The 51,816-nt window shown below is 38.7% G+C and carries 27 protein-coding genes and 1 pseudogene; 17 read left to right on the forward strand and 11 right to left on the reverse strand.

What is annotated here, in order from left to right; genetic code table 11:
• Positions 1–797: 797 nt before the first annotated feature.
• The gene (nadB, locus tag WKT12_RS12780) at positions 798–2,384 is read right to left on the reverse strand and encodes an L-aspartate oxidase (protein ID WP_021971617.1); all 1,587 of its coding nucleotides are present in this window, start codon (positions 2,382–2,384) and stop codon (positions 798–800) included.
• Positions 2,385–2,534: 150 nt separating this feature from the next.
• On the opposite strand from nadB, the gene WKT12_RS12785 reads away from it, so the two are divergent.
• The 10 genes from WKT12_RS12785 (at position 2,535) to WKT12_RS12830 (ending at position 18,218) form a co-directional block, all read left to right on the forward strand.
• On the forward strand, positions 2,535–2,963 hold the full coding sequence (locus tag WKT12_RS12785) for a PH domain-containing protein (protein WP_021971618.1): 429 nt from the start codon (positions 2,535–2,537) through the stop codon (positions 2,961–2,963).
• A gap of 77 nt (positions 2,964–3,040) precedes the next feature.
• Positions 3,041–3,391, forward strand: coding sequence for a hypothetical protein (locus WKT12_RS12790; protein ID WP_340319918.1), 351 nt, complete (start codon positions 3,041–3,043; stop codon positions 3,389–3,391).
• A gap of 35 nt (positions 3,392–3,426) precedes the next feature.
• Positions 3,427–4,767 carry a dihydrolipoyl dehydrogenase gene (gene lpdA, locus WKT12_RS12795; RefSeq protein WP_340319919.1) on the forward strand — a complete coding sequence of 447 codons (1,341 nt, stop codon included), beginning with the start codon at positions 3,427–3,429 and terminating at the stop codon, positions 4,765–4,767.
• Positions 4,768–4,770: 3 nt separating this feature from the next.
• The gene (gene dacB / locus WKT12_RS12800; protein WP_340319920.1) at positions 4,771–6,168 is read left to right on the forward strand and encodes a D-alanyl-D-alanine carboxypeptidase/D-alanyl-D-alanine endopeptidase; all 1,398 of its coding nucleotides are present in this window, start codon (positions 4,771–4,773) and stop codon (positions 6,166–6,168) included.
• 129 nt (positions 6,169–6,297) lie between these two features.
• Positions 6,298–7,092: a gluconate 5-dehydrogenase gene (locus WKT12_RS12805; RefSeq protein ID WP_021971622.1), complete on the forward strand. Its 795-nt coding sequence runs from the start codon at positions 6,298–6,300 to the stop codon at positions 7,090–7,092.
• A gap of 532 nt (positions 7,093–7,624) precedes the next feature.
• Positions 7,625–9,643, forward strand: coding sequence for a glycoside hydrolase family 65 protein (locus WKT12_RS12810; protein ID WP_340319921.1), 2,019 nt, complete (start codon positions 7,625–7,627; stop codon positions 9,641–9,643).
• Between the two features lie 64 nt (positions 9,644–9,707).
• Positions 9,708–12,683: a SusC/RagA family TonB-linked outer membrane protein gene (locus WKT12_RS12815; RefSeq protein WP_340319922.1), complete on the forward strand. Its 2,976-nt coding sequence runs from the start codon at positions 9,708–9,710 to the stop codon at positions 12,681–12,683.
• A gap of 56 nt (positions 12,684–12,739) precedes the next feature.
• Positions 12,740–14,212: a RagB/SusD family nutrient uptake outer membrane protein gene (locus WKT12_RS12820; RefSeq protein ID WP_340319923.1), complete on the forward strand. Its 1,473-nt coding sequence runs from the start codon at positions 12,740–12,742 to the stop codon at positions 14,210–14,212.
• 76 nt (positions 14,213–14,288) lie between these two features.
• A complete protein-coding gene (locus WKT12_RS12825; protein WP_340319924.1) occupies positions 14,289–16,622 on the forward strand; it encodes an alpha-L-rhamnosidase-related protein in 2,334 nt (777 codons plus the stop codon).
• Between the two features lie 87 nt (positions 16,623–16,709).
• Positions 16,710–18,218 carry a substrate-binding domain-containing protein gene (locus tag WKT12_RS12830; protein ID WP_340319939.1) on the forward strand — a complete coding sequence of 503 codons (1,509 nt, stop codon included), beginning with the start codon at positions 16,710–16,712 and terminating at the stop codon, positions 18,216–18,218.
• Between the two features lie 135 nt (positions 18,219–18,353).
• Here WKT12_RS12830 and WKT12_RS12835 read toward each other — a convergent pair whose 3' ends face one another.
• The 9 genes and pseudogenes from WKT12_RS12835 to WKT12_RS16535 form a co-directional block, all read right to left on the reverse strand.
• Entirely contained in the window at positions 18,354–19,478 is a 1,125-nt protein-coding gene (locus WKT12_RS12835; protein WP_340319925.1) for a PepSY-associated TM helix domain-containing protein, read from the reverse strand.
• An 8-nt stretch (positions 19,479–19,486) separates the two neighbouring features.
• Entirely contained in the window at positions 19,487–20,884 is a 1,398-nt protein-coding gene (locus WKT12_RS12840; protein ID WP_340319926.1) for a DUF4374 domain-containing protein, read from the reverse strand.
• A 24-nt stretch (positions 20,885–20,908) separates the two neighbouring features.
• Positions 20,909–23,299, reverse strand: coding sequence for a TonB-dependent receptor (locus WKT12_RS12845; protein WP_340319927.1), 2,391 nt, complete (start codon positions 23,297–23,299; stop codon positions 20,909–20,911).
• 176 nt (positions 23,300–23,475) lie between these two features.
• Positions 23,476–24,087, reverse strand: coding sequence for a polysaccharide deacetylase family protein (locus tag WKT12_RS12850; RefSeq protein ID WP_340319928.1), 612 nt, complete (start codon positions 24,085–24,087; stop codon positions 23,476–23,478).
• A 103-nt stretch (positions 24,088–24,190) separates the two neighbouring features.
• On the reverse strand, positions 24,191–27,526 hold the full coding sequence (locus WKT12_RS12855; protein WP_021971627.1) for a glycosyltransferase family 117 protein: 3,336 nt from the start codon (positions 27,524–27,526) through the stop codon (positions 24,191–24,193).
• A gap of 225 nt (positions 27,527–27,751) precedes the next feature.
• On the reverse strand, positions 27,752–28,519 hold the full coding sequence (locus WKT12_RS12860) for a metal ABC transporter ATP-binding protein (RefSeq protein ID WP_340319929.1): 768 nt from the start codon (positions 28,517–28,519) through the stop codon (positions 27,752–27,754).
• 8 nt (positions 28,520–28,527) lie between these two features.
• The gene (locus WKT12_RS12865) at positions 28,528–29,385 is read right to left on the reverse strand and encodes a metal ABC transporter solute-binding protein, Zn/Mn family (RefSeq protein ID WP_340319931.1); all 858 of its coding nucleotides are present in this window, start codon (positions 29,383–29,385) and stop codon (positions 28,528–28,530) included.
• A 42-nt stretch (positions 29,386–29,427) separates the two neighbouring features.
• Entirely contained in the window at positions 29,428–33,027 is a 3,600-nt protein-coding gene (locus tag WKT12_RS12870; RefSeq protein WP_340319932.1) for a hybrid sensor histidine kinase/response regulator transcription factor, read from the reverse strand.
• A gap of 54 nt (positions 33,028–33,081) precedes the next feature.
• Positions 33,082–33,381: pseudogene (locus tag WKT12_RS16535) on the reverse strand (two-component regulator propeller domain-containing protein); the annotation flags it as partial.
• 333 nt (positions 33,382–33,714) lie between these two features.
• On the opposite strand from WKT12_RS16535, the gene WKT12_RS12875 reads away from it, so the two are divergent.
• From WKT12_RS12875 to WKT12_RS12905, 7 genes are all read left to right on the forward strand, one after another.
• Positions 33,715–36,930, forward strand: coding sequence for a SusC/RagA family TonB-linked outer membrane protein (locus WKT12_RS12875; RefSeq protein WP_340319933.1), 3,216 nt, complete (start codon positions 33,715–33,717; stop codon positions 36,928–36,930).
• Between the two features lie 28 nt (positions 36,931–36,958).
• A complete protein-coding gene (locus WKT12_RS12880) occupies positions 36,959–38,821 on the forward strand; it encodes a RagB/SusD family nutrient uptake outer membrane protein (RefSeq protein WP_294594336.1) in 1,863 nt (620 codons plus the stop codon).
• Between the two features lie 299 nt (positions 38,822–39,120).
• Positions 39,121–40,698 carry a sulfatase family protein gene (locus WKT12_RS12885; RefSeq protein WP_340319934.1) on the forward strand — a complete coding sequence of 526 codons (1,578 nt, stop codon included), beginning with the start codon at positions 39,121–39,123 and terminating at the stop codon, positions 40,696–40,698.
• A gap of 78 nt (positions 40,699–40,776) precedes the next feature.
• Positions 40,777–43,047, forward strand: coding sequence for a glycoside hydrolase family 20 protein (locus WKT12_RS12890; RefSeq protein ID WP_340319940.1), 2,271 nt, complete (start codon positions 40,777–40,779; stop codon positions 43,045–43,047).
• 24 nt (positions 43,048–43,071) lie between these two features.
• Positions 43,072–45,789, forward strand: coding sequence for an alpha-L-fucosidase (locus WKT12_RS12895; RefSeq protein WP_340319935.1), 2,718 nt, complete (start codon positions 43,072–43,074; stop codon positions 45,787–45,789).
• 15 nt (positions 45,790–45,804) lie between these two features.
• Positions 45,805–49,410 carry a glycoside hydrolase family 2 TIM barrel-domain containing protein gene (locus WKT12_RS12900; RefSeq protein ID WP_340319936.1) on the forward strand — a complete coding sequence of 1,202 codons (3,606 nt, stop codon included), beginning with the start codon at positions 45,805–45,807 and terminating at the stop codon, positions 49,408–49,410.
• Between the two features lie 147 nt (positions 49,411–49,557).
• A complete protein-coding gene (locus tag WKT12_RS12905; protein WP_340319937.1) occupies positions 49,558–51,183 on the forward strand; it encodes a sialidase family protein in 1,626 nt (541 codons plus the stop codon).
• Between the two features lie 84 nt (positions 51,184–51,267).
• On the opposite strand, the gene mnmD is transcribed toward WKT12_RS12905, so the two are convergent.
• A partial coding sequence (mnmD, locus tag WKT12_RS12910) for a tRNA (5-methylaminomethyl-2-thiouridine)(34)-methyltransferase MnmD (RefSeq protein ID WP_340319938.1) occupies positions 51,268–51,816 on the reverse strand: 549 nt, incomplete at its 5' end.

Raw genomic sequence — 51,816 nt, forward strand, 5'->3', positions numbered from 1 at the left:
TTTCTCTGCCCCGGCGGAGGCACGGAAGAAAGAGTTCCTTCTGCTACGAGGATTTAAAGCGTGATGATTTCATTTATATATGTTTTATTTAGATTATCAAATATAAGTGGATCTACCCCTAGGAACTGTAGTTTTATTAAGTTCTTTTATTTTGAACCCTAATATGAGGTTAACATTATATACGATAAGAATTGAAGTAAGAAAATAGTTGTAAGAATATACAAAAATAGGCTTTTTGTATAAGAAATATGCAGTATTAGTATGGAATTCAAATAGAATCATTACAAATCTTTATAGCACTTACTTTTAATTATATATTTTTATATTGATGCAAATTTTTTGCAAAAATTATCTGGCTATATCAAAAATCTTTGTAACTTTAAACTCAGAGAACATAGTAATAGCTGTTTTTAATATTATAATTGGGTACCATAATATTAATGCTTTTATTACTATGTTCTTATTCTCAAGATATTAACTCAAAGTTGTATTTGAGTCTGCTCTAAAAATATATACTGAAATAGTATCCAATCTTAAAATATTAAATCAGAAAGTTGATTACTTAAGAAAATAAGTGAAATATAAGATTTCAAACGTAACTTAGCAGCCGAATGTTTAGTAAATATATCCTTATTAAAGGCTTCTTGATATTTATCGTATGAAGGAAGGATATATGATAGAAAGAGGACATTATCAATTGTATTTTTGGGGAAAAGTGGATTATATAAGTATATAAAAAATGAGCTCAGTTTTATCTGAGCTCATTTTTTATATTACCACATTAGTGAATGAGGTATTTATTGTTCGCCTTCCTTTTTTGCAGGATGCGGATAATCGATTGTATAGTGTAAGCCACGACTTTCTTTACGTTCCATAGCCTGTCGAGTAATCAGATAACCTACATTAATCATATTACGCAGTTCACAAATTTCTCTGGATGCTTTTACACGTTTGAATAGACGTTCTGTTTCTTCATATAAGATATCCAAACGATTCCAAGCACGTACCAAACGTAAATTGCTTCGTACAATGCCTACATATGCTTCCATTATCTGGTTTACTTCTTTCATGCTTTGAGTTATCAGAATTCGTTCTTCATTACTGATAGTACCTTCTGCATTCCATTCAGGAACATCTTCATTGAAATCATAGCGGTCGAGTACACTCAATGCATGCTTTGCGGCAGAATCTGCGTATACAATGGCTTCAATAAGTGAATTAGATGCCAATCGGTTTCCACCATGCAGACCGGTGCAAGAGCATTCTCCAATGGCATACAAACGTTTGATACTAGATTGTCCATCTAAGTCAACTTTTATACCGCCACACAAGTAATGAGCTGCAGGTGCAACTGGAATATAATCTTTTGTAATATCAATGCCCAGGCTAAGACATTTTTTATAGATATTCGGGAAGTGTTTTTTCGTTTCTTCTGGATCTTTATGCGTTACATCCAAGTAAACATGATCTTCTCCTCTTTGTTTCATCTCATTATCTATAGCACGTGCTACGATATCACGAGGAGCAAGAGATAGACGTGGATCATATTTCTGCATGAATTCTTCACCTCCCAGATTTCTTAATACAGCTCCATACCCTCTCATTGCTTCTGTTATCAGGAAGCTGGGGCGATCTCCCGGATGATACAAGGCCGTTGGATGGAACTGGATGAATTCCATATCCTTTACAACACCTTTCGCACGATAAACCATGGCAATACCATCGCCTGTAGCAACCAATGGATTAGTTGTGTGGGTATAAACGGCTTCACATCCTCCTGTGGCCATAACTGTCACTTTCGACAGGAACGTATCAACTTCTCCTGTTTGTTCATTTAATACGTAAGCTCCGAAACATTTGATACCTGGAGTATGTCGGGTTACTATGATACCCAGATGATGTTGAGTAATAATTTCTACAGCATAAAAATTAGTAAAGACCGTAATATTGGGGTGTTGCTTTACTGCTTCTATCAAACTGGTTTGAATTTCAGCTCCGGTATTATCTTTGTGATGAAGAATACGAAATTCAGAGTGTCCTCCTTCTTTGTGCAAGTCAAATTCTCCGTTTTCATTCTTATCGAAGTTTACACCCCATTTTATTAATTCTTCAATTTGAGCAGGAGCATTACGTACTACCTTTTCTACTGCTGCCGGATCACTGATCCAGTCGCCGGCCACCATAGTGTCGTGGATATGCTTTTCGAAATTATCCACTTTTAGATTTGTTACAGAAGCAATTCCTCCCTGTGCATAGTAGGTATTGGCTTCTTCCAGTCCGGCTTTGCAGATCAGTGCAACCGAACCTTTATGCGCTACTTTTAGCGCAAAGCTCATTCCGGCAATTCCTGAACCGATAACGAGAAAATCGAATTTTCTTACCATAACAACATGTATAATATTGCTGCAAAACTACAAAAAAACTGATATGACAGCGTTTTATCTTTGTTTTTTTTCTAAAGAACCTTTTCAAGAAGTGTATTTTCGATGATAATTTGCTATCTTCACAAAGAATTAATAAATCTTGCAGAGATAATGGACAGAACATTTCATTCTAAGGTAGACAGTTGGTATTGGTTACTGATGGCTGTTACCGCTTTTTTGTTATTCGATTTTTTCTGGTTTCACTACACCATAGCTACGTTGTTGATGGCTGTTGTCATGATATTTGAAATAGAGATGTTGATTCATACTCAATATATTGTTACAGGCAATGGTAAATTACAGATTGAGACAGGACGTTTTATTGCCAATAAAACCATATTACTTGAATCCATTACAGGTATGCGTGAAGTAAAGTCATTTTCAATAGCTCCAGCTTTATCGGTACATCGGATAGAAATAAGTTACCAAAATGGTCATCAATCCGATAAGGTATATGTTTCTCCTCAGAATGCCGGTGAATTTGTCCGCTGGATTGAGAAGAAAATGAAAAAGGAAGATGAAAATGTAGAGAATAACTAAAAATGATGATTATGGAAAGTTTTAAACCTCGGAAGTCAGTTAAAAGATTTGTATGTGAAACACTTATAAGTGCACTTGTGAGTAGTCTTATTCTGACTATTATATTTTTATTCTATAATCAGGGAACATGGTGGATATATACTATGGTACTTATCCTTTTTTTCATTTTCGATATACTTTTCTCCATGTACGGAGGAATAAAGGAATATCAGATAGATGAAAAAGGAACAGTTCGGGTAATCTGCTATTTGGGCTTTTCGAAATCTACCTTAAAGGGAATAACCAAAGTATACCTCGATCCTCAACGTAAGGTTTTGCGTATTGTTTCAGAAAAAGAAGACAGATGGTATCCGATGAAAGATCCGGAACTGTTTGTTGATGCATTATACGAGCATTATCCTCAGATGAAGTATGAAGTCTGGAAGTAACTTTAATATAAACCTATTAATCTAATAAAATAAGTATGAAATACCAAGTTGCAATTATCGGCGGAGGACCGGCTGGATATACAGCTGCAGAAGCCGCAGGGAAAGCTGGTCTGAGTGTTGTTTTGTTTGAAAAAAACAATTTAGGAGGTGTTTGTTTGAATGAAGGATGCATTCCGACCAAAACTTTACTGTATTCGGCAAAGATATATGACAATGGACGTCATGCTGCAAAATATGGAATAAGTGTTTCTGAAACTTCTTTCGATTTGCCGAAAATTATCTCACGCAAGGCGAAAGTAGTCCGTAAACTTGTATTAGGCATTAAGGCGAAACTAACGGCACAGCAAGTAACTATTGTCAGCGGGGAGGCTTATATTGTCGATAAGAATACTGTTCGCTGTGCAGATGAAACATACGAGTGTGAGTATCTGATAATTTGTACAGGGAGCCAGACTGTTATTCCTTCCATAGAAGGCATAGAACAAGTAAGCTACTGGACGCATCGGGATGCACTCGAGAATAAAGAATTACCCCGTTCACTTACTATTGTAGGGGGAGGAGTCATCGGTATGGAGTTCGCTTCTTTCTTTTCAAGTCTTGGATTGCAGGTAACGGTGGTTGAAATGATGAGTGAGATATTAAATGGCATCGATCGTGAGCTGGCAGCTTCTCTGCGGGCAGAATATGCAAAACGTGGCATAAAATTCTTACTTGATGCCAAGGTAACAAGCCTGTCGCAAGATGAAGAAGGTATACATGTATGCTATCAAAATGCTGATGGAGCAAATAGTATATGTGCCGATAAGTTATTGATGAGTGTCGGTCGTAGGCCGGTTACTGAAGGTTTTGGACTTGAAAACTTGCATCTGGAACGGACCGAACGTAAAAATATTCGAGTTGACTCCCATTTGCGTACATCCGTTTCCGGAGTATATGTATGCGGTGACTTGAATGGAGTATCTTTATTGGCGCATACAGCTGTAAGAGAAGCAGAGATAGCAGTAAAAGATATTTTAGGAGCGTCTGAAGAGATGAGCTATCGAGCTATTCCAGGAGTCGTCTACACCAATCCAGAAGTAGCTTCAGTTGGCAAGACAGAGGAAAGTTTGCAGGCAGAAGATATAAATTATCGTGTAGTGAAGTTGCCTATGGCATATTCAGGTCGTTTTGTAGCCGAGAATGAAGGTACAAATGGAATATTCAAAGTATTGGTAGATGAATCCGATACCGTACTTGGCGTTCATATTTTAGGAAATCCGGCTTCCGAACTGATTGTCTTGGGAGGTATGATGGTAGAAGAACATCGTAAGTTAGATTATTTCAAAAATTTTGTTTTTCCACATCCTACTGTGGGTGAAATATTCAGAGAATTGTAATTTATGAAACGAATCGGACTGATATTAATCTCTTTTATCGTATGCTGTACGTTAGGTGCACAGACACTTGCCGGACGGCTGGATGCATTGGTTTCTTCCGAAAAGCTGTTAGCGACGTCGGAGGTTGGCATTAGTGTTTTCAATTTGACTCAGGGAAAACAAGTTTATGCTTATCAAGATAAGAAGCTCTATCGTCCCGCTTCCATTGAAAAACTGATAACATCAGTTACCGCTTTGGCTGAATTAAGCGAATATTATGTATTCAACACAAGAATAGCCTATACGGGAACAGTTACACAGGATAGCATACTACAAGGAGATTTATATCTGGTCGGTGGATTCGATCCGGAGTTTATGGATGAAGATATGAACAAGCTGGCAGAAGCTGTTTATAACTCTGGAATACGCTCTGTACAAGGTCATTTAGTTGCGGATGTATCATTGACCGATTCTATTTATTGGGGTACAGGATGGTCGTGGGATGATACTCCCGAATCTTTTCAGCCTTATCTGTCTCCACTTATGTTAAACAGAGGATGTGTCAATATCACGGTTATTCCTGCTGCAAAAGGTAAGCGCCCCAAGGTGGAAGTGTTACCCGAATCAGATTATTACACAGTTTGTAATCTCTCGAAAAGCTATCTTCCACAAGAAGGTCAGTTGAAAGTTACTCGCGACTGGCTGAATAACGGTAATACCATTTATGTAAGTGGAAATGCGAACTACCGGTGCACAAAGACACTGAATATGTATTCTTCGAAGGATTTCTTTCTGCATACATTATCCTACAAGCTGAACAAAAAAGGAATAGCTGTAAAATCGCTTACCTACGGAACATGTCCAGACGAAGTTACGGAGCTCTACACGTTGTCACGTCCGCTGACACCTGTATTACAACGTGCTTTAAAGAAAAGCGACAATTTGTCTGCCGAAGCAATGTTTTATCATTTAGGAATTCATCGTTCAGGTAAAAAAGGTATAGGCTTCAAAGACGCACAAAATGCAGTTTATGATTTTATGAAGCATGAAGTCGGATGTAATCCTGATGAATATAGTATCGTAGATGGAAGTGGAGTGTCGCTTTATAATTATATTTCTCCCGAACTGATGATAGAATATCTTAAATATGCTTATTCGCGGGCTGAAATATTCTGTCCTTTATATGAAGCTCTTCCTGTAGCAGGCGTTGATGGAACTTTGAGAAATCGTATGAAGCAAGGAAAAGCGTATCGCAATGTTCATGCCAAGACAGGAACAGTAACGGGAGTGAGTTCGCTTGCCGGATATGTAAAGGCAGGCAATGGAGATATGCTTGCTTTTGTTATCATCAATCAGAATGTCTTAAAGGGTAAGGAAGCCCGTGCTTTTCAAGATAAGATTTGCGAAATATTAGCACACTAATAAAAAGAAATTAGTATATTTGTGAACTTAGAAAATTAAAATAATTAATCCCGTGTTCGTAAACGGAAAAACAAATTGCTTTTTTAATGCTGATATTAGTTATTAACAATATAAACACTAAAGAAAACTATGGTTAATTTTTCACTCGAAGGAAAAGTAGCTCTTGTAACAGGAGCTTCTTACGGTATCGGTTTTGCTATTGCAACTGGTTTTGCACAGGCTGGTGCAAAAATTGTATTCAATGATATTAAGCAGGAACTGGTAGACAAAGGTCTTGCAGCATATAAAGAACTTGGAATTGACGCTCGTGGCTATGTATGCGACGTAACCAATGAAGAAGCGGTAAACGCATTGGTTGCACAGATTGAAAAAGAAGTGGGTGTAATCGATATTCTGGTAAACAATGCAGGTATCATCAAGCGTATCCCGATGTGTGAGATGTCTGCTGCTGAATTCCGTCAGGTTATCGACGTTGACTTGAACGCTCCGTTCATCGTATCAAAAGCTGTTATTCCAAGTATGATCAAGAAAGGTCACGGAAAGATTATCAACATCTGTTCAATGATGAGTGAACTTGGCCGTGAAACAGTATCAGCTTATGCAGCAGCCAAAGGTGGCTTGAAGATGCTTACCCGCAACATTGCATCCGAATATGGAGAATTCAACATCCAGTGTAATGGTATCGGCCCGGGTTACATCGCTACTCCTCAGACAGCTCCTTTACGCGAACGTCAGGCAGACGGCTCTCGTCATCCGTTCGATGCTTTCATCGTAGCCAAGACTCCTGCTGCACGCTGGGGAAATCCGGAAGACTTGATGGGTCCGGCTGTATTCCTTGCTTCGGATGCTTCAAATTTTGTAAATGGTCATGTGCTTTACGTAGACGGTGGTATTCTGGCTTACATCGGAAAGCAGCCTAAATAATTTTTGCTCCCTTCGGGAGAATTGAAAAATACCTGCAGATGTTTCAACTGAAATGTCTGCAGGTATTTTTTTTGTATTTGTTATTTGATAAAAGTATGAACATAGAGTAGGCGTAACTATAATTATTATAAGATATACATGCTGTTCATGAAGAGAGAAGATAATATGTTTTGATTGATATATTGGGTAACAATAGTTTTTTGTTGTAAAATTGGATATTACTTTTGTTTTGTAATAACTATCTGATAAATAATATTTTACTGTTGTATTATATAAATATAATATTGGTTTTATATCGTTAGAAATGACTCTATTAGAATCTTATTATATACTTTAATGATAAAAGTAAATTGTTTTATCTCTGTTTCTGATACATTTGCGAACGATCGATATACGGGAAAGAAGCCACCCGAATATTGCAAGATAATTAAGTTACATTAAAATGTTATCAAGGCTGATCAAACCTTTTTATGATGAGAAATAAGTAAGTAAATCAGTAAAAACTTTTGTGTTATATTAACCTAGAAATAGTATGAAAAAACAATTTTGTATTACTCTTCTTTTTTATTTATCTTTTTTTGTCTTAAGTGTTGGTGCAACTGATACATGGACAATTTCTACTTCTTCAAAAGAAAATTATAATGGCATTACTTTAGGAAACGGCAGGATTGGTTTGGTGAGTAGTTCTCAATTATTTACAGTGACCGATATTGTAATGAATGGCGTCTATGATAAAGAAAATAGAGAAGGAGTTAGTCGTATTGTACGTGGACCATTATTTACAAATTTGCTTTTAAGTATTGATGGTACGCAAATTACCGATAAAAATATTAGTTCTTGGACTCAAACCTTAGATATGAAAAGAGCTAATTTGCGGACGCAAGTTCAGACAGATAAAGCTGAGATTTCATATACACTTAGAGCTCTTAGAAACTTTCCATACATGGGAATGATTGTTGTAGAGATGTTACCTAAAGCAGATTGTATGTTAGAGGTGACTAATGCTACAGTATTTCCAGGTGAACTTCAGGAAACTTCTGCTATTTACAAAATGTTAAAAGATGGAAAGATAGAGCTTCCTGTATATACTTCGCAAGCGAAAAGTTTGACAGGTATGCAGGATCTTGCAACGTGTGCGGCTTTTTTGTTTGACGAAGAAAGGCCACTTATAAATGCTTCTTATACAGCTTCTAATCAACAAGCTATGAGCTTTAATGTTCAGCTACAGAAAGGAAAATCATATCGTTTTGCATTAATTGGCTCTGTATGTTCTTCACGTGATTTTGTAAATCCGAAGAATGAAGCTGAACGTATGGCTGTTTTTGCTTTGCAATCGGATATAGATTATTTTATTGAGGGGCATGAAAAAGAATGGAATAGATTGTGGCAGAGCGATATAGTTATTGAGGGAGATGATGAAGCGCAACGTGATGTTCGTTTGGCATTATATAATTTGTATTCTTTCGCAGGAGAAAATACACGTTTGAGTATTCCTCCAATGGGATTGTCTACTGTAACAGGTTATAATGGTCATGTTTTTTGGGATACAGAGTTATGGATGTATCCTCCTTTGTTGATGTTTAATACCCAAATGGCTCGTTCGTGTGTCGACTATCGATATGACAGATTGGATAAAGCAATTCAGAGAGCTGCTTTATATGGATACAATGGTTGTATGTTTCCATGGGAATCGGATGATTCCGGAGAAGAAGCCACTCCTACATGGTGTTTAACTGGTACATTTGAGCATCATATTACAGCAGATGTTGGCATTGCATTTTGGAATTATTATCGTGTAACAAAAGATATAAACTGGTTACGTAAAGAAGGTTTTAAGGTATTAAGAAATATTGCAGACTTTTGGACGTCTCGTTCTATAAAGAATTCAGATGGCAGTTATTCTATAAATAATGTAGTAGGTGCTAATGAATTTGCTCCCAATGTCGACGATAATGCTTTTACGAATGGTTCGGCTAAAGTTGCTTTAGAGTGTGCTGTAAAAGCAGCTAAAATATTAGGAGAAAAATATGATCCTCAATGGGAAGAAGTTGCTAAAAACTTGACTTTCCATTATATGGACGATGGAGTGATGAAAGAAAATAAAACTTATAATGGAGAAATTATAAAGCAAGCTGATGTTAACTTATTAAGTTATCCTTTAGGTATTATTTCAGATAATAAGAATATGCGTTTAAATTTAGATTATTACGCTCCGAAGATTTATGAGGATGGACCAGCTATGGGCAATGCAATTTTGGCAATTCTTTCTGCAAAACTGGGAGATAAGGAAAATGCATATAAATATTTTAAAGAAAGCTATCTGCCCAACAAACGTCCTCCATTTGGAGTACTTTCAGAATCGGCATTTTCTAATAATCCTTATTTCTGTACAGGTGCAGGTGGATTATTGCAGGTTGTCTTGTTTGGATTTGGTGGCCTTGAAATAACGGATAATGGCATTATCCAAAAAAATCCAATATTACCATCTGAATGGAAGTCACTTACTTTAAAAGGAATAGGTCCCGATAAAAAAAGTTTTGTTATAAAATAAAATTATTCTTTGATAACCCTTTGTTTAAATAGACTTAGATGTTACTACTTTAAATAAATATATTATGAAAAAGATATTAATCAGTGTTTCATTGTTTTTGTGCGCAGCAGTTCCTATATCTGCAGCTTTCGGAAATAAAAAGGCAACTTCTATTGATGTTGAGAAGGTTTCTCAAGAACAACGTAAAGTTTCAGTTGTTGTGAACGATAAAAATGGTCCTGTAATAGGTGCTAATGTTTTAGTCAAAGGAACAACTATTGGAAATATAACAGATTTGGATGGAAAGGCTGTTATTGAAGGGGTACCTCAGAATGCAGTTTTAGTAATTTCATTTATTGGATATTTGACTCAAGAGATACCTTTGAATAATAATCAGAAAAATATTGAAGTTACATTAGTTGAAGATACTCAAACTCTTTCTGAGGTGATGGTTGTTGGATATGGCTCTGTTAAAAAGTCAGATGCGACAGGAGCTATTGACGTGATTAAAAGCACAGATTTTAATAAAGGAGTGGTATCTTCTCCAGAGTCTTTATTTAAAGGACATATTGCTGGTGTACAGGTAACTCCGACAAGTGGTCAGCCTGGAGCTAATTCTAATGTACGTATCCGTGGTGTCAATTCTATTTCAGCTTCGAGTGAACCTCTTTATGTAATTGATGGTGTACCTATTGACAATTCCAGATCAACTACTAATGTAGGAGGGGATTCAGGTTTAAGTAGCTTGTCAATCAATCCTTTATCCATGATTTCAGCTTCTGATATAGAATCGATGACTGTTTTGAAGGATGCTTCGGCTACAGCTATTTACGGATCACGTGGTGCAAACGGAGTCATTATAATAACTACTAAAGGTGGTAAAGATGGTGTTCGTTCTTTAAGTTATTCTGGTTCTGTTGGATTCTCACAGGTATCTAATAAAATTAATGTGTTGTCTGCTGATGAATATCGTCAGTACGTTCCTAATGCAACTGGTACAGCTTCAACAGATTGGCAGGATGAAATTTTCAGAACAGCATTTGTTGAAGAACATAATATTACATTCAGTAATGGTAATAAAAATACATCTTATCGTGCTTCGTTAAATTTTTCAGATCAAAATGGTATTGTTATAGGAACAGGCATGGATCGTTACTCTTTACGTTTTAATTTGACGCATAAGATGTTTGATGATCGGTTGATTTTTAATTTGAATGCGAATAACACTTATTATACATTAGATAACGTTTTGGAGCAACAAACAGGAGGTTCTAATGGTGGTATTATTAATAATGCATTGAAAGCTAATCCAACAGAACCTGTATATAATGAAGATGGATCTTTTAATGAATATGCAGAATCTGTACGTAATCCTGTAGCTATGGCAAAGCAGATGTATGATAAATCGAGAGGAGATCGCTTTATCGGTAGTGCAGATGCCACCTATTTTTTTATTCCTAAGACATTGTCTGGTAAGATTAATGTAGGGTACGATGTTGATAATATCAATCGTAAGGCTTATCAACCAATTGATTCGAAGGCTGCTGAGAATGTTGAAGGACGTGCTATTACCGAAAGTAATCGCTATTCTAACTATTTGTTTGAAGGTTATCTTACATTCGATAAAACATTTAATGATATCCATGCATTGAATGTTGTTGCTGGTTATTCATGGCAGGAATTTGATAATTATACTTCAACAGTTCGGGCTGAAGGTTTTGTAAATGATAATTTAGGAGCTGACAATGTTGGTGGCGCACGAACTCAGCAAGCACAGAATAATGAAGAGTTAAATCGGTTGATTTCATTTTATGCTCGTGCAAATTATAATTTGATGGATAAGTACATGTTTACAGCTACGGTACGTCGGGATGGTTCTTCACGCTTTGGTGTTAATAACCGATGGGCTACTTTCCCTTCTGGAGCATTTGCATGGAAAATCAAACAGGAAGAGTTCTTGAAAAATGTATCTGCTATTAGCGATTTGAAACTTCGTCTTGGTTATGGTGTTACTGGTAATCAGGATATTGGTAATTTCCGCTATAGTCAGACCTATTCGATAGATAGTAAGCAAGGAACTTCTTTTGGTGGAGTTGCTTATCCTGCATATAATATTACTGGTATCGCCAATCCAGATCTGAAATGGGAGCAGACAGCCCAATTTAATGTTGGTTTAGATTATGGCTTCTTGAATAATCGTATCAGAGGTTCTTTTGATGTGTATCATAAGAAAACATCAAACTTGCTATTAACGATTGATGCTATTCAACCAGCTGTAAGTTCTTCATATTTGGATAATGTAGGAGCTATGGTTAATAAGGGATTTGAATTTACGATAGATGCGGCTGTCATTAGTACAAAAGATTTTTATTGGGATACCAATTTCAATATAGCTTACAATAAAAATGAAGTAACTGAACTGTATAACAATAAAGATATTGTTTATGGAGTTGTTAGTGGGGCCGGAGCATATGGAAATACCCAAATATTACGAGTTGGTGAGTCAATAGGATCTTTCTATGGACAAAAGTTCCTTGGAATTGAAAATGGAAAAGAAGTTTTCGAATCAGATGAGCGTACTGTATTGGGAAATGCTCTTCCTGATGTAATTATTGGATTTAATAATACCTTTAAATATAAAAATTGGGATCTATCTCTCTGTCTTCGTTCTAATTTAGGTGTGGATGTTTACAATAATACTCGCGCTGAATTGGAACAAGGTAGTCGTTTGCCTGGACAAAATACAAATATTGAAGGAGCTGAATTTTATAAAGCTGGAGGAGGTGGTATTGTTTATGCTTCCTCTCGTTGGGTGGAAAATGCTTCATTCTTAAAATTGGATAATGTTACTCTTGGATATAATTTTACACTTCCTAAAGTTATTAAAAACGGTCGTATATATATAACGGCACAGAATCTGTTTACTATTACTTCATATAAAGGTTATGACCCGGAAGTCAATAATGTAAGTTCTGATAAAGATGTAAAGGCAATAGGTATCGATTACTGTAGTTATCCGCAGGCTCGTACATTTACTTTAGGTTTAAATATTAACTTTTAATAATTCATTTGGTTATGCAAAAAATTATAATATTCGCAGTTGCTATATTGACTTCAATGGCTTCATGTACAGATTTGGATGTTGTTCCTAATAGTAAACTGACAGATGAAACTGTATACCGTGAAAAGTCAGAGTTTTTGAATGGACTCTCAGGAGTTAATTCTACATTAGGTATTTGGTCGGAAGTTGTCTTTAAGGCAGGAACTTCTGCCGATGATATGATATTGCCAGCAAGAGGTGCTGACTGGAAAGGGGATATACAAGCTGTTCATTCTCATACTTGGACACCTGATAATAGTGAAATGGGAGCTATCTATACAGGAGTATCAAAAATTATTGCTGTCTCAAATTCTTATATAGATGCGATAGACAATAGTAATTTTTCGACTGATGCCGATGTTGTTGTTATGCGTGCCGATGCTCGTTTTGTGAGAGCTTTTGCCTATTTCCTGATGTTGGATTATTTTGGTAATGTTCCATTGGTAACAACTTCCACTTATGATTCTCAGAACCCTCCTAAGCAGAATACAAGAAAAGAATTGTATGAATTTGTTGAATCTGAATTGAAAGAGGTTGCTAATATCTTACCAGAAAAGACTGAGTATGGACGTTACGACCGATACGCTGCCAAGACCCTTTTGGCTAAGTTGTATTTGAATGCAGAAGTATATTTGGGAAAAGGTAATGCAAAATGGCAAGAAGTAGCTACTTTGACTCAGGAGATAATGTCAAAGTCGGATTATATTTTGGAAGATAATTTTAAGGATGTATTTAAATGGGATAATTATAATAGTAAAGAGCTTATTTTTTCTGTGATCTGTGATAGTCAAAATACATATCCTGAAAATATCAGTTATTTGTTTTCTATTTCTGACCTCCGCGAGAAATATGGGTCATTCGCGGCTGGATGGGGTGGATCGGCTGCATTACCTTCACTCATACATTCGTATGATCCTAATGATGTACGTTTGGAAGCTTTTCTGTTTGGTCCGCAAGTAGATGCTGATGGGAATCCTCTGATGGCAACAGATGATCAAGGGGTAGAACGTCAACTTAATTATTCTGTAGATTTTACAAGCAGTGATCCGGTGAATAATGCGGATCATTGGGATGGAGCACGAGGCGTAAAATATCTGATGGATGGCATAGGAGGTACAATGGTTGAGCGTGGCTTAAACAATGATATGCCGATTTTGCGTTATGCAGACGTTTTGATGATGCGGGCTGAAGCTCTTTTCCGGATAAATCCAAATGATACAGAAGCACTTGATTTAGTAAATAAAGTAAGAACTCGTAACGGGCATAATCCTGTACCGGCTTTTGATAAGTTGACAGAGGAAAATTTGCTTGCAGAACGTGGAAGAGAATTTGCTTGGGAAGGCTGGCGCAGAAATGACCAGATTCGTTTTGGAACTTGGGGAAATGCATGGGATTATAAGGAAGCTAGTGAAGACTATCGTACTTTATTCCCTATCCCTCAGGTACAAATAGACTCTAATCCAAATTTAAAACAGAATCCAGGTTATTAAATTATTGTTGTACCGTAACTTTCGTATATCTTTATCGGAAGTTACGGTATTTTATTTTTATATAATAGGTAATTATATGTATAGACTTATAGGATTGTTGATTTCTGTACTTGCGTTAGGTGGATGTACTAAGAATTTAAATCATGCTGTAGCTCCTTGGCAAAGTTGTTTTCAGGGAGTGTCCAATAAAGAAAAGACAAGTAATAAGATTTATGTAACGGCAGGTAGAAAGGCACAAATTATCGGCTTACAAGATGGAACTTTTCCTGCAATAGGTGAGCATCTTAAAGGGGAGATGGGGGGCATCTGGACTGGATCGTTTAAATTAGCTGATGGTTTTGATATGAAATTGGCTAATATAACCTCTAATGATGATACAATATTGCATGCACGGGAAATGATTGTTTTTCCGCACAAAAACTGTTTTGATTTTGGCGATGTATTAGATGGGGTACATGTTTCATCTACACAATTCAGTTCTGATAAAGAACCGGGAGTAGTCGTTTCCTATGTCTTAACAAATAAATCCCAGCATGATATCTCATTATCTGTTGGTTTTGGGTTAAATGTAGATATTGTTCCTGTATGGTTTTCTGAGGAAAACGGCATTTATAACGGTAATGATTATATTATTTGGGATAAAGGTAATGAGTTATTTACTGCTGGCGATTCATTGCATAATTGGTTTATGGCTTGGAGATGTGACCATAAGGTATCTTCATATGAAGTTGGGGAAAAATGTCAATTAACAGGAGCTATACCTGCTAAGTTTTATTCAATATTAGATTTACATCCTGGTCAGCAAGAAGAAATAAGATATGTCATAACATCTTCCATAAAAAATTCTGGTAATGCAGTTGAAAGGTGTAATGTATTACTGGATAGTTACGAAAAAGAATTATTAGAGAAGAAAAACTCTATTGAAACATTACTTTCAACAGCAGAAATAGATATTCCTGACAAGAAAATTCAAGATGCTTTTTATTGGACTAAGATTAATAACAGATGGCTGGAAACTGATATCGATACCATTGGCTATTTTTTAAGTGCCGGAGCTGTGGAATATCCATGGTTGTTTGGATGTGATAATTCTTATGCCCTTCAGGGACAGGTACGAGTTGGCGACTGGAAACTTGTTGAATCGACTTTGCGTCTATTGAATAAAGTTTCTGAGCGTATAAACGGGAATGGGCAAATTATTCATGAAATGTCTAATAATGGTTTTGTTGGAAATAAAGGAAATACACAAGAAACTGCTCATTATATAATGGCTGTGTGGGAAGCCTATCGATGGACAGGTGATATACAATTGCTTCATGATCTTTATCCGAATGTAAAAAAAGGCATATCGTGGCTAACGGAAACAATGGATACAAATCATAATTTATATCCTGAAGGTTATGGCATTATGGAGGTAAAAGGGCTTAATGCAGAATTGATTGATGTTGCTGTTTATACACAGCAAGCCCTTGTTGCAGCATCTAAGATGGCTTCTTTATTCGGAGAAGACAGCCTCGCTACTACTTTTTCTCTTAAGGCTGATAAACTAAAAGAAAAAATAAATCATGATTTTTGGGATGAACAACAATGCAGCTATTGTGATTTTTATGGAACTGCGGGAATGGCTTTAAAAGCTGTTTCTGGAGCAATAGATCAGGCAAAGCTAAGTCCGTCTGGTGAGAATGAAGATATTATTCCTTTTTATGAGCAATTACGTCAAAATATACTCTCGTACGATACTACGTATAGCAAAGGATGGTTTACTAATAAGAATTGGGTTATAAATACGCCGATGGAATGTGGTATAGCTCCTTATACCAGAGGTGTACAAGCCTTAAAGCAGATTCGTCAATATAATTGTGGTGAATATGGACCATATCTGTCTGCCGTTGAGAAAAAGCAAATGATGACTATATCGACGGGAGTACAAGCTGTTGCTGAAGCTAAATATAGAAGAATAGACAGTTCCGTAGAATATCTGGGTATGATAGCAAATACTTTAGGATTGAATATGCCTGGTGCCATTAATGAGATGATGCCTGATTACGGATGTGCATTTCAGGCATGGACTATTTATGGCATGGCAACAGGTCTGATTTCTGGATGTTTTGGAATAGAACCATATGCAGCTGATAAGACAATTATTGTAGCTCCTCAGCTTCCTGAAAAATGGAATAATATGGCTTTACGTAAATTGCGGGTAGGAGATAATTATATAAATCTTTCTGTAAAGCGTGATGCTAATTCGCTAACGTTATCTTACGATTCTCAAAACGAAGGGTGGAAAACAGGAATATATCTACCGGGCATGTCTGAAAGAAACGTAAATGTTAACGGGAAAAATCTAAAGTTGATATCTGATACGCTTTGGACACATGAAAAAAGTACTATATTGAAAATTTCTAATTGATTTTTTTTACATTTGCATCAATCCATACTAAAAACATGGATTGATGTAAATGAACGTAATTGTTTTTTGTATTGTTTTTATGAATTGATGCGAAATTTGTTTTCCTTATATAAATTATGTATATTCTTTTTTATTCTGCTAACTTCTTGTACGCAGCAGAATAAGACGATTCGTATCGGTTTTTCACAATGTACTGGTGGTGAATGGCGTGAACAGCTTAATCAAGAAATACTATCGGAAGCTAAATTCTATGATAATCTTAAGGTAGATATAAAGAATGCTTCAGGAAACATTCAACAGCAATTGGAGGATATTAAATCTTTTGTTGCAGACAATGTAGATTTGTTGATCATTTCTCCATTGGAGGACAGTACCTTAATTGATGCTTTTAATAGTTTGGATTTTCAAAATATTCCGGTATTATTAGTCGACCGTAAGATTTCTTCTAATAAATATGTTTCATTTGTTGGAGCAAGTAATTGGGAAGTTGGTGTACGGGCTGCAAAGTATGTATTACAATTACGTGGTGATAAACAAACTCGTATTCTTCATATTCGGGGATTTGAAAATTCAACAGCAACAATAGAACGTGAGTTAGGATTTATAAATACATTACGTAAATATGAAAACATGGAAGTTCAGACATTAACTTCTGGACAGGATTTAGGTGGTAAAAATATAAATTCTACGATACGGATACTTAATGACAATATATCTTTGTTGACAAGTGTTGACGTAATCTATGCTTATAATGATGCTATTGCTATAGCTGCCTACGATTTACTTAAAAAAGCAAATACGGGTCATATGCCTGTTATTATAGGTGTAGATGGTATGCTTGGATATAAGAAAGGTGTAAATGCCGTAATGGAAGGAACTTTGGCGGCTACTGTGGTTTATCCAACAGGAGGAGCTAAGGTAATTGATGTAGGGATGAAGATTATTAATCACATATCTGTTCCTAAAGAAAATTTATTGTCTACCATCTTGATCGATAAAAATAATGTTCAGGCCTATTATCTGCAAGGACAAGATATTGTGGAACTTCGTCAAAAGATAAATTTATTACAGCAAGAAAAAATAACTCAAAAGAATCGATATAGGCAGATTGTACAATGGGGAATTGTTGCTATAAGTATTCTTTTGGGTGGATGGGGAATATTTATTGTTTTATATATAAAAAAACGGAAGAATAAACCTGTTTTGGAGCCACAAGATCTTGGAAATGAGGATGACATAAAAAAAGAAAATGAAGATTATACTCAATTTGAGGAGAAAGTCTTATGCTATATAAAAGAGCATTACATGGATTATGATTGCGATTTGAGTATTTTGATTAATGAATTGGCTATTTCTAAAATTAATTTCTATAAACTATTTAAACAGTCGTTCAATGATACTCCTAATAATTATCTGAAAAGATATCGACTGGATAAAGCTAAAGAATTTATACTTCAGGGGAAATATACGTATGCTGAAATCGGATACAAGGTTGGTTTCTCTTCGCCTGCTTATTTTACTAAATGTTTTAAGGAGGAGTTTAATATGACCCCTTCTCAATACTTTGAGAAAAAAATGAAAAAAACATCAAAATAAGATGGATTAATTAAGAAGACATTATTTTGCTTCCTTCGGGAGAATTGAAAAATACCTGCAGATGTTTCAACTGAAATGTCTGCAGGTATTTTTATTTTTTGTACAAAAAATAAAATGTTTTGTACAAATTTTCTATCAAACATTACGACGATGTTTTCTGTTTATTCGCTTAATCCAGAGATAATATCCTGTAAGAGGTAAGATTCCACCAATAAAGGCCGACAGGAAATATATGATACGGGTAAGCATTCCTCCCCATTGTCCGGTATGAAGTGAATAGATAAGTCCCTTCATCTTGTTCGACATGGGCTGTTCGTCAATATTGTATACCTTTATTTCTGTAATGTTTCCTGTGTGTATATCAAAAGAAGCGGTATCTCCTTTTTGTTTTCCTGACTGAATAACTTGTGCGCTGTTTTTGCTCAATTGGATTGTTCCGTAGGTTTCGTAACGGTTCTGCAGCTCGGCAAGTGCAGCATCCCATGCCAGATAATTCAATCTTTCAGGTTCGTTTTTCTTTTCTTTTTTGTTATTGTCTTCGTGGGCTGGTGCAGATTGTTTGGGCTGTTCGGTAGAAGCGCCGAACAGGGCATAGAATCCGGTACGGTACCATCGGAATGACCATGTCAGTCCGGTAAGAGCCATGACCAGCAAAAATATTGTAACGTAGAATCCTAAAGAAACGTGGCTGTCGTACCAAAAACGGAAGGGACCTTTGGTGCATGATACCTTCAGTCGGTTTTGCAGACTTTTGCGTGTTCGGGGCCACCAGAGTACGATACCGGAAATTAAGATAACTACCATTAGCAGGGTAGTGATGCCGACAATTGTCTTTCCGGTAGAAGAAGCTCCTTTCTGCGCCGGAGCATCAAGCAGCCAGCGATGCAGTTTACGGACAGTCTGAAAAAAGGAATTTCCCTCTACCCATCCGTTTATTTCTCCCGAATAGGGATTGACACTCAACTGGCGCTGACCAGCATTGGTGAAGCTCACCATCCATGCTTCTTTGGGATTTCCTGCCACTTGCAGACTACTGATCTTCAGTGTATCTCCTGTTTGCTGGCTGATACGGGCAATGATTTCCGATGGTTTTAGGGGCTTACTGCCTTCTTTATATTCTACCGTATATAGATGAGGGTTGCCTGCTCGGGTTAATTCTTTTTCGAAAACAAGGGTTGCCCCTGTCAGACAGATTATAGAAATAATCAGTCCAAAGGGGACAGACAGCCATAGATGTATTTTTTTGAATATTTTTTTCATTGTTGTACTTAAAAAGATTTGGGTGATAACATACCTACGGCAGCTACTTCATCTGCTACGATGCTTATACCTTTAGTAGCTGTTGCAGTAACAGGGTCTATTTTATACAAAGCCGGATAGCTGCCATCGTTGGTTACTACAGGAATATAAGCCACTCCGTTGGTACAGAAAGGAGTACCCAGTGAAGTAATGTTGCTTTTTTGTGGCATGCCGGTCGATACGGTAGTAAGCTTTCCATCTTCAGCTTTGAATATAGCCAGTTCGGTAACGACGGCATTTGTTCCGCTCATCATACCTGCCGTTCCGTCGGTATACATTTGCAAAAGAAAATAATCCTGAGTGATGTGCCAGCAGCGGAACATCGGTTTTTTGTTGCCTAATTCTTCCAAGTTATAATAATAGTTCGAGTCGAAAGCCGTTTCGCCGGCCTTGATGCGCATAACTCCTGAAGGAAGCGTACCTGTAACTTTTTTCAAGTCGCTGGAAGAAGTTGCCGTACGTCCGTATCCTGGAGAGAAAACATACAAGTCGCCGTTATCGGCAGCCCAGATGGTCTGATAATACTGAGAACGGTTTCTTCCGCAGGCAAATCCGATTTTATCTGTTTCTACGATGGTTGGAGTTTCGTTGAAACTGCTTCCGTTATAAATAGCGATGAATGCCTTGTCGGGATACTGAGTAGCAGGTATCTGTCCGGCTGTATAGGAACCGGAGCCGGTACCTCCGTCCGATTTGGCAACCAGGTCGGCATCTGTAATCTTGTCGGGGAATGTATTGACACCGTAATGACTCATTCCCATTGGGATGACTGAAGTATAGAGTTTGTTGTTTGCTTCTACAAAGCCTGCAAAGCTGACAAACTCACCGTTTCCAAGGAAGTTTTCGGCAATCTGTGTACCAGTAGTCGTTTTGCCGCTGGTCGCATTCAGATAGTTGAACTGGAGATACTTGGCATAATGTTCACCGTCTGTTTCCTTACTTCCGTCGTTGGTAGAAGCAGTAATCACGTTGTTTCCCCAGATACCATACGTCGTGATGCGGTTGAATGTATACGAATTATGTTCAGCAGGCTTTCCGGTAGCTTGGTTTAAGATATAAGAAGCTCCGGTACCAGCCTCTCCATTGTTATACTTCAAACTGAATAAATAATCGGTTCCATAGAAAACCCAGTAAGAACCTCCAATGGTTTCGGTTCCGTTTCCTACCGAAGTAACAGTTCCTTCGTCGAGCGATTCGGAAGTGATGAGGTAGGTTGCATCACTGGTTGTTGCTGCGATGACATATTTGTCTGTTCCGGTTGCTGCTCCTCCTGAATTTTCGGTTATGTATTCTTCGCTGCATGAGCAGAACAGGCTGCCGGAGCACAGAGCTACTGTCAGGGCATGTGTAAGATACTTTTTTTGCATGTTCTTTTTATGTTTTAGTTTTTATTATTTTCCAAAGTTTACTCTTATTTTTCCATAAAAGGCCCGTCCCGCCTTTTGCAGGCTGAAGTTATCGTACAGTTTGGCATCGGTCAGATTACGGCATTCGAAAGAAAGGTTGTAACGTCCTCCTTTCAGGCTGTATCCGATACTGAGGTTGTGCGAAATTTGTTCGGGCACACGGATTTTGGTAGTCGGATCTCCCAGGTTTTCCCAGTACAGCGGAAACTCATGCTGGTAGTATCCGTCATATCCCAGTGTCAGTACATTTCCTTTTGCGAACAAGTCGTGCCAGGTAAGCGAGGCATCGAAATTGGCATACAGGTACGGCTGGTTTGGAATACGCTGACCGTAAGTCAGGCTTTCCTGCTGCGTACCTCCGGCGCGATATTTTTCCTCGTCGCGGGCATTCATGGAATTGAATGTTCCCCCTATGTTGAACCATCGGGAGTAATTATACCGCAGTGAGATATTATACCCTTTAGTTTTTACTCTGCCATGGTTTTCGTAATATCCGAAACTCATGTTGCTTACCTGCGACAGCCCTCGCTTGATATAGTCTTTCGTATTACGATAGATCAGACTGCCTTCTACGTAAATGGCATGCTTGCCTATGTGGTAAGCATAACTCAGGTTCAAATTGAAATTATCACTTCTTTCCGGTTTTAAGTCAGCCTTTCCTGCTTCCAGGTCCTCATCACCAAACAACTCATCGGTAGTAGGCAGCCTGTAAGCCTTTTCGTAAGAAAGTTTGGCTTGCAGGTCTTTTACGATAAAATAAGTACCTGCGGCACCGTATCCCAGCGAACTAAGATGTTTCTTCAGCAGGATGTAGTTTCCTATTCCATCTGAATTTTGCGATACAGGCCCTTCGTTATACTGGTTATAGTATTTGGCAAAAGCCGAAACATTCCATTTGTCGGAAGGCATGTAGCGGTACGACAGTCCGGTGATGTTTTTTCGTGTCTTCTTAGGGATGCTGAAATCGGAAAGTTTGGAGCTGCCCGATATATACGAACGAGTGGTACGGTGGAAGGTACTGATTACGTGATTCAGTGTAAAAGTGTGTACTTCTCCAATACGATAATTGGCTGTAATCGTCCCGTTCCAGTTCGTATTTTTCGATTCGTTGTTTTGGTGTGACTGCTCTCCCGGTATTCCGGTATATTTTTTATCTCCCAGCCAGTTGTATTTGTAAGCTGCTGTATCAATATTATGTGTAATGTTGTGGTTATAATTGGCTGTTGCCGATACATCCAGTCCTTCTATCAGCAGATTGCGCTTACGGTATTCTACCGACGGGACGAAAGAATATCCTTTACGGTGTTTCTGGCCGAATACTACATACTGGTAGACCCCAGTCTGGATTTCCTTGTAGAAATGAGAATAATTGAAGCTGAACACCAGACGGTCTGCCCAGTTTTTGTCCATAATTCCTATTTTTCCGATAACAGCTTCGTTGTGGAACATATCGTTGAAACGTTTTACGTGGTAAATTTTCTTTTTGTCTGTACTTTCGGTTACGCCATCTTCGCCAAATTCGGTGATATAGTTGTCAATATAATAATCGTTATCCGAATAGTTCTGGAAAGCATTTATCTCGTACATCAGTCCGTTTTTGAACGTCTGGCCAAAATTTACGTACGATTTATGTGTATTGAATGAACCATATGAATAAGATGCATCAAGAAACCAGTTACGTCGTTTCTTATTGGTTACGATGTTGATAACTCCTCCCAAAGCATCCGTTCCGAATCCTACAGGTACAACACCTTTGTACACTTCAATACGTTCAGCAAAATTAACCGGAATATTATTCAGGTCGAAGGCAGTGCCTGCTCCTTCCTGCGGTACACCGTCGATAAATACTTTCACATGTTTTCCACTGAATCCGTCGAGCATCAGCTGCATGTCCGATCCTACACCGCCCGATTCACGGAGTTTTATTCCCGGAAGCTGAGTCAATGCTTCGCTCAGGCTTTTGGTAGAATTGTGTAGTTCCTTCGTATCGACAGCTACCGCATTGAAAGCCGATTTTTTTACACGGCTCACTCCGGTAGATGTGACTACTACTTCATCCAGTTCTGTTACCGAGGGTTTTAGTACAACTGTTTGTTTAGTGCGTCCGTCGTGCATTATTTCGATTGCTTTTTCGTATGTTTCAAATCCGATAGCCGAAACGATAAGTGTATATTTTCCTGCAGGAGCCTGCAGGTGATAGATACCTTGTTCGTTGGTCGTGCACCCGTATTGTGTTCCCTTCAGGTATACAGTAGCGTAGTCTATTACGGTTTTGTCGGTAGCAACAACTTTACCTGAGAGTAATGTACGGGATTGTGCAAAAATAGAAACAGAACAAATCAGTAGTATGAAAGTGAGTGTACTGGTTTTTATCATTGATTCTTTTTCCTTAAATATTATACCTATTATACCTTTTAAAAGCCATTCTATTCGATGGTGCAAAGTTATTCAGGTAAGGAAGAAGAATCAATCACCAAAATTTGGTATTTGTCGGACTGAATTTTCCGGATATAGCTAAAACAGCAATACCTAAATGTTGGTATTATGCTGTTTTAGTCGAATACTTTGAAGGTATATCCTTGTGCCAGCAGCCACTCTATAGAGCGGGGAAGGGCATATTTCATACGTGGTTCCGACTTGATAGAATCGTGGAAAGTGATGATGGATCCGTTGCGGACATAACGCTTTACGTTTTCGAATACCTGTTTTCCATTTAAACGCTTGCTGTAATCGCGGGTCACCAGATCCCACATCACAATGCGGTATTTCCTTTTTAGCACCATGTATTGCAGCCACCGCATATGTCCGTGTGGAGGGCGGAATAAATCTGTATGCAGATATTCGTTGGCTTTATCAGTATTGGCAAGATAGTTTTTGCTTAAGAATTCAAATCCTCTGATATGGTTGAATGTATGATTCCCGATGCGGTGTCCTCGTTCTACTACCATGCGGAACTCTTCAGGATGCTTGCGTACGTTGTCGCCTACCATAAAAAAGGTAGCCTTAATACCATATTTGTCGAGCAAGTCGAGAACCCATGGTGTTATTTCGGGAATAGGTCCGTCGTCGAATGTCAGATAAACAGATTTTTCATTCTTGTTCATACGCCATAATGCACTTGGGTATAGCAGGCGTAATATCTGGGGGGGTTGTTCTATTAGCATGATTCTGATGTGCCACGAAAAAGAAAATCACAGAGGGAACAGTTTATAAGGTTACAAGTTCTGTCCCTCTGTGGTTTTATGAAATAGTGTTATATTATAATCTTTATTTACTTTCCGGATGTGTACTACCTACACGGCGTTCCAGTAATTGATAAAGTTGCTCGAACTTCTGTGCATAATGAGCAGCCGATTCCAGTTCCTTGCCAGTCTTGGCATCTTTCAGATTTGCCAGAGATTTGCATACGTCATCCAGAATATAGAAGTGACGCATACATTCTTCGTACGAGCCGGCAAAACGTTCTTCGTCAAGGCTCAGATACCAGCTTGCATACTCTACAGAATTGTTTGCCAATTGTTCAAGTATATTTTCTGCTTTTTTGGTCTGTCCCAATTGAGCATAATCGTCTGCCATTTCCTTCGAGCTGCTATAAATATAGTCGTGACGAACGGTCGTACTAGGAATAACCTTTTCGCAGTAGTCCAACACTTTTAGTGCTTTATCTGCCTTGCCTTCTTTTATCAGTTGGCTGGCAAGCTGGACAAACAAGCGGCGATGTGTATCACACATTCGGAGTACCGTTTCATCCAGATAAATATCAGGATTGTCGATACCGCCAAACTTAAATTTGGTCATCAGGTTGGTGTACATCTTTTCGCTATCGATACGGCGTCCTAACTTGACATTATCGAAAGGAGTGATACGATAAGCAAGACCTTCCTGCAAGAAATTGTTTGTCAGATTCAGCTGATTTTCGGTTCCTACTGTGATAGCCATATACATCGGACGTTCCCAGTTGGTATTAGCAAGCATTTCCAGCATCATCAATTCGCTCTTATATAACAGACGTTTACCTTTCAGCGAAATAGTCATATAATCAGGAATTGAATCAGGAGTCAGCATACCGGAGCGTTTGATAGCTTCTTTATCCAGTTTGATAACAATACTGTCTGTCGGAATCATCTGTAAACCTTCTTTCGGCGAGCGTACCCAGTATTTCAGGATATTCTTCAGTTCGTACGGGTTATCACCAAATTCTTTCTTGGCTTCTTCCGGATTTTGCTTATAGAAATTGTTTATAGTTTCCATAGCTTCCGGACGTACATATACAGCTTCGTTGTGTCCTTGTACATAATCTATACGTTCCCAGTTGATAGGAACCGACGGAGAATCGTAAGCTGGACGGCGCATCTGGTCGATGTACCAGTCTGTTTGCAGGTAACTGAGGTTACATACACGTACATCGGTGCGGAATCCTTCTGTTTCCTGATTGTACCAGAGCGGGAATGTATCGTTATCACCGTTGGTGAATATAATCGGGTTACCTTTGTCCTGTACGGTGCTCAGGTAGTTCTGTCCGAAATCACGGCAGGTATAACGTCCGCTACGGTCGTGATCATCCCACGTCTGACTTACCATCTGTACAGGTACCAGCAGGCAGACGATGCTTGCCAAGATTGCTGCCGGTTTTTCGCTCATACGTTTGCTCAGCCATTCGGAGATGGCGGCTACACCCAAACCAATCCAGATAGCAAAGGCATAGAACGAACCTGCGTATGCATAGTCACGTTCACGCGGTTGCTGAGGTGTCTGATTCAGATACAGAACGATGGCAAGTCCTGTCATAAAGAACAGGAAGAAAACAATCCAGAACTGCTGTATGCCTTTCTCTCCTTTGTATGCCTGCCAGAACAGACCGATCAGTCCCAGTATTAGCGGCAGACAATAGAAGACGTTATGACCTTTATTGTTCTTCAAGTCGGATGGTAACAGACTTTGGTCACCTACAAGATACTTGTCGATGAATGAAATACCTGTAATCCAGTTACCATGTTCTATTTCTCCTTGTCCCTGAATGTCATTCTGACGTCCTGCGAAATTCCACATAAAGTAACGCCAGTACATATAGTTCAACTGATAAATAAAGAAGAACTTGATGTTATCCCATTGTGTCGGAATCTTGACCATCAGCATTTCTCCACACTGGTCGTAAGGAACTTGACGTCCTTCTACTCCTCCCAGCCAATCTTCGTAAGCCTTGGCGTGATCGGAACTCCACATACGTGGGAAAAGCATGTTCTGTGCATACTTATATTCCGTTTTATTACGTACAACTTCGTAACTGTCTTTTTCATCCGGGCGTTCTTTTTCTTTGCGCTGGTATACCGGTGCACCTTCAGTCATATCGTAAGTACATCCGCCATCTACTTCCTTCAGTGCAATTTTTGAGGCATACGTTTGACCGTAGAATAACGGGCGTGTACCATATTGCTCACGTCCCAGATACTCACCCAGTGTAAAGATATCCTCAGGTGAATTCTGGTCCATCGGGGTATTTGCTGATGAACGGATAACAATTACGGCATACGAAGAGTATCCTACTACAATCATCATCAGGCAGAGCAGAGAGGTATTCAGTGTACGTGCGCTTACACGAAGTTTTTCGGGCAGGTCGGCAAACAAATAAATGGCCAATATAACCAATACAATGATGCCAATCAGTACGCTGCTCCAGCCATGTCCGTAAAATGGAATACCTACCAGACCCACAGTTGTGAGGAATGAGATATTCATGAGTTTGCGGCTGCGGACTGTATAGCTTTCGTATACTCCCCATATGATGCTGGCAGCCAGTATGATAATGTAGATAATCAGTCCGGTATTGAATGAGAATCCCAGTCCGTTTACAAACAAGAGTTCAAACCATCCACCTACTTTTACGATACCCGGTACGATACCATATAATACAGCAGCTACGAGTACCATGGAGCCGATAAGTGCTATCAGACTACCTTTCAGGCTGGCATTGGGGTTTTTCTTGTAATAATATACCAGTACAATTGCCGGAATACATAGCAAGTTCAGCAGGTGCACACCGATAGAAAGTCCTGTCAGGTAAGCAATCAGGATTAACCATCGGTCGCTATGGGCTTCGTTTGCCCGGTTTTCCCATTTCAGTATCAGCCAGAATACCAAGGCCGTAAACAAGCTGGAGTATGCATATACTTCACCTTCTACCGCGCTGAACCAGAATGTGTCACTCCAGGTATAGGCAAGTGCGCCTACCAGTCCTGATCCCATGATGGCAATCAGGCGGCCTGTTGTCATGTCTTCTTCTCGCGGACATATCAGCTTTTTAGCCAGACAAGTAATGCTCCAAAACAAAAACAAGATACATGCTGCACTCATCAATGCACTCATGGTATTTACCATGCGGGCTACTTGCGAAGGATCACTTGTAAACTGGCTGAAAAGATTAGCCGTAAGCATGAAGAAAGGTGCGCCAGGCGGGTGACCTACTTCCAGTTTATATCCTGTTGTAATAAATTCGGGACAGTCCCAAAAGCTGGCGGTTGGTTCTATCGTAGAGCAATATGTAAAAGCTGCAATCACGAACGCCAGCCACCCGACCAGATTGTTAATCTTGTTGTACTGTTTCATGTGAGTTATTTTGTTTCTCATTAAAGTTCATTGTCCGCAAAGATAGTGATAATCTTTTTTCTCATTGCAGATTACACGGATTTTCATGGTTTTTAGCATATTGATTTCACTCTTTATCTTTTTTATCCGTCATTTTTATTCATGAAGGCTTGACCTTTTTGCAAGAAAAGGATAAGGAGGAAATTTTATAAAAGAGGGAAAAGTAAAAACGAGTTTGTTGTTTATTTAGTCGTGGTGATGACATTTCAATACCCGATGAGGCAGGTTGCCATGTCCCAGTAATTCAATAGGACAACCGAAGTGCTCTTCCAGCCATTCTGTAGGAATTTCCGTATCGGGATGATAATCCAATGTGCCATTCACGCAGGCTATCGATTTGACATTCTGTAATACTGTGCCAATATCGTGACTGACTAAAATAATAGCTCGTTCCTTGTTTATTTCCTCTAAAAGAGAATAAAGTTTTGCTTCAAAGCGCTTATCTATATACGTATTGGGTTCATCCAAAATCACGACTTGAGGATCTGAAACCAGTGCACGGCCTAATAGTGCCCGTTGTAATTGTCCGCCGCTTAATTGTCCGATAGCTCTGTTTTCCAGACCTTCAAGTCCCATGCGGGTTATGATAGCTCGTACTTGTTCATGTTGTTTGGCAGTGAACGAACGTAATAAGGATTTTTGTTTGTTCAGTCCGGATAATACGACATCGTATACAGAGATAGGAAATTTCTTATCGATAGAGTTATATTGTGGCAAGTAACCCATACTGATTTCTGGTACTTGCTTTCCTGCATTGTAGAAACACATTTCCCCCGAAATAGGATGAAGTAATCCAAGAATGATTTTTATCAAGGTTGTTTTTCCTCCACCGTTAGGGCCGATAACTCCCAGAAAGTCCTTTTCGTATACCGTCAGATTGACATCATCCAGCACTTGCTTACGTTCGTATGCTGCATAAATATGATTTAATTGTATAATTGGCTGTTTGTCCATAATACTCTTTATTCGCTTAAAGCCTTTGCTACTGTTGTCATTTCTTTCTGCCATTTATAACTCAACGGGTTGATGGATACAATTTTGGCTCCGGTTTCCCTGGCTATAATTTCGGCATTGCGTGTGTCGAATTCCTTCTGAACAAAAATAACTTGTACATGTTTTTCTTTACAGCGGCGGATTAAAGCCTGTAAATGAGCGGGTGAAGGTTCCTTTCCTCCTTCTTCGATACAGATTTGTTCCAGTCCATAGTCGCGTGCAAAGTAGGATAGTGCCGGATGATAAATAAGAAAGGCACACGATGTATTTTGCAGGAGGGTATGGATTTCGTTGTCAGTACGTGCTATCTCTTGCTTTAACTTTGCCAGATTTTCTTTGTAATATGCTGTGTGGTCCGCATCCAGTGTACACAATGCATGGAAAATATTGTCAGCTATGATATAAGCATTTTGGGTAGAACTCCATATATGAGGCTCTACACCGCCGGGATGCGAATGGTTGCCATGATGAATGTCATCTTCTCGTATCAGGTTTACGCCTTCCGATAGATTGAAGAATTTAACATTCGGTGCATTACTTTGGAGCTTCTCAGCCCATACTTGTTCAAAACCAATGTAACCGATGCGCAGGAATGCCACGCTTTGACTCAAAGTAACAAGTTGTTGTGGAGTCGGATCGTATGTTTCTGGATTACTTCCTTCCGGTACCATGCTGGTTACTTGAAATTTGTCTCCGGCAATTGCTTCTGTGAAATAACGGAGTGGTTCAATACTTACCGTCAGGGTAGCTTGTTGCGTTTGTTGCTGTCGACTGCTGCATCCCATTAATACAAGCAGATTTAGAAAGAGTATGATATATTTTTTCATAAAATTACCACTAATTGTGTTTGGCAAAGATACGAAAAAATCTTATTTGCCCGATGGGGTGTTAAGGTTGTCGGGTGACTCTTTGTATTGAGTTGGAGTAATACCTGTGTATTTTTTAAAAGCTGTACTGAAATATCGGCTTGTTGAGAAACCGGTACGTTCGGCTATCTCAGTCATATTCAACTCTGTTTGCCGAAGCAATTCCATTGCTTTTTCTATACGAAGCTTGTTTACATATTCGCTGGCTCCCATACCAGTCAGAGCTTTTAAACGGTTATATAATGACGCGCGGCTGATGCCTAATTCCTGACTGATAAATTCTACATTTAACTCATCGTTTTCCATATTCTCAACGATGACTTTATTTAGTTTGAAGAGGAATGCATCGTCAACCGAAGTTATAGGCTTTTCTGTCTCGGCAGTTATAGAATTGTGTGTGTATTTTAACCTTATTTGTTCACGTAAATAAAGCCGGTTTCGTACGTTTTCCAGAAGAGAATTGATCTCAAATGGTTTTTCCATATAGGCATCAGCTCCGGTTTTGTATCCATCCAAATGGCTTTGTTCGTCAGTACGTGCTGTAAGCAGGATAACCTGAATATGGTTAATATTCAGATTTTCCTTGATTCTACGACATAGTTCGTATCCATTCATTTCTGGCATCATAATATCGCTGATAACAATATCAGGAATTTCTTTAAGAGCTATTTGAAGAGCCTCTTTCCCGTTTGAGGCAATGTATAAGTTCTTAAAATTGTCTTTCAGAGCTTCCGTTACCATTTGCCGGATACTTTCATTGTCATCGACAAATAGGCATGAATAGTCTTTGGTATTTATTGAGTTGGCTATCGGCGTATATTTCTCTTCTTCTGGAGCTGCTTCTGTGAGAATATTCAGATATTCACGTGGAGGGCAAATTTCGGATGATTGGGCATGGACAGGTAATTCATACCAGAAACATGCTCCCTTGTCGGGATTGTTGTATACACCTATTTTTCCTTTATGCATTTCTACCAGAATTTTAGAATAGGAAAGTCCAATTCCACTTCCGTTCCTTTCGTTCACACCTTGATAAAAGCGTGTAAAGAGTTTCTCGGTATCTACTCCTTGCAAACCGGGTCCTTGATCAATGACGGAGATTCGTACCGATTGTTTGTCTTCGGTCAATTCTGTACGTAGCGTGATGCTGCTATCTGTAGAGCTATGTTTAAATGCGTTTACTATCAAATTCGTAAGAATGATAATATGGCGTTCCTGGTCGAATTCTACTTCTCCTATTTCGGGCGACAGGTCATAGAGTATAGTGATATGCTTATCTTCTTCCTCGTATTTGAAATCAGTTGCAATTTCCTTTATCCATTCATTCAGTGGATAAGATTGTATATTAAGTTTACTTTGCTCTATTTCCATTTTTCTCAGGTTCAATACCATATTCAGTAGTTCCTTCATTCGTTTGGACTGTTTCAGAATACTTCTGAGGGTAGGATATATAGGATTATCCTGAGGTATTGTTTTTACCAGTTGGTTCAGTGGTGTATAAATCAGTGTTAGAGGTGTACGCAATTCATGATTGATATTTATCAGAAAGCGTACCTTTTCTTCATAGATTTTCTGCTTATGCTCTTGTAAATCAGCTTTCATCCGTTCTTCTTTGCGATTTAACAAATAGAGAATGAACGCAATAAGCAATGCTGCGGCCAAGAGTATCCATAATAAATTGAACCACCATGTCTGATACCATACGGGCGGAATATGGAGAGTGATGACTTGCTGTGGAGTAGTCCATGAGCCATCTTTAGTGCTACAGGAAACCGAAATATGATAAGTTCCGGGAGTAAGTGAGCGAAGTGTCAGTTCAGGAAGTTTGCTGTCTGTGGTTGATTCTTCCTTACCGTCAATATACCATCGGTATACCTTTTTCCTGAAAATATTACTTTCGTAAGCCATCACCTTTATAATGACCGTTTTGTTGTCGAAAGACAAATCGAGAGAATTCTCATCTTGGTCGATATCGGACAGATAACTTTTATTGTTACTGATAATGTCTGTTAGTTTGAGTTCTGGAGAAGTAGGGATGGTGATGCTACTTTTATTACCATCAATATACAACATGCCGTTAATACCTCCCAAGTAGATATCACCTTGTGGAGAAGCCCATACTGCCTTTTTTAAAAATTCATTATCTTCGGCACCGTCAGATTCGTCTAAGGAAATAAGTTTATTTTCATTGTCAAGCCATACAAAAAGTTCTTCATTGGTTCCTATCCATACTCGCTGGTGCTGATCGCAAATAAGAGCGGTGATTTTTTTTAGTTGAGGAGCATCTATCTGTGTTTCCAATTGTGTAGAAGAATCATATCGGAGAATTTTATCACTAAATCCAATCCAGAAAATACCTTTTGCATTTTTTGTGACACATTCTATATAGTTTTCTTGGGTCGAGGTATAAATAGTTTCTATTTTGTTGTTGCGATGGTCTATGGTATAGATGTGCTTTAAATCATATAAATAAGTTTTTAAACTATCATATCCGATAGGTAGAGTTTGTCCTTCAATTGAAATTTGGCTGTCACTCAATTGTTGTAGTCTTCCGCTTTTCAAATAATATCTATATATTTCAGACGAAAGCAATAACACTGATTCTGTTTCATCTTGATATAGATTGATTCCTTTTCTACCATATAATGCTATCTGATTGATAACGGCACTACCTTCGTTGATAGGACGTATTTTCCCTGTTTGCTTATTAAAGAAAAATACCCCTTTTGAAAATAGAGAAATAAGCAATTCTTGTTGGGAATATCTGCAGAGAGATACAACTTTTTCTCCATAAGTAGCTGGATAGTGTATAAACTGCTTAGTATGTGGATTAAAACGATTTACGCCACCTCCGTCTGTTCCTATCCATATGTCCTCAGACCCTGTTTCTTGGAAAAAACTAAGTATAGCTTTTTCACTAAGTCCATTGGTATATCCTAATGGAACATCTGAGTATGAATGTACAATGGAGTGACGAATGTTAATAAGTCCTCCTTTAACACTTCCTGCCCATGTATTTTCTTGTCCGTCGCGTTGGAACAGACTTTGTATGGAATTTATGGGTAATGAGTTTTTATCGCCTGATAAATGTTTTAAAATTTTTACATTCCCTGTTTGAGGATTAATAATATTGATCCCTCCGCCATCGGTTCCAGCCCATATCTTTCCCTCATGTTCACTTAGGCATAAAATGACATTATGGCTTAGTTTTTGATTTTCGGTATTATAAATTGCCTGAATGTTACCTTGCCGGTCGAAACAAGTTATACCTCGGTTGTAGGCTGTAATCCATATATATCCTTTGCGATCTATTAGAACTTGGGTAATTTCTTTTTCATTGGGTAAAGGAGATTCTTTTCTCTTTCCACTTTGCATATCAAGCAGGATTATACCTTTCCACTGGCTGATACAGAGTAGAGTATGATTGTCCCATGGTATTATTTCACGTATAGGGAAAGAGTCAGTCAACTTGAGATGCGTTAATGTTTTTATCTGCTTTTTACGATAATCGTATTGGTAAAGATTAGCGTAATCAGCCAGTAAAACTTGTTCAGGCAATTTACAAAATGCCGTAGCTTTGATGATGTTTCCATTTTCGTCCAATACTGGAGTGAAATGATCTGTGTTTCGCTGGTAGTTTACAGTTCCGTTATTTGTTAGGATCCAAAGATTATGTAAACTATCTTCTTCTATTTGATAAATTTCATTGCCTGGTAAAGAAAAAGGGTTTCCTTCTTCATGAAAATAACTCTTTAGTTCGTAACCATTAAATTTGCCAAGCCCTTGTTTGCTACTGATCCATACAAAACCATTTTCTTCTGCATAGATATGTTGTATATAGGGTGGAAACCCATCCGATATGGACAATTGCTTATATAAGTACTCATCTGCTTGTATATTTGTTGGTATTAGCAGGAGAAGTATAAAATAAAGAAATTGTATAGTATGGACTTTCATAGCGTTTGTAAAACTTTGAGGACAAAAATACTAAATTTGGTTGAAATAGATAATAGCTTGTATAATTTTCTAAAAATGGGATTTCCTCGGTTGGGGTCTTGGTGCATTGGACTGTCTTCTTTAATGATTGATGACTCCTCTTCCATTTTTGTCTAAATGTTGTTCGATTTTGATTAATTAGCTTATTCTCTTATACAGAAATATGCTTTTATTGATTTTTAGAAATAAATTATTGATTTTAGAACATTGAAGAAAACTGAATCTCTCATCTTTGCTATACAAAATTTGAGTTTATTAAACCGCGGTATTAAAACGTTTATTAACTTTAAAACTATGAAACAAATACAATTTAAGGTGCATTCGGTTTGTATCTTCTTAATGCTCTTGTTAATAGTTCCATTTGGAGCTTTTGCTCAACAAGGAATGATTACAGGACAAGTTGTTGATGAAAAAGGTGAAAGCATAATTGGTGCTACTGTCCAAGTAAAGGGTACTTCGGATGGTACAATTACTGATTTCGATGGTAACTTTTCTTTAAAAGGTAAGGTTGGTAATACACTCGTAGTTTCTTATGTGGGTTATTCAACTCAAGATGTGAAAATTTCTAAAATGACAGGAAACCGTATTGTATTGAAAGAAGATACGGAAGTTCTTGATGAAGTTGTAGTAGTAGGTTATGGTACTGCGCGTAAAGGTGATTTAACTGGTGCATTAACTACCATGAAACCGGATGCTAATGATGCTGCAAAAGCTACTTCACTTGATAATCTCTTGTCAGGAAAAGTTGCTGGATTGGTAGTTAGTGCTTCTTCTGCTATGGCAGGTTCTGCATCTTCTATCACAATTCGTGGTGCCAGCTCTTTACGTGGTGATAATCAGCCGTTGTATGTCATCGATAACGTACCGCAAGCTTCTGCCGGTGAATTTGCTTCTTCTGGTATCAGTGGTGACTTCCAGATTAATCAGGACCCCTTGGCTTCTTTGAACCCTGCAGATATCGAAGATATTACCATCTTGAAGGATGCTTCTTCTACTGCTATTTATGGTTCTCGTGGTGCAAACGGTGTTATCTTGATTACGACTAAGAAAGGTAAACAAGGTAAAGCAAAAGTGAATGTTTCTGCTAACTTTACAATAGCTGAGCCATCAAGACTGATGGAGATGACTAATCTTTACGAACATGCGGCTTACATCAATTCACGTATTTCGAATGGTCAATATCCTTTCTATATTGTGGGTGACGAAGTGAGATATGTATACAATGATGCTTTGGCGAATTATGATCCCAATAACCCGGAAACTTATCATATAATTAACTATCGTAACTGGCAGAAGGAGATTTATACATCTGCATTCTCTCAGAATTATTCATTGTCAGTAAGTGGTGGTAGTGATAAGACGACTTATTATATCTCTGCAAACTTTAAGGATATTAACGGTACTGTAAAACAGACCGGTTTGAAACAAGGTGACTTGCGTGCTAATATCGGTATGGACTTGTCGAAAACAGTACACTTGAACATGACATTGAGTGGTTCTCTTCGTCAGAATAACATGATGGCCGGTGGTAGTACATTGGGTGGTTCTACAACCGCTATATCTCGTACCGCTCTTGATTATGCTCCGTTTGAAATGCCGGCAGATGACCCTTCTTTCAGTTCAGAAAATAAAACAACTATATTCAGTTGGTTGAATGACTATGTGGATGTTGCTAATGATAAGACATTCAATGCTTCTATGGATTTGTCATGGAATATTATAAAGGGCTTGCGTTATAACTTGCGTGTGGGTGGTAACCTGAACATGAACGACCGTAAGCGCTGGTATGGCTTGCAGTTGTATCAAGGTATGAACAACAATGGTTATCTGGCACTGACAGATTTGAACAAAAGCAATGTTACTATTGAAAATGTATTGAACTATAATACCAAGCTGGGCTCGATTGCAACATTGGATGCTACAGTGGGTGTTACTTACGATGATTATAACTTCCTGAGTGAAAATACAAATGGTACTCAGTTTACAATGTTCGATTTGAGAGAAAACGGACTTCATATGGCTGGTAATGTACAGCACTTAGCTCCGACTCAAAAAGACTATCAGTTACTTTCTTATCTGGGACGTCTAAACTTGACTTTCCTCGACAAGTATTTGATTACAGCTTCCTTACGTGCCGATGGTTCTAGTAAGTTTGGTAAAGGAAACCGTTGGGGGTATTTCCCTTCAGCTTCTGTTGCATGGCGTATGGAACAAGAAGAATTCCTGAAAGATGTTGATTGGTTGAATCAGTTGAAGGTTCGTTTAAGTTATGGTGTAACAGGTAACCAGAGTATCGATCCTTATTCTACATTCTCCATGTATGGCTCAAATGGTAATTATCACTATGGCAGTGGAAGTGGCGATCAGGAATCGGTTTTACAGATTACAAACTTGCCAAATGACGGCTTGACTTGGGAAAAGACCTCTTCATGGAATGCTGGTATCGACTTTAGTTTGTTACGTTCACGTTTGAGTGGTACATTCGATTTCTATGTAAAACGTACAAACGACTTGCTGATTTCACGTTCATTGCCGGGTTCTGCCGGATTTAGCTCTACTTATTATAACCAGGGTTCATTGGATAACAAAGGTGTAGAATTCTCTTTGACTGCTCAGGTTATTGATACTAAGGACTGGAAATGGAGTATTACAGGTAATATCGGAAAGAACAAGAGTAAGATTGTAGACCTTGGTTTGCTGCCTTCAGACTTTGGATGTTTGGGTGAACGTATTGGTTACTATGGTAACTCATTGGGTGACCACTTTGGAATAGGTCATGTATTCTTGCAAGGTGAAGCTCCGGGATTGTTCCTGGGTTATGTTACACAAGGAATTGTACAGCCGGAAGATATTACAGATCAAGGTGTGAAGTTTATCAAGGAAGATGGTTCAATTGGTTACTATAAGGATGTAAATGGAAGTACTCCGGTAGCAGGTGATATCAAATTTGTAGATAGAGATGGCAATGGTTCTGTAAATACTTCAGACCGAGATATTATCGGTGACCCGAATCCAGGATTTACATATGGTTTCCAGACTTCTTTATCTTGGAAAGGTTTGACGTTGAGCGCTGCCTTTAATGGCGTGCAAGACCGTGATGTCATCAACGTAAACAACCGTTATATCAATACTCCGGGACAGAAAGCCGGTACAGTATCAAAGAAGGCTTTTGAAGGTATGTGGACACCTGAAAATCACTCAAATTTGTATCCTTCTTCTAACTTCATTGTTCAGAACATGGTAATGGATCGTTACGTAGAAGATGCAAGCTACTTGAGATGTTCAGATATTACATTGAATTATGTTCTTCCTTCAGCATGGATGAAGAAGATCGGTTTCAAGAATACATCGATTTTTGCTTCTGTAAAGAATGCATTTATCATTACAGATTATAGTGGATATGATCCTGAAGTTAATAGCTTTGCTTTCGATGGATTGCGTCCGGGTGTAGACATGAGCTCTTATCCTACTCCTCGTCAGTTTGTATTTGGACTGAATGTAACATTCTAATAAATTGGATTTAAATAAAGATTAGATTATGAAACTATATAAATATTTGATATTATCTATAGTAGCGGCTTCCAGTTTTTCGTCTTGCTTGGATGAGGATCCGTTATATTCACAGAATAATACAGTCGTTTTCTCGTCTGAATCGAGTGCTCAGTTGGCTTTGCTGGGATGCTATGCGTATATGACTTCTACATCGGCTTATGGTCAGCATTATCAGGAAATTCCTATTAGCGGTGCCGGATTTGCATGGTCACAACGTAGTGGTAGTGATGGTATTGTTTCGTTACAGGCACTTTCAAGTGACGGATTGATTTCTACTACCTGGAATGGTATGTATAAAGTGATTTCTGAAACCAATGCCTTTTTGGAGAATCTGTCATCTAGTGGATTGAGCGATGATATTAAGAACCAGTATGGTGGTGAAGCGAAATTCCTCCGTGCCATGGCTTATTATAATCTGGTATCTCTTTGGGGAGATGTGCCTTTGAAAACTGTAGCTTCTACTTCAGAGGGTATCTCAATGCCTCGTACTCCGAAAGAGCAAGTATTGAATCAGGTTGTGACAGACTTGAAAGAAGCTATGAGCATCAGTGAAACTTCTGAGGTTGGACGTGTTAATTCGTGGGCAGTAAAGGCATTCTTGGGAAAAGTGTACTATCGGATGGCAAAGCTTGGTATTGATACTAACAATAATCTGAAAAATGCAAAGGAGATGTTCGATGAAGTTTATAACAAGCATGTATATGAACTGGAAAAGAATTTTGCAGATTTGTTTGGTGACTGGGTGACTACCTCGAAAGAAGCTATTTTCCAGTTGAACTTTGCTTTGAATTCTCCTTCTTGTTTTAACCGTGCCAGCAACCGTTTCTCACCGACAGGTTCGACACCGGGTGTATGCTGGAGTACGTATCGTGCGACAAAAGCTGCTTATGATATGCATCAAGGTACTTATCCAGGTGATCCTCGTATAGCTGCTACATTTTTGACTGCACATAGAGACCGTGGAGGAAATAATAAACCGGAACCTAAAGCTCAGGTAGGTGATAAACCGTCGGCAAACGATTCTGTATATTATTATCCTTATTTCACCTATACCGTTCAGTTGGATACAAAGAAGGTAAATGGTAAGGATGTTGCTGTATACGATTCTATCTATAAAAATGGAAAGGCTGTTGCTGCTAAACAATATGTAGGTAGATTGCCTTATGAGAAATTTAAAGATCCGACTAATCCGGATTTAAATTATCTGAATAATCTGAATGAAGCAGATGGTAAGACTCCGCAAGAAAAAGCATATATTAAAGCTTTGAAGGGTATACAGAAGAAATATGCGGAGAGTGGTAATCAGATGGCATGGCCTGCTCATATGAAGTTGTATGATCCTAACCAGCAGGGAACTTCTTCTCATAAGAATCTGATGGTATATCGTTATGCTGAAATGTTGTTGCTGATGGCTGATGTTTATAATGAACTGGGAGATACTCAAAAGGCTATCGAACTGGTAGAAGAGGTGTTGAAACGTGCACGTGAATCAGCTGGTGGTAACGGTGTTGAACCGAAGGCATGGTCTAAACAATTAACCAAGGATCAAGTCAGTGAAAAGATTTATTTCGAGTTCTTGTTCGAACTGGATGGTGAACCGTCAATGTATGAACTACTTCGTATCAAAGGTACTGAGTACTTGAAGAAAGCTTTACAATATCATAATAATCATGAGTTTACAAAGGCTTCGGATGCGTACTATAAGACTGCTGCTCAGAAATGGACCGACCGTCTTTATAATGAGGGTAATCTGACAGAAGACTTTCTGAAGAAGAACTTGTTATTACCGATTCCTGATACGGAAAGAGATGCAAATCCGGGTATCACGGATAATAACTTTGGTTATTGAAAAGCTATATAATTGGAGTCTGTTGAAAAATAGCCTGATTGTTGGTTAAAGTTTCTTTTAAGGGTTTCCTGAAGAAAAGGGTAAAATTGAAAACAGACTCTTGAAAGCTCGCATAATTACATTCTTTTATTATAAAGCTTATTGTAATTGTGCGGGCTTATTTAATAAATTTTTGATTCCCTTCTGTATTAGTTGAATGATGGTGAAGTATTTTCTGCCTCATATTTTTACGTAATCTTTATTAGTACTACAGACTCAATGTTTGTAATGATTTTACTCCGAATAATTAATATATAAATATGAAAAACCTGAATTTATTTTATTCTATGGCCGGATTGAGTGCTTTGACTGCAACAGCGTCTTCTTGCCAGCAGAATAAGTCGGAAGCAAAAAAAACTTATAATATTGTTTATATCATGACCGATGATCATACGGCTCAGATGATGAGTTGCTATGATACGCGGTATATGGAAACACCTAATCTGGACCGTATTGCTGCCGATGGGGTACGTTTTACGAATAGTTTTGTGGCTAACTCGTTGAGTGGTCCGAGTCGTGCTTGTATGATTACTGGCAAACATTCGTGTGGAAATAAATTTTATGATAATACGACCTGTGTGTTCGACAGTGCCCAACAGACTTTTCCTAAATTGCTTCAGAAAGCGGGATACCAGACAGCTCTGATAGGTAAGTGGCATTTGGAGAGTTTGCCTACCGGATTTGATTATTGGGAAATATTGCCGGGACAGGGGGATTATTATAATCCGGACTTTATTACTCAGAATAATGATACTATCCAAAAACATGGTTATATAACTAACCTGATAACAGATGATGCGATAGACTGGATGGAAAATAAACGAGATAAGGATAAACCTTTCTGCCTGATGATCCACCACAAGGCAATTCATCGTAACTGGATGGCTGATACGTGTAATTTGGCATTGTATGAAGATAAGACTTTCCCGCTTCCAGAAACATTCTTCGATGATTATGAAGGTCGTCCGGCTGCTGCCGCACAAGAAATGAGTATCGTAAAAGATATGGATATGATTTACGATCTGAAGATGCTGCGTCCAGACAAAAATTCACGTTTGAAAACATTATATGAATCATTCCTAGGACGTATGGATAAAGAGCAGAGAGCTGTTTGGGATAAATTTTACGGCCCGATTATTGAAGATTTCTATAAGAAAAATCCTCAGGGTAAAGACTTGGCTGACTGGAAGTTTCAGCGTTACATGCGTGATTACATGAAGACGGTGAAATCGTTGGATGATAATGTAGGACGTGTATTGGATTATTTAAAAGAAAAAGGTTTGTTGGACAATACGTTGGTGGTTTATACTTCCGATCAAGGTTTCTATATGGGAGAGCATGGATGGTTTGATAAACGCTTTATGTATGAAGAATCGATGCATACTCCTTTGATTATGCGTTTACCTAAAGGATTCAATCGGAGAGGAGATATTACCGAACTGGTACAGAACATTGATTATGCTCCAACGTTTTTGGAACTTGCCGGAGCAAAGGTATCGGAGGATATGCATGGAGTTTCTTTGTTGCCATTGCTGAAAGGAGAACATCCAGCCAACTGGCGTAAAGCTTTGTATTATCATTTTTATGAATATCCTGCAGAGCACATGGTAAAGCGTCATTATGGAATCCGTACTAACCGTTATAAACTGATTCATTTCTATAATGATATTGATGAATGGGAACTTTATGATTTACAAAAGGACCCTAATGAGCTACATAATTTGTATGGTCAGAGTGACTATGATTCGATTGTCACTGACTTAAAGAAACAATTATTGGAACTGCAGGAAAAATATAATGATCCTGTACGTTTTTCTCCAGATCGTGATAAAGAATAAAAATAGAGAGATATGGTTAAGATATATTTTCAGTCGAGGAAATGGATAATGGCTTGTATTGCTGCTTTGGCACTGGGTATGGCTGGATGTCATTCTCCAAAACAACTTGAGGATGTGGTTATTGTTCCTCAGCCGTTGTCTGTTGAAAAGGGAAGCGGTTCTTTCTCTTTTAGTGGAAAGACTGTTATTGCTGTAGCTGATGATGAACAACGTATCGTGGCCGAAAACTTTGCTTCGCTATTTACTAAATCGGCGGGTTTCACTCCTAAGGTTGAAAAGGCAAAAGATGGCAATATCGTTTTTTCTATTGATCAGTCGATGAAAACAGACGCCTATGAATTACAGATAACTTCTGATAAAATAACGATAAAGGCAGCCGATGTGAAAGGCTTCTTTTATGCCTTGCAAAATATTCGTCTGATGCTTCCCCCTGCAATAGAAGGGCAGAAGCATACTGTGGAAACATGGGCTGTACCTGCTATTACTATTAAAGATAAGCCTCGTTTTGATTATCGAGGTTTTATGTTGGATGTTTCTCGCTATTTTTTACCGAAGGAAGATGTGATTCGAATGATTGATTGTATTTCTATGTTGAAAATTAATCGTTTGCATTTGCATCTCACAGATGATAATGGATGGCGTCTGGAAATAAAGAAATATCCTCGTCTGACAGAAGTAGGGGCGTGGAGGGTAGATCGTCAGAAGTTTCCTTTTCCTGATAGAAGGAATCCAAAAAAGGGAGAACCTGCCACTGTAGGTGGATTTTATACTCAAGAAGATATGAAGGAGATTATCCGTTATGCAGCCGAACGTCAGGTGGAAATTATTCCGGAAATAGATATTCCTGCTCATTCGAATGCTGCTTTGGCTTCCTATCCGGAATATGCGTGTCCGGTTGTAAAAGATTTTATCGGGGTATTGCCTGGTCTGGGTGGAAAGAACGCTGAAATAATCTTTTGTGCGGGAAATGATAAAACCTTTACTTTCTTACAGGATATTCTTGATGAAGTGATTGCATTATTTCCTTCCCGCTATATCAATTTAGGAGGGGATGAAGCCACTAAAACCAACTGGGAAAAATGTCCTTTGTGTCAGGCACGTATTCGTAAAGAACATTTAGCTGATGAAGAAGCTTTACAAGGATATTTTATGTCACGCATAGGAGATTATGTCCGTAGTAAAGGTAAGCAAGTTATGGGTTGGGATGAACTGACGAATAGTAAATTGCCAGAAGAGGCTATTATTTTAGGTTGGCAAGGATATGGAAAGGCTGCACTGAAAGCAGCGGAACAGGGACATCGGTTTATAATGGCACCTGCCCGTATTGCTTATTTAATCAGATATCAGGGACCTCAATGGTTTGAGCCTGTTACTTATTTTGGTAATAATACATTAAAGAATTTGTTTGAGTATGAGCCTGTTCAGAGCGACTGGAAGCCTGAATACGAATCTTTGTTGATGGGAGTTCAAGCCTGCATGTGGACTGAATTTTGTAATGTACCCGAAGATGTGTTTTATATGACTTTCCCGAGATTGGCTGCTTTGGCAGAAATAGCATGGGTTCCAAAAGGGAAAAAGAACTGGAATGAATTTTTGAAAGGATTAGATAATTTCGACAAACATCTGGAGCAGAAGGGAATTATCTATGCACGTTCTATGTATAATATTCAGCATAAGGTTACACCGGAAGAATCTGGAAAATTAAAAGTGGAACTGGAATGCGAACGTCCTGATATGGAAATACATTATACGTTGGATGGTACTGAACCTATGGAAACATCTGCTGTATATGATTCTGCTTTTGTCGTTGATAAGGATGTAGAAATAAAAGCCGCCACTTTTACTAAAGGTAAACAGATGGGAAAAACGCTTATATTACCTATTCATTGGAACAAGGCTACGGCTAAACCGTTAGTGGGTGCTCCGAAAGAAATGGGAATATTAGTCAATGGCTTACGTGGAAGTCTGAAGCAGACTGATTTTGAATGGCATACGGGAGGACTATCACAACCTATTTCTTTTGTTATAGATTTGTTGAAGCCTGAAAAGATGAAATGTTTTGCAGTTGGTTGCATTACGAATTATGGTATGGCTGTACATAAGCCTCGAATGATGAAAGTAGAAGTTTCGGACGATAATAAGACATTTAAAGAAATAGGAAAGTTGACCTTTACGGATGATGAAATTTTTAAGGAAGGTAATTTTATTGAAGATTTATCGATTGAAAATGTTGATATTATCGGACGTTATATTAAATTTACACTGGAAACTCCAGGAAATTGTCCAGATAATCATGTTCGCCCGGGACAAGCGTCTAAAGTTTATCTTGATGAAGTGATAATTGAGTAATAATTTGACATATAAATAAACTGCATGAATAAAATAAACCAGTTTTTAATGGCGTGTTCATTGCTTGTCCTCCCTATTGGGGGGCAAGCTCAGCAGGATACCTCTTATTTTGTAAAGCATTTGCAGTTTTCTGGAAATGAAAGCTTGGAGCAGAAAGCTTCAATGGCGGCCCGTTTAGTTCCCTCTCCGCAGCAGTTAGCCTGGCAGCAGATGGAACTGACGGCTTTTTTGCATTTTGGAATTAATACATTTACCGGTCGTGAATGGGGGGATGGTACGGAAGATCCTTCTTTGTTTAATCCGACGGAACTGGATGCTGAGCAGTGGGTACACACCTTGAAAGAGTGTGGCTTTAGGATGGTACTGCTTACAGCCAAGCACCATGACGGTTTCTGTCTGTGGCCGACAAAGACGACATCTCATTCGGTGGCTTCTTCTCCGTGGAAGGGCGGCAAGGGTGACGTGGTGCGTGAACTTCGTGATGCATGTACCAAGTATGGCATGAAATTCGGTGTATACCTGTCTCCTTGGGACCGTAATGCTTCCTGCTACGGTAATTCTCCTGAATACAATAAATTCTTTATCGAACAGCTCACGGAATTATTGACAAATTACGGTGAGGTGAATGAGGTATGGTTCGACGGTGCAAACGGTGAAGGTCCTAACGGAAAGAAGCAGGTGTACGACTGGGACGCCTTTTATAAGACAATCCAGCATTTGCAGCCCAAAGCTGTAATGGCGATAATGGGTGATGATGTACGTTGGGTTGGCAATGAGAAAGGTATCGGTCGTGAAACGGAATGGAGCACAACGGTACTTACTCCGGGAATTTATGCACGTTCTGCGGAAAATAATAAACGTTTAGGGGTTTACGGTAAAGCAAAAGATTTGGGTAGTCGTAAGATGTTGCAGGATGCAACGGAACTTTTCTGGTATCCTTCGGAAGTGGATGTATCGATTCGTCCGGGGTGGTTCTGGCATGAGGAAGAAAATGCAAAGGTGAAAAGTCTGCAAGAATTGTCAGATATTTATTTTCAGTCTGTAGGCTATAATTCGGTTCTTTTGCTGAATATACCTCCCGACCGCCGGGGTTTGCTGAACGAAGCCGATGTATCCCGTTTGAAGGAGTTTGCAGTTTACCGCCGCCGGGTCTTTTCGGATGATAAGGTTCAGAACGGTAATGTTTCATGGACTGCATGTGCAGGTGAATCCCGTTCGTACGTCATTCGTCCAGCGAGTCGGCTGAACGTGGTTCAGGTTCAGGAAGATATCTCGAAGGGTCAGCGTGTGGAGAAGTTTACGGTTGAGGCTTACCGTAACGGTGTCTGGCAGTCATTGGGTGAAGGTACGACCATCGGCTATAAGCGCATGCTTCGCTTTCCGGAGCTGACGGCTGATTCCATCCGTGTCCGCATTGATTCGTGTCGTCTTTGTGCGAATATATCGAATGTATCTGCTTATTATGCTCCAGCTCTTGCAAATCAGGCGGCAGTTGCTGACTGGAACATGCTTCCGCGCAATACGTGGAACCGGTTGTCATTTTCTCCTTTGGTGGTAGACTTGGGCAAGCCGGTCCGTCTGAAGGCTTTCACCTACGCTCCTTTGAACGGAGAAGCTAAACCAACGATGGCTTATCATTACCAGTTCTCTGTCAGTGAGGACGGAAAGGAGTGGAAGGTATTGGTATCGGATGGTGAGTTCAGTAACATCATGCATAATCCGTTGCCCCAGACTGTAAGTCTTCCGTCGGTACCAACAGCCCGTTATGTAAAGCTGGAAGCAACAACTTCGGATGATTCGGCTGCTGTCATTGAGATGGAGGAGTTGGGAGTAACTGTGGTTGATGATAAAGATGATGAAACGAAAGTATACCCTCATCCGGATGAAACATTGAAGCTTAAACTGGGTGATGCTCATCCTACCCAGAAAGGATGGTATTTTTATACCGCCCATGAGTTTTTGGATAAGTATACAAAGAAGGGACTTCCTTTAGGTTTTCAAGAGCATAAGACTAAAACGATGAGTAAGGCGGCTTGTGTGAATAATGCAAGGTGCTCTAAGGTGGAAAATGGTGTATTACATATGTGGCCAGTGGAAGAAACGGATTCAATAGATAACGGTTTCGGAAAAAACGTAAAATTTTCACATGCGGCTTATCGTTCGGTAACTTCCGGAAAACAGACTTGGTGTAAGTTTACAGAGAATATGCGAATAGAAATCCGTTTTAAACGTACAGCTGCAGAAGGGTTTAATGAAGCTCTGTGGTTTATGGGAAACAAAGGACCATGGCCAAAGAATGGAGAAATTGATTTATTGGAAAATCCCAAAAAGCAAATAAATCAGCGTGCTCATTTTACTCTTCATTCAGAACACCATTATGCTGGTGTGGTAGGAGGTAAAGGAAGTGTTACCTCTAGCATTAACCTAGGGGATATGAGTCAATGGAATATTTATTGGTTGGAATGGTATCCGGACAGGATTGTGGGAGGAGTGAATGGTAAAGCTTATTTTGAACATAAAAAAGGGGCGAATGGCAACATTGATTGGCCGTGGAGTGATCTTGCCGGATTTTATCTGATATTTAGTACGGGATTATCTGTTGATCCGGAGGCATGGCCGGGAGCCGTTGATTCACAAAAATGGAGTAAGCAAAATCCTCCTTCCATGTATATTGATTGGGTACGTGTTTATGTTAACGATAATTACAATCGAGATAAAGCTCCAAAAGTAAGATATTATTAATGAAATTTTTATTTTATGAGAAATATATTCGTTTGTTTAGTGTGTGTATGGATTTGTGCTATTGGTACAGTGTATGCACAGGTTGGGTTTGCTCGGAATAAATTGTACAATATTGTACCAGTTAATCATCCGGGAAAAGTGTTGGGATATGATGCTGGTAGTCAGCGTGTGTTATTAAGTAATAGTAGTGAAACTGATAAACTGCAACAATGGAGCATTACTAATTTGTCCGGTAGTTTTCGTTTTATAAATCCTTTTGAGAATAAGGCTGTTCATGCGAAAAGCGATAAAACATTGGGAATAACTGAAAATAATGGTTCTGATGAATCTCAGTTATGGATTATAAAGAAGAATGGCAAATATTTGCAGATATTTCCTTCCAATAGTCCAGAATTGATTTTGTTTTGTCGTACAAACGGGCAGTTTACATTGGCTGATAAAGCAAAGTATTCTAATAGTCCAGAAACATATTTTTATATAAATGTCAGTAAAGCTGTGATGCCAGCAGAGGGGACTTCAGATATTTCTGTTCGTCCTAAAGTTCATTGGGAAGATGAAACAATGTTTGCAGAACATAAAGAGCCAGGTTGTGCAACTTATATTCCTTATATGACGGAAAAAGAAATGTTGTCGGATAAAGATTTTTATCGTACTCCCTGGCTATATAGTAAAAGTTCTGCTTTTCAGTTATTGAATGGAGATTGGCTCTTCCATTTTGTTTCTGAACCTTCTCAGCGTCCGGTATCTTTCTATAAAGAGGACTATGATGTTTCTAATTGGGAGACTATACCGGTTCCTTCTAATTGGGAAATGCAAGGATACGACCGTCCTATTTATGCGAATGTAGAATATCCTCACTCTAACACACCTCCTTATATTGATGCTCGAAAAGGGTTCAATGATGGTGGTGCCAATTATGGTATCAATCCAGTCGGTTCGTATGTACGTTTCTTCGATTTACCTGCCGGATGGGAAAAACAACGTACATTTATTCATTTTAGTGGAATATATAGTGCTGCATTTGTTTATTTGAATGGAGAATATGTAGGATATACGCAAGGATCGAACAATGTTGCTGAATTTGACTTGACGAAATATTTGCGTACAGGTAAGAATCGCTTGGCTGTTCAGGTCTTTCGCTGGAGTGACGGTTCTTATCTGGAATGTCAGGATATGTTCCGTATGAGTGGTATCTTCCGTGATGTTTATTTGTATAATGTTCCTTTAGTAAGTGTGCGTGATCATTATATAACTTCTAAGCTGGATGCTGCTTCAGGATATACTAACGGTGAAATGCGTGTTGATTTGACACTCGATAACCGTGACCGGATGAAAGGTGCAAAGAATTTGATTGTAAAGTTATTCGACCCGGCAGGAAAATTAGTTGCTGAGACAGAGCAGCAGGTGAACTATTCGGAAAATAAAGAAGTTATTCAGACAAAGGTAGCCTTTAAACTGAAAAATCTTCTTCCTTGGACTGCAGAAACTCCTAACTTATATACTGTGCATGTGATTCAGCGAAACGGGGATAAAGATGAAATGGCATTTTCTACCAAGTATGGATTCCGTGACATTGCATTAAAAGGTACATTGGTCTATATTAATGGACAACGGGTATTCTTTAAAGGAACTAATCGTCATGATACACATCCTGTTTATGGACGAGCTGTAACAGTTGAATCAATGTTGCGTGATGTAACATTGATGAAGCAGAATAATATTAATACCATTCGTACTTCTCATTATCCAAATGATGCGAAGATGTATGCTATGTTCGATTATTTTGGACTTTATACAATGGATGAGGCGGATTTGGAAGATCATGCCAATCAGTCTATTAGTGATATGCCTTCTTGGATTCCTGCTTTTGTCGATCGTATTGACCGTATGATCCTCCGAGATCGCAATCATCCAAGTGTTATTTTCTGGAGTTTGGGAAATGAAGCTGGAGGAGGAAATAATTTCCAGGCTTGTTACGATGCTGCAAGACAATTAGACAACCGCCCCATACACTATGAAGGTACACGTGATGGAAAAGATTATGGCGGCAATCGCTTCAGTGACTTGTATTCGAAGATGTATCCTGGTATGAAATGGATGAATACTTACGTAAGTTCACTGGATAAACCGATGTTTATTTGTGAGTATGCTCATGCCATGGGAAATGCCATCGGTAATCTGAAGGAATATTGGGAAAGTATTGAAAGTAGTTCAGCTACTATTGGTGGAGCTATTTGGGACTGGGTAGATCAGGCTATTTATGAACCTCATGAGATAAAAAATGGTATTTATCGTTTACATACAGGCTATGATTTCCCAGGTCCTCATCAAGGTAATTTCTGTTCGAATGGAATTATTCCTGCTACTCGTGAGGAATCTCCTAAGTTGAAGGAGGTAAAGGCTGTATATCAATATGTGCATTTTGCTGATAAAGGAGTTGATTTAAAACAGAATGAAGCAAAGGTTTTGTTGAAAAATACATATGATTTTCTTTCGCTTGATAAATTCTATTTGCGTTGGCAGGTTGTGAAGGATGGTGTTTGTCTTACGCCGGATAGCATGAAGCTTCCTGTTGTGATGCCTGATGATTCATTGTTGGTTACTTTAAAGTTGAAAGATATTGATTTAAAAAAGGCAGCTAAAGAAGGTGAAGAAGTTATGCTTGATTTATACGTATGTTGTACGGATACTGAAAGTTGGGCTGGTGCTGGGCATGAAGTTGCAAAACAGCAATATGAATTGTTATCTCGTTGTGGATTGCCTGAACTGAAAAAGCAGAATAGTAAAAAACTGAAATTGGATGTTTCGGATAGTGAGAATTTGCTGACAGTGAAGAATAAAAATATAGAAGCTGCGTTCAATAAGACAAATGGACAGTTGGTTTCATTGATTATGAATGGGAAACAAGTTATCAGTCAGGGTGGAGGATTTGTATACGATAATCATCGTTGGATAGAGAATGACAGATTCACAGAAACTGGTAATGGGTTGCAGGATAAAGGTACTTGTACGGTAACTGAAGATAAGGGTAACGTAATTGTTACAACAACTCGTGAAGGGAATTTGTGCAGCACTGATATTACTTATACTTTTACACAAGCTGGTGTGATGGATATGGAGGTCCTTTTCCGTCCACATACTGCTGATTTGAGACGTTGCGGATTGGTTGCAAATATTGATTCTACATTAAGTAATATCGATTATTATGCATATGGTCCGTGGGAGAATTATAGTGACCGTAAAGATGGTTGCATGGTAGGACGATATACCACAACAGTAGATGGTATGGAAGTTCCTTATATGAAACCTCAGTCTATGGGTAATCGTGAAAGCTTACGTGAGTTGACTTTACGTGATACTGATGGTAAAGGTGTGAATATTCAGACCGAAGGAAATGTTTCGTTTTCTGCTCTTTGGTATACAGATAAAGATTTGATGGACGGACAACATGCATGGGAGTTGACTAAACGTCCGTATATTGTGCTTCATTTGGATGCTGTCCATCGGGGAGTAGGTAATGCCAGCTGTGGGCAAGATGTAGATACATTGCCTATTTATCGTGTTCCACAGCAGGACACTAAGTATAAACTGCGCTTTTCTGCTTGTTCTCTGAATAAATAAGAGCATTTCAGCCAGGAGTCAAAACAGATTTTAGGAGAGTGCTAAAATAATAATCCTTTTATCTGTTTCGACTCCTGACTTTTATTGTTTGAAACCTTGGTATTAACAGAAACTATTGCAGGATAGTTTCATAAATTTTTATTTGCTATGAGAAAATTATTTGTTCTTTTAGTTGGATTTATGTCTGTCGCTGGATTAAAGGCTACAGATACTGTTTATATAAAAGCACCTCAGGTGCCGGTCTTGATAGAACGGCATGATAATGTTTTGTTCTACATGCGTCTTGACGCACGAGAAAGTAAAGTGTTAGATAATGTATCAGTAACCTTTGGAAAAAATGTACCTTTATCACAGATTAAATCTGTCAAGTTATATTATGGAGGAACAGAGGCTTTTCAGGACAGAGGAAAAAAACGTTTTGCTCCTGTTGATTATATTTCCAGTCATACTCCGGGTAAAACATTGTCAGCTAATCCTTCGTATGCTATTAAAAAGTCTGAAGCTGCCCCAGAGGGAAATACCGTGTTGTTGACAGGCAATCAGAATTTATTTCCAGGTACTAATTTTTTCTGGGTTAGTATCGAAATGAAACAGGATGCTTCATTACTGACAAAGGTAACGGCTCAGATTACTCGCGTAGAAGCTGAGGGTAAGTCGTTACCTGTTAAATGTGTATCTGCACCGGATGTTGTACGTCGAATGGGAGTAGGAGTACGTCATGCAGGAGATGATGGGGCAGCAGCTTTTCGAATACCTGGATTAGTAACAACAAATAAAGGGACTCTGTTGGGGGTATATGATGTTCGCTATAATAACAGTGTTGACTTGCAGGAGCATGTGGATGTGGGACTAAGTCGAAGTACTGATGGTGGAAAGACTTGGGAAAAAATGCGTTTGCCTTTAGCTTTCGGTGAATATGGTGGTCTTCCGTCTGCTCAAAACGGTGTGGGAGATCCTTCTATTTTAGTTGATACTAAAACAAATACAGTTTGGATTGTTGCTGCATGGACACATGGTATGGGTAATCAGCGGGCATGGTGGAGCTCGCAGCAGGGTATGGATTTAAATCATACGGCTCAGTTAGTTCTTGTAAAGAGTACAGATGATGGTAAGACTTGGTCGGAACCGATTAATATTACTGAACAGGTGAAGCGCCCGGAATGGTACTTCTTGCTTCAAGGACCGGGTAGAGGAATAACAATGAGTGATGGTACCTTGGTCTTTCCTATTCAATATATAGGTAAGGACCGTATTCCTAATGCTGGAATCATGTATAGCAAAGATGGTGGAAAAACATGGACAATTCACAATCATGCTCGTACTAATACTACCGAAGCACAAGTAGTGGAAGTGAGTCCTGGAACGCTGATGCTGAATATGAGAGATAATCGTGGTGGAAGTCGTGCCGTGTATACAACTTCTGATTTGGGTATGACATGGAAAGAACACGAATCATCGCGTACGGCACTGCCGGAACCTGTTTGTATGGCAAGTCTTATCAGTGTGAAAGCTGCTGATAATGTTTTGGGTAAGGATATCTTGGTTTTCTCTAATCCTAATACGACCAGCGCTCGTAAGGATATTACAATCAAAATAAGTCTTGATGGAGGAAATAGTTGGAGTCCGGAGTATCAGCTACTTTTGGATGAAGGAGAGAATTGGGGATATTCGTGCCTTACAATGATTGATAAGGAAACAATAGGTATTCTTTATGAAAGTAGTGCGGCACATATGACTTTCCAATGTGTAAAATTGAAGGATATTGTGAAGTGATAAATTATCTTCTATAGATATATAATAAAATCCCTTTATGGTATTAACCGGTTCAGATGGTAATGAACATAAAGGGATTTTTATTTATTTTGAAGCTCTTAAAATTTCACGCTTACCGCCCGGAGGGCCAGGAAGACGTTCTACTGTAAAACCTGCTGTTTGCAGCATACGGCGTATTACACCTTTAGCACAGTATGTTGTGAGAATTCCATTAGAAGAAAGTCGGCTGTATAGTGTATTAAAAAGTTCTTGACTCCACATTTCCGGCTGTTTTTCTGGAGCAAATGCATCGAAGTAAATAACGTCGTATTCCCCTTGAAAATCATACTTTGTGAAGTCATCCATTATTTTATGTAATGTAAAGTGTGGAGTAATCATTACATCAGTATTCCATTCGGCAGAATGTAATGCATAAAAATCGTTACTGCGTTCAGGACAAATCAGTTCTGGATATTTCAAATGATGAATAATGTCGTCAGATACTGGATAACGTTCGATTGTGGTATAATGTATATTTCGTTGGCTCGAATCAGCTTCCAGAAGGGATAAAAAGGCATTCAAGCCTGTTCCAAAACCGATTTCCAATACTCGTGGGGTGGAGGACGGATGGTGTTTCAAGCCCATGTTTATAAA

Source organism: Phocaeicola sp. HCN-6420, from assembly GCF_037890145.1.
GTDB lineage: Bacteria > Bacteroidota > Bacteroidia > Bacteroidales > Bacteroidaceae > Phocaeicola.

Coding starts and splice junctions, on each gene's coding strand:
- WKT12_RS12825 (WP_340319924.1), top strand. CDS start 14,289: ATGTATAGACTTATAGGATTGTTGATTTCTGTACTTGCGTTAGGTGGA.
- WKT12_RS12860 (WP_340319929.1), bottom strand. CDS start 28,519: ATGGACAAACAGCCAATTATACAATTAAATCATATTTATGCAGCATAC.
- WKT12_RS12820 (WP_340319923.1), top strand. CDS start 12,740: ATGGCTTCATGTACAGATTTGGATGTTGTTCCTAATAGTAAACTGACA.
- WKT12_RS12810 (WP_340319921.1), top strand. CDS start 7,625: ATGAAAAAACAATTTTGTATTACTCTTCTTTTTTATTTATCTTTTTTT.
- WKT12_RS12890 (WP_340319940.1), top strand. CDS start 40,777: ATGGCTGGATGTCATTCTCCAAAACAACTTGAGGATGTGGTTATTGTT.
- WKT12_RS12900 (WP_340319936.1), top strand. CDS start 45,805: ATGAGAAATATATTCGTTTGTTTAGTGTGTGTATGGATTTGTGCTATT.
- WKT12_RS12895 (WP_340319935.1), top strand. CDS start 43,072: ATGAATAAAATAAACCAGTTTTTAATGGCGTGTTCATTGCTTGTCCTC.
- WKT12_RS12785 (WP_021971618.1), top strand. CDS start 2,535: ATGGACAGAACATTTCATTCTAAGGTAGACAGTTGGTATTGGTTACTG.
- nadB (WP_021971617.1), bottom strand. CDS start 2,384: ATGGTAAGAAAATTCGATTTTCTCGTTATCGGTTCAGGAATTGCCGGA.
- WKT12_RS12815 (WP_340319922.1), top strand. CDS start 9,708: ATGAAAAAGATATTAATCAGTGTTTCATTGTTTTTGTGCGCAGCAGTT.
- WKT12_RS12880 (WP_294594336.1), top strand. CDS start 36,959: ATGAAACTATATAAATATTTGATATTATCTATAGTAGCGGCTTCCAGT.
- WKT12_RS12840 (WP_340319926.1), bottom strand. CDS start 20,884: ATGCAAAAAAAGTATCTTACACATGCCCTGACAGTAGCTCTGTGCTCC.
- WKT12_RS12875 (WP_340319933.1), top strand. CDS start 33,715: ATGAAACAAATACAATTTAAGGTGCATTCGGTTTGTATCTTCTTAATG.
- WKT12_RS12835 (WP_340319925.1), bottom strand. CDS start 19,478: ATGAAAAAAATATTCAAAAAAATACATCTATGGCTGTCTGTCCCCTTT.
- lpdA (WP_340319919.1), top strand. CDS start 3,427: ATGAAATACCAAGTTGCAATTATCGGCGGAGGACCGGCTGGATATACA.
- WKT12_RS12905 (WP_340319937.1), top strand. CDS start 49,558: ATGAGAAAATTATTTGTTCTTTTAGTTGGATTTATGTCTGTCGCTGGA.
- WKT12_RS12805 (WP_021971622.1), top strand. CDS start 6,298: ATGGTTAATTTTTCACTCGAAGGAAAAGTAGCTCTTGTAACAGGAGCT.
- WKT12_RS12855 (WP_021971627.1), bottom strand. CDS start 27,526: ATGAAACAGTACAACAAGATTAACAATCTGGTCGGGTGGCTGGCGTTC.
- WKT12_RS12850 (WP_340319928.1), bottom strand. CDS start 24,087: ATGCTAATAGAACAACCCCCCCAGATATTACGCCTGCTATACCCAAGT.
- WKT12_RS12865 (WP_340319931.1), bottom strand. CDS start 29,385: ATGAAAAAATATATCATACTCTTTCTAAATCTGCTTGTATTAATGGGA.
- WKT12_RS12845 (WP_340319927.1), bottom strand. CDS start 23,299: ATGATAAAAACCAGTACACTCACTTTCATACTACTGATTTGTTCTGTT.
- dacB (WP_340319920.1), top strand. CDS start 4,771: ATGAAACGAATCGGACTGATATTAATCTCTTTTATCGTATGCTGTACG.
- WKT12_RS12885 (WP_340319934.1), top strand. CDS start 39,121: ATGAAAAACCTGAATTTATTTTATTCTATGGCCGGATTGAGTGCTTTG.
- WKT12_RS12830 (WP_340319939.1), top strand. CDS start 16,710: ATGCGAAATTTGTTTTCCTTATATAAATTATGTATATTCTTTTTTATT.